This window comes from Bdellovibrionales bacterium, from assembly GCA_018266295.1.
GTDB lineage: Bacteria > Bdellovibrionota > Bdellovibrionia > Bdellovibrionales > Bdellovibrionaceae > JACMRP01.
In genome coordinates, this window is sequence record JAFEAQ010000011.1 from 1,146,536 (window position 1) to 1,204,206 (window position 57,671).

Sequence of the window (57,671 nt, forward strand, 5' to 3'; positions counted from 1 at the left end):
GGGCATGATGATCGGGATGAAGGCCTTCGTTGCAGCCGTTCTCGGTGGCATCGGCAATATTCAAGGCGCGGTTCTTGGTGCGCTGATCATGGGCCTGTCTGAAGAATTGGTGGTTGCTTACTTGTCCAGCACCTATCGTGATGCTTTGGCTTTCGGTATCTTGATCGTAATTTTGATTCTGAAGCCTGCGGGCCTTCTCGGTAAGTACACGGTGGAGAAAGTATGATTCGTGCTTTCAAGGCCCCCCTGGCTTCGTTGATCGTATTGCTCGTACTAGGTGTGATTCTCGATTTTGGGTTTAATGCTTACATTCAATTGATGACTCTGTTTGTGATCATCAATGCGATCATGGCGATGAGCTTGAATCTTGTGAATGGTTATACCGGTCAATTTTCATTGGGCCATGCGGGCTTTATGGCGATTGGAGCTTATGTCGCTGCCTTCTTAAGTACCACCTACCCCTTCTTTGCGACTCCGTTTGGAATTATCTTTACTTCTATCGGTGGCGGTTTGCTCGCAGCCTTTGCCGGCTGGCTCGTAGGTCTGCCTTCTTTGCGTTTGAAAGGCGACTACCTAGCAATCGTGACTTTGGGCTTTGGTGAAATCATTCGCGTGGCTCTGCTAAACATGGAATCTCTGGGCGGTGCGCGCGGGATTTCGGGCATTCCTTCTTTTCCGAATTTTTTAACAAGTTACAGCTATGCCGTTGTCTGGGCTTTGATTTGCTTCTTTGTCATCTGGCGATTGGTTCATAGCAGTCATGGCCGCGGGTTCCTGAGTGTGCGTGAAGACGAAATCGCCGCTCAAGCCATGGGCATTAATACGACGCAAATGAAAGTTCGTGCTTTCGTTCTTTCAAGCTTCTTTGCCGGTGTGGCAGGTTCTTTATTCTCTTATGTGACAAACTTTATCAGTCCTTCCACGTTTACATTCCTGCTGAGCGTGAATGCCGTCATCATGGTGGTTCTCGGTGGCATGGGTAGTATGACAGGTTCGATAGCGGCGGCTGTGTTTATCACCGCGATGCCGGAGCTTCTGCGCTCTTTGCAGGATATTACCGGTATCGACCTACGCATGGTGATTTATTCTTTATTGCTGATTCTTGTAATGATTCTTCGACCTAAAGGCCTCTTCGGCGAAAATGAAATCACCGACATTTGGAGAAAATATGTCCGCAAATCTGCTTGAAGTGAAAAACATCACCATGCAGTTCGGCGGTCTCAAGGCCGTGGACTCGCTTTCGTTTTCAATTCCAAAGGGACAGCTGGCGGGATTGATCGGCCCGAATGGCGCCGGCAAAACGACGGTCTTTAATATGCTGACCGGTGTTTACCAGCCAACAAAAGGCGAAATCCTTTTGAATGGCGAAAATCTGGTAGGCAAGAAGCCTTATCAGATCTCGCATCTCGGAATGACTCGCACGTTTCAGAATATCCGTTTGTTTAAGAGTCTCACGGTGCTTGAAAACGTTTTGATCGCGACTCATCAGCACATCAGTTACGGTTTGCGTGACTCTGTCTTGTTGACGAAGAAATTTCAAACGCAAGAAGCTGACATGCACGACAAAGCGATGTCGCTCTTAAAAATATTCCATCTTGAAAGCAAAGCTCAGGAAAAGGCCGGATCACTGCCCTACGGTGAGCAGCGCAAGCTTGAAATCGTTCGCGCCATGGCAACGGATCCAAGCCTGATTTTACTGGATGAGCCGGCCGCCGGGATGAATCACTCTGAAACTCATCATTTGATGGAGACTATTGCTAAGATCCGCCAAGATTTCAAACTGACGATTCTTTTGATTGAACACGATATGAAACTTGTGATGGGTATCTGTGAAAACATCACGGTGATCGATCACGGTGTAAAAATCGAAGAAGGTGCGGCGAAGAAGATCCAAACTTCTGAAAAAGTTATTCAAGCCTACTTGGGAGTCGAAGCATGAGCCGCGTCCTAATGAGCGTACAAAATCTGGAAGTCTATTACGGCGCCATTCATGCGGTTAAAGGCATTAACTTCGAGGTTTATGAAGGTGAAATCGTTTCTCTGATCGGCAGCAATGGTGCGGGTAAAACCACCACTTTGCGTGCTATTTGTGGTTTGGCGCAGGCTCAAGGCAAAGTGATGCTCGACGGAAAGCCTTTGCTAGATATCCCAGTGCATGAGCGTGTTCACCATGGAATTGCGCAATCGCCTGAAGGCCGCGGGATTTTTCAGAACCTCACGGTGCTTGAGAACCTGCAAATGGGTGCTTACTCGCGCAAAGACACTGCAAATATTCAAAAAGACATTGAGCGCTGCTTTACACTCTTTCCGCGTTTAAAAGAACGCATTAGCCAAGTGGCGGGAACGCTTTCCGGTGGTGAACAGCAAATGCTCGCCATTTCACGCGCGATTATGTGTAAGCCGAAGTTGTTGCTGCTCGATGAGCCTTCTTTGGGTTTAGCTCCGAAGATTGTTTCTCAGATCTTCGAGATTATTAAAAAGCTCAACTCCGAAGGCATGACGATTCTTTTGGTGGAGCAAAACGCGAATCAAGCATTGAAAATCGCGCATCGTGCTTATGTGCTTGAAACCGGCCGCATTACTCTGAGTGGCTCGGGCCAGGATCTTTTGACCAACGATGAAGTTCGTAAAAGCTACCTCGGCGTCTAGCAGAAAAGAAAAAGGGAAGGTTTTCACCTTCCCTTTTTATTCTTAGCTCTTCTCAGAAACTATCTTGCTAGCAAGTTCCCACAACGAGTCATTCCTGCGACACGGCCGGCGGCGTAGCGAACAGCATCTTGTGAAGTCATGTTGAGTCCGCTTGTTGAGTAAGCAAAGTTATACTCTTTAATAAATTGCTGTTGGATCTGTCTAACAACGGAGGCGTTTTCACAACGGTTTTCAACCCATCTGCGGGCAAGCATGCCGGCGTCTTGGCTTGTCATGTTCATACCTTGAGTCGAATAAGCGAAGTTTCTCACCGCTTGAATTGTCTGAGACATCTCTTGAGCTTCAGCGCGAGAAACATACTCAGCCATGTTCAATGCAAACTGAGCCGCCTCTTGCGAAGTTAAATCCAAACCTTGTGAAGAGTAAGCAATCGTGCGCAAAGGATTAAAGCGCGCGATGAACTCTTGAATCGTTCCGCAATTGTGAGTGTTGTTATAGTTCAAAGCCCACTGCACAGAGTCTTGCTCTGTCAAATCCACGCCCTGAGAAGAGTAAGCAAACTGCTTAGCTGCATAGAACTGCTGATGATCGTAATCAGCGCAGTAACCACGAAGATCACCGCCATAAACCGGTGGTTGCGGTGATGGTCTCACTGGCGGCTGAGGTCTTACGACTGGGGGCGGTTGCGGAGCGACGTCACCAACAACTAGCTGCGGAGTTCCTTCCGGCGAAAGAGCGTGAACCAAAATGTCTGAATACGCACCGAAAGACTCAGCACGGATATCAATCAAAATCACTCGAGAATTCAAATAAAGATCTTCAGAGGCAATCGCCTGACCTGCGGTCACGATCGGTGTATTTGAAAGGGCTAGCACATTTACGCGAGCCCGATTTTCAGTAACGACACTGACTTCATGAAGCTTTACGCTCGCGTTAAGAACGCTGATTTCAAGACGGCTCAAAGAAACCGGCTGAAGAAGACTCACACGGTACCACTGACCTCCACCTTTGCGGGTGATTTGGTTTAATTGCGCAACCCCTTCGTAAAGACCTTGCCCAGGAGAGCTCGGAATCGGTGGCGGCGCACCCGGAGTAATATAGGCATGGGCGGCCGGCAAACTGACCGTGAAGCTCGATGCCAATAATGCTGTTGCGAAAATTTTTGCAAAGGAAAGCTTGCTCATCTCTTTTAGTCCTTGTCGTTGGAGCCGCAAAGGGCGGTGGTTTTCACAAACAAGGACATAGCAAAGAGCGTGCACAGGGTTTTGGAGCTAAAGTGACACTGATTTCCTACTTTTTCTTATTGGGAACACTCAAGCTGATGCTTTCAAAGTAGGCTGCTAGAGCCTGAATGTCTTTATCTGAAAGTTTTTTTGCGATCTCGGCCATCTGCTCAGGACTGTTCTTACGAGTTCCAGTTTTCCACGCGGCAATCTGCTGCGCCAAATACCCGGGATGTTGGGCCGCCAGACCCGGCATTGTCGGAGCAACTCCCCGGCTGCCGGGGCCATGGCAGTTATTGCAGGCCTGAAGGAAAAGCTTCATATCTCCGGTGGTCGCTAAAGTTTCTCCGCGCTTGAGCTCTGCTTTAGTGGCTTTTTTAGCCGGCTTCAATGGAGGAACCGGCAACGAAGCGAAGTAAGCAGAGACCGTTTCTTTTTCCGCATCAGTCAGGGCCTTGGCAATCGGTCCCATGACGGCGTTTTCACGCACTCCGCTCGCATAGTCTTTCAGCTGACTCGTCATGTAGTATGCGGGCTCTCCAGCTAAGCGAGGAAAACTGCTGGCGGCCATGCCCTCACCTTTTGGGCCGTGACAGCCGTTGCAGGCAGCCGCCCCCGCTTTTGTTCCCTGCGAGGCGATCGCTGCACCTTCTTGTAATGATGGTGCTGGCGCAAGTTTGTCTGCCGGTTGAGCCATCACCCAACAGAAGCTCAACAAAGAAAGCACACTCAAAATGAAAACCTTTTCTTTTTTCATTACGTCACCAATTTTCCTGGATTCTTAAGGTACTTATTAACAATCGCATCGGCCGCCCAGTAAGTGAGAGCCCCCACCGTGCCCGTTGGGTTGTAGCAGCTATTTTGTGGAAACGCGGAGGCTCCGACAACAAACAAGTTCGGCACATCCCAGCTTTGCAAGTAGCGGTTCACGACACTGGTCTTTGGATCCGAACCCATGACGGCGCCGCCGGTATTGTGAGTCGTTTGGTAAACTGTTGTCGTCCAAGATTTTGCTCTTGGTGTGGCAACGAATGTTTTTCCCTTCATTTGTTGAGCGATGCCTTTAGCCTTTTCAGTCACGAAGTTCGCCATACGAATATCGTTGTCGGGAAAGTCGAAGGTAATCCTGAGGAGGGGCAAACCCCAGGCGTCTTTGTAAGTTGGATCAAGATCAAGATAGTTTCCCCGACTTGCTGTTGAGCTGCCGTGGACGTTCAAAGCCACTGTGTGATTATAGTGACGTGCCACTGCTTTCTTCCATTCGAGTCCCCAGGCAGGAGTTCCCGGCGGAGTCGGATGGAATTCGATCGGTCGTCCGTTGGTCATGATCGCACCGATGTAAGAGCCACCAATAAATTTATGTTTTCCATGATCAAAGTTATCGCCACCAAAATCATCAATCATGGTGCCGTTCGCACCCGAGGCCATGAACGGATTGATGTTGGTATTCTCATCATAGAAGACCTGTGCGCTACTCATCGTCTGATAGGCGTAGTTGCGGCCGACAACGCCTTCACCTGTTTTCGGATCGTAAGGCGTACCGATCCTTGAAAGCAGCATCATGCGCACGTTGTTGATCGAGAAGGCCGTTAGCAAAATCAAATCCGCCGGTTGTTCGAACTCGCGTCCCGCACTATCTACGTAGGAGACGCTGACGGCTTTCTTTTTATCGCTGTCCAAATTGATTTTCAGAACTTGGCAGCCAAAGCGCGGCTCATAGTTTGAATGACTCGCCAAAACTGGATAAATAATTGTCTGGGGACTTGATTTTGCAAAGTGCTCGCAGCCGAATCGTTCACAGAAACCGCAGAAAGAACAGGTAAAGAGCTTCATCCCTTCCGGATTCGTGTAATTTTGGCTGAGATTCGACGAAGGCTGCGGGTAAGGACTGTATCCCAACTCATTCGCAGCTTTTCTAAAGAGCGCGGCAAAGTAAGGCTCTTTCATTGCGGGCGTTGGATAGCCGCGCGAGCGCCAGGCCTCGAAGGGATTCCCGCCGGCTTGCTTTTTGCCTTTGATATTTCCCGCGGTTCCACTCGTTCCGCAGAGATATTCAAAGCGATCGAAGTGGGGTTCTAGTTCGTCGTAGGTGACGCCCCAATCTTGGATTTGCAAATCCGGATCGAGAAAGTTTTTGCCATAGCGTTTTTCAATGTGGGTCTTGTATATGAAATCCGCGACTTGAAAGCGGAACGTCTGTCCGTTCCAATGATTCATGGCTCCGCCAAGCCCGGTGCCTGGCAAGAAACTATCCCAGCGGCGAATTGGCAACGCGGTCTCATCAAGATTATTCCGTGCCGTCACTGTTTCTTTTGTATTATCCTGCATCATCCCCTTGCGAACAGCGTAGCGAAGTTCGTCGTGCATGTTCGGAGATTGAAAGTCAGGCACCGTATCGACGTAGCGGCCTCGCTCAAGGCCGACAACTTTCAGGCCCTTCTTCACGAGCTCGCGGGCGAGGATGGATCCTGTCATGCCAATACCAATAGTGACGACGTCGACGGGTTTAAGCTTGGTTGCCATGGAAATTCTCCTCTATTGTTTTGCCGGGATGTTTGGATGTTGGTGAATCATGCCTGCAGCATCTTCTGCGAGACTGAGCGGCGCGCGGTCGATCTTGATTCCGTGCTTATCAACAATGTCATAGTAGCTGCCGTAGGCTCCGGGGAAGCCAATCATGCGCCATGAAAGCATGTCTCTGTTGCCGCCATAGACAGGATCTGAGAAAAATCCCTCCATCGTCATTTGCAAGAGGGAGCTAAAGAAAACTTTCGACGGCACTCCACCGAGATCAATATCTTCTTTTTCAAGCTTGTGTAAGTAAGCGTCTTGGTCTGCGGTTGACATCTTGGCAAAAGGTGTTTTCTTTAAGTCCGTGTCGATAGCTTTAAGGGCCGTACGGAAAAGTTCTGCGGGTGTGTAAGGCAATTGATAGCCTTGGGTCTTAGTACCGGCCTTCCAAGGGCCGCTACGATAGAGGCGTTCACCGGCTCCCCAGCTTCCACCGAGTTGCTTATCGAAGTAATTCGGCACATCGGCTTCGATGGCTCCGCCCCACTGATCATCAGCGGGTATGAGGCGCGCCACGGCGGCTTCGATAAAGGCCGCTTCGTTCTTATTCAGGAAGATGTAGACATTTTTCTTTTTACCTGGGCTGGCACCGGCTTTGGGTGCCTTGGCCGCGTGTTTGACGGCTTGAGCTTCGGCCTGAGTGACCGGCAGAGCAGCGACGAGTAAACCAGATGTCGCAGCGATGATAGCTTCACGACGGGTTAGTCCCGAGTCTTTGGACTCTTTATCACCCATAAAAAAACCTCCGTAAGATGTCTCTCAAGGAGGTCGCATTTTCGTTTGATTTTCAACGAATGTGAAATTTCCCTGCGAACATACAGAGCTCTTTCACGAAACCACGATATTTAATTTCGAAAATCTACTTACTCAGTACAATCGTTGTCACACTCATCGCCGGCATTGAATAACGGAAACTACTACCAGACATCGTGAATGTGCCCGCTGCCTTCGGTGTTGAAACTCCATCTATGATTTGATAAGTGGCACCTTTGGTGTAATCGCCCGCGTTTGTCATATAAATGTTTGTCGATAATGCTGCCGAAGTTTTATTCAAAGCGACAATATAGATCTTATTCGGATCACTCGAAGACTGCATAGCATAGACAGAAGATTTTTCGTTGTTAGATGCCACCGCGCGAATCGAGATATCACCGACGCGTGCACCGGCACCATCGTAGTTCACATACAATCTCATCGCACCGTAAATATAGGGAGAAGCTTCACGGTCCCAGTGAGTCGCGGCAAAGACATCCTCGCGCCCGAAAATACCGAGTACGTCAGCTTCTGCAATACCACCAGAGATGATCTGGCCGCCGCCGTGATTGTATTCTGAGAATGAAATCTTGGTGCCCGGATAGTACATGTTGATACGTTCTTTCAGTCGAGGAATCCAGCGCAAAGCATCCTTGAGATAATCATCGACAATCCAGCTGGTTTCTTTATACGTCGGATCCCATAATGAGCGCGGTGCTTGTAAGCGGGCGGCAATCAACGCCGGCGTTTGCGGAGCCGTTTCGTCAAGCACGCGATAGTTATCTCCGCGAGCTTCCGATCCCCAGTGCATATCAAGCACATCGACAAGGCGTTTACCGTAGGTTTTCTCGGCCGCTGCGAGTTGCTGCAGGTACCACGACATGTATTCGCCGTTGCTTCTATCGGGAGCGTCTTGCAAACTCATCATTTCATTGAAACCATAAGCCACGGGACCAAACACCATCGAGTTCGGCGCATTGTCTTTGATCATCGAGGCAAAACGAATTGTCTTCTCTTTCATCTCAGCATAAGTGGTCTTATCCGGATGGATGAGAGGATGTGTGGTCTTCCAAATAGCCGGCTCGTTATCCAGCATGTAGAAAATCTTTTGACCCGCATCGAGATTGGCTTTGAAGGTGCTTTGGAAAAAGCGCACGGCTTCGTCCTGGTAAACGTAATTGTCACTGAGATCGCCCACAGGATTCGTTACACTGGCAGGTTTTCTGGCGACGTTTTGGCGGAAGCGGGTATTTGTTGGGCTTGCTGCGGTTGTGATCGTACCGTTCTTATCTGCTGCGATGTAATCGACCATCGGAATCGTGACAATCGGCGCTGCTTTATACTGGTACGCAAGCAGCACACCCAAACGGACGGCTTCACCGGCGACTTCGCTGCGGCTTCCGCAGTTGACAAGTTCGCAGACGCGATTGCCGCTGCTATTGTTGTAATCGGTACCACCGTTCGTCGCATTGTTTTCCCAGTTATAGGTCGTCCAGCGATTTCCTCCCATGCGGAAGGCCCCGATACCGGTCATCATGCTGGTTTCGTAGTTCGTGCCATAGATGTAAGGCGAAATCGCATGACGATCCGCTGAGGCATCGATATTAAACGTGATATCCGCCGCCGGGAGTGGAGTTGGTGTAGGAGTTGGCGTTGCCGATGGAGTGGCCGTTGGCTTTGGTGTAGCCGTCGGAGAAACCCCAGGGCTTGGAGTCGGCGTTGCCGTCGGTGTGACTGAAGGCATCGGTGTCATCGTTGGCGACACCGCCGGAGAGGGCGATACCGTAGGCGTTGGGCTTGGCTCGGAACTGCCTAAGCTCGTGTTGCCTTCGGTGTTATTAGGCACGTTGAAATTTTGAGGCGCGCAGTTCTGGAAAAGCAGAATGCAGAAGATAGCTAGAATAACAGTAGATGCACGACGCTTGTAACGTTGAAATAAACCCACGATGGTCCCCCTGGGTTTATTTTGCCCGAACGTTGCGGACGGAAGAATGGGACCTTGGACCTAGTCTTTTTCCGAGACAGTAATACTGTAACCTGTTGTTTCACGAATGAGTCGTGAAACGCTTATGGGGCTTCCGTTTTCTCGACGATACTCCAAGCGCCATCGGTCTTTTTTAACTTCAAATTGTAGTGCTTGGTTTCCATTTTCTCAGCGATCTTCGCTTTCCAGTCTTTGCCGGAAATAGCCACGAGCTCTGGATAAACAGACTTCGAGAACGTCACGATCGTCAATCTTGCAGTGGCGTCGTTATCACCTTGCAACTCAACATTATCGACATCGATTTGTGTATTGATTTTAATGAAGTCAGCAAAAGTCTTCTGCTGTTCTTGATCAACGAATGTCGCTTTCGCGGCCAATTGAGCCTCGTTATCGAAAGATTCAGCCGACATCACCAAAGCGCGGTTTTTCACGCCCATCTTTGTGCAGCCAGTGAAAGCCAAAAGAAAACCAATCGAAATAAGTGTAATAAGCTTTTTCATGGCCCCAAATTAGGCCCATCCGGGGGGATTTACAACATGTTCTACGATGCGCCTCAAGGCTTATTTTTGATTATGGTCTCTAGAGGAGGGAGACTATTCAATTTGCCGCTTAGTTTAACGACGGTAAGCCTTCTTTTTATATTTAGTCCCAAGAACTCGGTTGTATTCATTTGAATTCTTATCGAGATAAATCTCAGCTAAATATTGGTAAGCACCTGTATGTCCGAGTTGTACTGCCATCTCAAAGTGTTTAATTGCTTTGAGATCACTATCAGTAACTCCATCTCCTGACATATACATTAGGCCAAGATTGAAATGTGCCCTTGGAACTTTCTTTTTCGCGGCCAGTTTGTAATTTTCGAAAGCCTTTTTGTAATTCGCTTTTGTTCCAATACCAAGCATATAGTAATATCCTAAATCAGCTAACGCCTCTGAATAACCTTGTCGAGCTGATTTACGCATAACTAAAAATGATGCCTTTTTGTCTTTTTTGACCCCTTCACCATGCAACAATCCAAAGGCATAATTATACTGTCCTATACGATCGCCCCCATGAGCCGCCATAGTATACCATTTCATTGCTTCTCTCACGTTCTTCCTAACGCCTGTTCCAAAATCGTAGCAGTTTCCGACTCTACAGCATGCGGCCGGATTTCCTTTCTCTGCTAATTTTATATTTTTTTGAAAAAAAATTTTGGATTTCATAAATGATGGTCAATGTTTAATATCGATTTCTTAAATAGCAAGATTTCAATTTTCATTTATACAAGGCTGAAGAATTTCTTTAAGACTTGCAATTTCATTTGAATTATTTTTTTCTTCTTTCATGTAATCAAAAACAGTAAAAAAACGAATTCTCAACTTTTTAACATCACGAACCTTTAAGGTCTTGCAGGCCTTTGCAACTTTGTCAGAGTGTCTCCGCACAATATCCATGAGACCATAAGTCAATGACTCGGATGCACTTCCCTCTAGTAATGAAAGAGATCTCAAGTATGGTGAAATGCATTTCTCGCATGTCTTTTTATCTAAATCTTCTTTCATTGCTTTAACCGCAGGTTCAAACTCTCCCTCAACGAAAGACTCAAATTGCCGTCGATTACTTAAGGTATCTCTGAGAAAATTTTTGTATTGTTTCTCCATCTCAGAATAGGTATCGACTATTTTATCTTCACTCATTGTGTGAGCATTCACGTTTAAGCTAAATACAACTACTAGAAAAAAAATGAAGCTTTTCAATACATCTCCTCTAAATTATATCTGGCGCAACTAGCTGACAAAAAAGTTTTGCCATTATCTTACCAAAACCATTTGCACTAGACCAACAAAAGAACCGCCAATGCATTCCTCCGTCCTTTTAAAGATTGATCACGATGAATTCCAAAAAAGCTTCTATATTTCTACTTTAAGCCTTTACTAGCACAGTACTTATCTACCCATGCTTTCTTAAATTTAGATTGCTTGATTCCAGGCTGAATACATAGGTCACTTAGAGGATAAACTTTAGAAGTACACCAACCTTCATACCCTGGTCCTGAAATTTCAGTCATACCATTCGGGCAATTTATCCTTGGATCTTTCTCAACCATGCAAGCAAATCCGCTTATATAATCGATTGCAATTGACTCATCACCGCCACTTTTTTGAGAACCCATTTTTTCAGTCATTTTAGCATTCGGGGAAAATTTTTCTTGGCAAAAATCTTGTCGATTACTGTCCTCTGGTTTTACTGGACTAAAACCACATGAGCAAAAAAGCCCAACGCACCAAATGCTAAAATTTATTCTATACCTCATAAAGGCTATCCTTATATATTTAGCTAACGGAACCATTTAAAACCCGTATTTTTGTCAGGAACTCCTTTTCCTTGATCTAATGAAGCTCCAGTCATGACCCAATCGAGCGAAGGCAAACGAAGATTTCACCCTTAATTTTTATTTTTCGTCCTATCTGAATAAAACTTTTCTAGTATATCTTTAGCCACTTTACGTACTGCTGAATTTTTATCATTAGACAACTTCGTAAAAACCGCTTTTAGTTTTAACCGCATCTGAATTCGCATTCTTTTATCAGCAACATATGTATTAGCAATTGTGAACTGAGCCCACTCACGAATCATCGGGCTTCTATCTTTAGTCATGGCTAGAAGGATTTTAAGGAACTCCGCAGATCTAAAGCTATCAGTCGCACGGATAACACTAAAACGGACCTGAGAATTTTTACTATTTGCAAACTGTGCCATCTCTTTTGCCAGCTTCAGACTTCTTAAATCAATGTTTGCAAACCCGATACTTGCGACGACCGAAGGACTCGTTTCCGATTTTAACATCTTCAACAAAAGCGCTTCTGATTTTTTATAAAGCTGACTAGAGTGTGGGGTGGCTCTAAGTATGTCCGGCAAAATCTTTCGGGTATTGCTCAACTTGGAGGTTGCCAGCTCTTGCAATTCGATGAAAAATTTTGAATTAATCTTTTTCTGCAAAAGGTGAATCTTATCCCAGTACAGATTCCAATTAGAGTCTTTCACCTTTAAGGTATCGATTTTAATTGCCATACTTTTTGGTGAATAGTTAGTTTTCGATAGTCATCTTATCAATAATTCTTCGCTGTCCTTTTATGAATAAAGAACACGTATACTTGACGTCTGGAGACTGAAGTACTCGAAACTCAGAAAGACTTTCATCAGATAAAACTTCCTTTACAATAACTACCGATGGAATCTTATGAAGCTTTGGAGATGTGCCATATCTAATAAAACAAAATACTTTTCCAGCTTCAGAAGGAAGCTCGGTAGAGATCTTAATAAAAGACTCCCCTTTTACGCTATTCAAATCAAATCCGTACTTTGGAATTGAGACTTCTTCTCTATCTGTTTGCGAAAGACTACATTTTATAGAGTCTTTCACAAGGGCTTCATATAGAGACTCTGAAACCAAGTCCCATCCATCATAACCTTCTAAATTTTCATCTACAATTTCAGCTCTCTTAAGAATGGGAAATAATACAGTAATAGAATCAGCAAAATTTCCCATTAAATCCTGAACCGAAGTCTGAAGACTATTTTTCATTACTTTCCTTTAACTGAATTCAACCACTGTAGTTCTTGCGCCGTAGGTGGCCTTTTCTCACCAAATCCCTTACCAGGATTTACAGTTTTGACACGAGCAGGAGTAATATCGAGTACTACTTTGCCACTTTGCGACAAATAAATTAAATTTAAAATTTAGTAGGATCTAACAGATCTCTTCGTTCTTTTAGATCACAGTTTAGCTCGTCTGCTACAAAGGCATTCACATTCTCTCTCACTGAAAATCTCACCATCTTCATTTTTAAAATAACCTTTGAGAGGCAATCTTTTAGAGCGCTATCTGCTGCTGGCAAGTATTCAATTTGACCTATGGAACCTTTTTTACTAATTCTAATATTTGTTATGTAGTTTAGATCAAAATTAGATTTAGATTCAAAGTAACATTTTTTTAGTTCGCCAGCCTTATCTTTTAAATTTTCAGAACATGATTTAATTATTAACTCATAGGCTTCAGATTCCTTTTTTCGAGTATCCCTATTCTTCTCGAATTTCTTTCTTTCAGAAGGACTTAGCTCTTTCTGAAGGTCTCTCCACAAGCTCTCAAGTATTTTTCCACTCATATCATCAACTTGGCTTATACCTTGTTGCGAAAAATACTTTTTAAGATTTTCATCTTGATTCGGCCCCCGCAACCATTGATTTCTAATAGATAGGCCTTTTTCATGATGAAGTAGGTCCAACTCATCTTGAGACATTTTTTTCATCTGTAGCTTATCTTCTTCACTCATCTCTTTTTTAATTTGCTCTATGTATGGCTTTAAAAATTTATCTTCTTGGACTAGTTTCTCACTGGGGTTGGCCAATGCTAAATTGGTAAGCAGAATCATCCCAGACCATAAAATGATCGATTTAAAATTAAACTTCACCTGAAATTCCTCTTTTATCGGCTATTTGGTTTATAAACCTTTATTTTCCCTGATGGTGTTCCTAGATAACTAGGTAGCTTAAAACGCCTCGCCTCGGCCTTATCTTTTGCTGAAAAATTTTCGTCATCCCATCCAGGAGAATCGGCACCATGAGTATGATAAATAGCTTTGCATTTCTCTTTATCAACCATAAAATCCGATTTATGCTTGCCACCACCTTGAGGATCAGTAGCGCTGTAAGTACCATCGGAATTAATATTTACAGTTCCTGCATATTCTATATCTTCTCTTATGGATTGATCGTTCACATACTTAATTGCATCTTGTGCGGCTTCTCTAGCAGTTTTAAATTTGTCTCCCGGTTTAAGTCCATCGATATCCATAAAATTTACTGGATCTGCAAAGGTATAGCTATACAAATTTGCACTGTCTCCTGAGAACCTAATTGGATCTTTCGCCGTCCATCTTCCCGCTGCCCTAGCGTCGTAATCACGTGCTCCGAACTTCACTAATTTTGTTTGGGCATCGTAAAGTCCACCGGCGAATCCAAACGGCTGAAATCCTCCATTTGTATCGGCTACTGCCTCACCAAGATCATTGTAGTCCATACGTTGAATCACAGTTCCGTCGCTCACATTGACGACGAGTCTTGGAGACCCAAGATGATCTTTTATAAGTCGGTATGTAACTCCGCTTACCGTCATGTAGTCAGCAACATTAATATCAGTTGCGTAAACATACGCCTTCAAGATTTGTCCAGAATTGTTAACTTGAGCAGAGACTCGATATTTATCTTCATACAAATACCGGAACTTCAAAGTGGTTCCATCCAACTTCAAAGCTCTCCGATTTAAACCATCATAGCTATAAGTGATGTTATTACCCGAAGTAAGAACCGCTTGCTTCAAATTTCCGATGGCATCGTATGTATAAGTACTTTGCGTAGTCGGAGTCCATTGGATCTGCGTCAAATCCCCGTTCGCATTGTATGAATAAGAACGCGTGTTATACGTCAGAAGTCTATCTTGGTCATCATAGGTCGCAGTAAATGCTGTCCCCGCCGTAGTTCCGCTTGTTCTATTCCCATTCGAGTCATAAGTATAAGAACTATACAAAGCCGTATTCTTCAAAACCTGAGTTAAGCGTCCTGCGCTATCATAAGAATAAGCATAAACATCCGTAACTCCTTGAATCGTTTCTGTCTTAGTAGCAATTCTACTTAGAGCATCTCTAGTGAATGTATAAGAATAAAGCGTTTGCGGACTGCCACTTGTCGGAGTGTAAGTAGCTGTGTAGGTCTGTAAGTTTCCATATGCATCATATGTTCTCGAGTCCGTGATTTTACCAATGGAAGTCGTGCTGAGACGTCCTGACGGATATTCGTAGGTCAAGGCCATATCACCGACCGTAGTCAGCTGATCGTCATTGTTGTATGTATAGTTAATTGTTGATGTATCGGTCGACAGATTTCCGCGCACGGTTCTTGAGCTCAACCGATGGTCGGCATCGTAAGTAAAGCTCGTTAAACCATATAGAAAATTTGTGGAGGTCTTTCTGAGAGCGTCACTCGCGATCTTATATCCGTAGTAACCGAATTTACTATTAAAATCATCTGGTGAACTAATATTGTCTATACGATCTTCATTTGTCTTAAAAGTGTATGTGTAGCTTCCGGTCGGAAGCTGAATGCTGGAGATCTGTCCCGTAGTGCTATTGTAGTTATAATTTACTTCCTGCAAATCTGGGCGAGTAATTTTCGTCAACTGCTTATCAAGATTGTAAGCATATGTTGTATTCTTATTGGTCAACCCGCTAAGAGCAGGTGGAGAATAAGTATCAAGTGTCTCAAAGAGATTAAATGTAAAGTTATGTGCAGGCTTACTCGGAGGAGTTACACTCGTTAAATTTCCATTAGCATCATAGCTATAAGATACTACGCGAGTATCCGGCAAAGTAACTTGTGTCACTCGGCCCGCAAGATCGTAGATATAACTTGTAACTTCACTTAGCGCATTGGTTACGCTTTGTACATACCCAGCGGTATTATAAGTATATGTCAGAGTGTTCTTAGATCCTTGAGTTAGCTGGCTTGGACGGCCATCGGCATCATAAGAGAAAGTCCACGGGGTATCACTGCCTGTCTGCTGACTTACTGGCTGCTCGTAAGAGTTGTATACAGTAGTAGCTGTTGCACCTTCATGTGAAACTTCATTCAATGTCTTTGTTGCGGCAGTATACGTTGAAGTTGTTATTCTACCTCTAGTATTTGCGGTTCTAACAATTGATGTAAACCCAAATGGATCAGTGACACCAGTTGGAAAATTTACCGTTTGCCCATAATATGTAATACTCTCAACACTACCCATCTTTTTCCCAGAATAGGATGGGCGCCAGTAAAGAGAATGAAATCTTTCATCAGACATAAGATCTGTTCTTGTCCCTCCAATAGAGTTGGAGACTTTAGATTCGGTAATGCTTTCAGAATAAGTATTCGTCAATCCAAATGGCGTGACCTCTTCTCTTGTGAAGCCCAAAGCATCCGCTACGATTGTATATGACGACTGCCTGCCTAAGCCTGAACTTTTCGCAACAGAAATATTAGGCGTGCTTATGTCTCTTGCTAGTAACCAAAAATTTCCACCTGCACCCAAATCTTTAGTAAGCCTGCCATCTGCGGTATAGGTAAAAGTGGAGGTCTGCCCGCCAGGTTTTTGGAAAGTCTCAAGTAAATCTGTCCCAGTTTTATAAGTCAGATAATATATTTCACTATTGGGATTAGTAATACTCGTAGTTAAACCACTTGAATTCACTACTAAAGAAGTCGTTTGTCCGTAAGGGCCCTGTATGCCAGTTAAATAGCCACTAGTATTTCGAAAAAAAGTGGTTTGTTTTCCAAAGGCATCGATAATTGAAGCTAAATGGCTATTGCTATCATACCAAAAAGTATATTTTGTAGCTCCAGTTAGAAATGTCTTCGTTTCAAGATGTTTTCCTAGAGAGTCGAAAATATAGACTTCATCTCCACTGGGACTCACGACCATCCTATTTCCGGTTGGTAAAAGCTGTGAATAGGCATTCACAGCAGAACCAGTACCGAGAAAAAGCTTACTTTGAGCATAGTCGTAGAAGTGCTGTACAGAAATAGTAAATACGTCACTTCTGAAATAGGGGTTAGTTGGCAGTCGATTACTACTAAAATAACTCGACATTGAGGTTGAGTAGTACAAATCAAAGTTCGTTCCCGCCACAGGAACTACTTCACCCAGAGTTTGGCTATCAACTTTAACAATAGATCCCTTTTCGCATGTTTCAGTCTCTGGTGCGGATGCCTTAGTATTAATATGAACATCAAACTCAATGTCCTGAATTGTGCCTGGGGTGTAATCTCCAGCAGGGGTAACAGTCCATGGCTGCACGGTCATAATGATCGGATAAACATAATCACCTACCTCCGTAGCAGTTGGGGTAAAAGAGGCATAATGAGTGCAATAAGGTCCATTAAAGAAGTTTCCTACGCAACTGTCACCGCCGGTGTAAATTGTCCGAAAATTGCTTGCGTGATGCGAAGGCGTCACATCAAAAACTCTCAAATAATTTCCTTCCGGCAAACGATTTAGTTGTAGCTGAATGTAAACAGACTTACCGAGATCTACAGTATAGTATACGTCATTTACCATCCCGCTTAGATTAGAAGAATTAATCTGAATGGCATTCAGGCCTATGCTTTTGCGTGGCGACTTATCTAACGCGTGAGAAAAATGACTAAAACCAACCACTAAAATTATAAAAAATATTTTTAACAAATCTCATCTCCATTTCATAAACACATTAACTTTATAAACAGGATTGAGATTTATCGAAGATGTTCGAAAGGTAAATGAGTTTCGAAATTAATAGACTCAGGTCCAGACAAAACCATCAAGAGAGATTCAGCGAAAACGTTTCGTTCGCGACAAAAACAAAAAAACCCCTCGAGTCATCACTCTCGAGGGGTTGAGGTCATTACTAACTTATTACTTACTAACTAGGCGCTACTTATTATCTCTTCAACTGGATTACTTCGTTGAGCAATTCGTCAGTTGTCGTGATTGTTTTCGCGTTGGCTTGGAAGCCACGTTGGTTTTGGATCATGTTTACGAACTCTGTTGCCAAGTCGACCGTTGAACGCTCGAGAGACTTCGCGAAGAGTTTACCGCGACCAGAAGCGCCCGGAGCACCCATTGAAGGACCGCCAGAGTCTCTAGATTCTTTCAAACGGTTGTTACCGACTTTGAAGAGAGCTTCTGGGTTCTCGAACTTAGCAAGTGCAATCTGTGCCAAGTCAGCTGCCTGACCGTTGGAGTATACTGCAGTTAAGTTCCCTTCGTCATTGAAAGACAACGAAGTGATTGTACCAGCAGCCGCACCGTCTTGATGCCAGCTGATCAAGTCAGAGTTTTTACCGTACTGCTTAGTACCGTCAAGACCCTTACCACCTTCAGCAATCGCATCACCGAAGTTCAATTTAATTTTTTGATTTTGAAGAGCGCCACCTTTGAAGTTGAACTGAGAGTCCGTCACTTCTTGGCTCTCAAGCTTACCGTCGACTGTAAATTTCAATTTACCTTCGCACACTTGAGACATGATACCCTCTTCGCCACCAGAAACTTCTTTACCGTCAACCATACCGTGGAAAGACCACTCACGATCCGCAGTTTTATTGAAGAACATGCTGAGCAAGTGTTTGTTACCTTGAGAATCGTACATCTCAACACCTGTAGAGTAATGAGAAGTCGAATATGGATCTTTAGAATCGAATTTCTTAGTCGCTTCCATGCGTGAATCCAAGTTCAGATCCAACTTCACTTCCGTTGTGCCTTTTGCTGGAATGAGAGCGCGAGGGAATTTGATATCAGCCATTTTATTCAAGATGTTGCCTTTTTCGTCGGCTTGGAAACCTTGAACACGTTGGTTGTCATTTGTTACGAGGTAACCTTCTTTATCGAAGTGGAAAGAGCCATCACGAGTGAATGAATCACCGTCAGAACCGCGAACTTTGAAGTAACCGTCACCAGAAACAGCCAAGTCAGTCACTTTTTCTGTCGCATCCACGTTACCTTGAGAGAGAATTGGATTTACAGCACCGATCTTAACACCGCGACCGATTTGGTTACCACCGAGGATACCTTTTAAGTTTTTAGAGATAATATCTTGAAATTCTGCGCGGCTTGCCTTGAAACCAATGGTATTTGCATTGGCGATATTGTCAGAGATGACCCCCAAGGCTTCACCTTGAGCGGACATACCAGAGACACCTGTGTACAGTGATGAAAGAATACCCATATGACCTCCATGTCATTCGACGTCTTCATTCGGAATCCGTCGTATTTTGGAGGGCCCCCTCAATGAGGTCCGGCCCTTTTATTAAATTTTTCTCAAGCTCGCGATATTCGACCGCTCGCCTGTTTTCTACATAACAATTGTACTATCGATATTCGTGAAGACATTCTCCTTCAGAGCATTTTTGTCCATCACGGTTACAACAGTATTGTTCTTCACACTCACGATCAAAGCTGAATCATTCATCAAGATCAGCGAGTCTTTAGAACCTTTCGCAGCTGCCTTACCAACCGCTTCACTCAGTCTTGAGATATCCTCAGGGCTGAAAGTGATTCCACGCGTTCTCATTCTATCCACCGCGTGATTTGAAAACTTAATCCCGTCCTTGACTGCTGCTTGCGCAGCTCCTTGCTTAGCGGGGCCTTGTAAGTTGCCCAAACCGTTCAAGGTGTCTTGGAAGGAAGGCCCGACATCTTTACCTACAGGGGATTTAACTCCTCCCGTGGTTGTCGGTTGTATTAAGCCTTCAAAGCCTTGTAGCTTCTTCAAGTCCACTTACTTCATCTCCTTCGTTAGCTTCGCCATCATCTCTCTGGAGAGCCCAACATTATCCATGATGTTGCTCTTCATCGGTGCGGCTGTGTTAGCTGCAACAGAAGGAGCTGCTTTGTTCGCAGACTCTTTACTTGCCTCTTTTTTAGTTTCTTCTGTTGGAGCGTCTTTCTTCAAGTCCTGTGCAGTAACATCTGTCACTTTCTGGTCGTTACTCATAAGGCTTGGGTCTGTAATCTTACGAACGTCGCGCATTTTAATCGACTGATTCCCGACCATTAGTACCGGGCCTTCAGGCGTATAATTGATGCCAGTGATGATTCCATCGAAGTCCGTTTTCACTGCAATCTTCTTTTCGCCTTGCTTCGCTTCAATCGCAAAACGATAGTCACCAGGATTTTGATTCTGCCCTTTATCATTCTGACCATTCCAAGAAATTTTGTTCTCACCTTTCTTGAGGCCCTTCATGTCGTAAGAGCGAACCACTTCACCTTCAGCGTTGTACACTTTGATATTTACATCCGTCGCGTCCATCGGAAGATTGAATTTGAAATCGTGGTCTTTATCATTCATATTGCGAGTGACTTTCGAAGAATCCCCTGCCACCGCTTTACCAATAAGATTCAACGCTTGATAGTTCTCTTGCGGCTTCATGCCGTTTTTCATCTCGCTCAATGTTGCATTCATATTCTGCATTTGCTCGAGACCAGAGAAATTCGCCAATTGCGCCGCCATCTCATGGCTCTTCAATGGATTCGTCGGATCCTGATTCTTCATCTGGGCAATCATCAATTTAAAAAATGCATCTTTATCCAATTTGTCATTACCGACAGTTCTCATTTTTTTAGCGGGATCCACATAATTTGGATCCGCCAATTTGTTGAGCATGTCGCCGACATTCGCATTTCCATCACCAAAGGCTTTTTGTTGGTCACCGACAGATAAATTACGAGTCTGATTATTCATCTCAGCAGTCGGTGTCGTCCCTTGGATGTCACCAAATGCTTTCGTTCCTAATTTCACTCCCATTGTACCCATTCAATCACCCTTCCTTGGATGTTATTATGCTACCAGATTCAAGCCCTTACCTTTGCCTGCGGCCGCGTATTTATTGACGCTCGCAGTTTCAACAGGTTCGATGCCCTTATCAGAACGTGGACGCGGATAACCTCTCAAGCTTGGAATATCTGCGAATGAACTGCGGTCTTGGTTGCCCGAGCCGAAGTTATCTCCGAAATTATTCCAGAACTGACGAGTTTGCTCTCGCGAACCAGGATTGTTCTGATTCATCTGGTTTTGCGCACTGTTGTCGGTATTTGTATTACCCACAACATCTATCTTAACATGATCCATCGAAAGTTTGTGAGCCGCCAAGCTGTTTTTCAGATCAGAGAGGCCGCTTTCAAGAGTTTTCTTAGCCTCTTGAGTATCCGCTGCCATCTGAACGTTCACCTTGCCGTCTTGGACCAAGACTTTCATATTGATCTTGCCCAAACCTTCTGGAGTCATCTCGACGTTCATCTCGCCGCCACCTCTTTTAATGAGGTATTGGGCTTGATTCATCAACTGCTTGATGTTGGCTTCATTCTCCGTTTTCGTCGGCATCGGAGCTGCTTGCGCCCCTGCCACTGCAGCACCACCCACTAAAGCCTCTTGCTTCAATGGAGCTTGCTGAGATTGAAGTCCTTCCAGTCCGAGAGTTTGCTTAAAGTCTGCTTTCTCTGCGGATTTGGTTTTTGCTTGGAGTTCACCCTTTGCAGTATGTGCCGCTGACGGATGACCATCGCCTTGCATATTCTGCTGAGGGTTCTTGCCAAACTCAAAACCCTTGGCTTGGTTTTGCGAAGCCCCGTCGACACTCATTGCATCCGCCTTCATCGGCATCTTGCCATGAGCATTTTCAATGCTTGGAGCAGTGCTTGCCTCGGCGCTAGATGTGTCTTCAAATTCTGAAGCCATATCCTTCATCTCAGCACTTCCCTTGGCTGCACGAGCCGCCGCAACCAGAGCCGCCAAAGCCGCTTCTGGAGAGCTTTCGCCCTCACTGGCTTCAGTCATGTTCTGCGCCGCTGGATTTTGCAATCCCGCGATCGGCTGTTGAAGACGCTGATTCATCAGGCTCTCATCGATCTGCAAACCTTGCGGCTGCATGATCTTGTCCTGAAGACTCATCTGCGCAAGCTTGTCTGCGAGTGGCGTATCCATACCAGTAGCGGCATGGTCTGCGGCTCCACCCTTCATCCAAAACTTCTGATTCATGCTATCAAGGGACTGATTCAAAGCACTTCGCTTATCCTGAGCCGACGCAAAACGGTCGTGCGAAAGCCCCATGGTGGACGTCGCTCCGCCGAACATGCGCTCTGCTTGGCCATCTGGCTTCGGCAAAGGCATCGCCTGCTGAGGTTGTTTATCGATAAGAGCCAGCTGAGCAAGCAAACCCATATACATAGACTTGGCCTGATCTTCTTGTTGATCATCCAAATCCAACTGACCAATCACTTGGTCTGCTGTAGTCTCTGGGGATTCCGCTTGGTCATTCGCTTTGAGATTTGCCATCGCCTCCACGATCTTTGTGGGAGGGACACCGAATTCACTCTCGAAAGAGTCCATGAAGTTCAGTATCGCATTTTCTCGGTCGCTCTTGCCTTTGCTTTTCTTTTGTACCCCGTTATCTTTTGTCGCCGTTACTTTTTCGACCTTCTCATCTGATTCTCGTCGCTCAGCTCTCTGTGGTCTCTCCGCCGTATCTGCTTTGTCGGCTTTGAGTGGAGTTCTTTCGCGCATCGGAACTTTCTCGCCCCGGTCTTTGGCTTTCGGTTGAACCGGTGCTGCTTTTGCGCTCAGCACTTGGCCAAAGGAATCAGACCCGGCTTTCTTCTCGTCTCGTAAGGTTGTCGCTTTCGCGTTCTCCTCAGGAGCCTTGAAGTCGGCGACACCCTTTAAGGGGGGTCCGACAATTGATGGTAACAAAACACTTCCTCCTTCCCTGGAAAAAGATTCGTTTTATTTTCTTTTATACCCTGCAAACTTCTCAGATAGGCTTTGAGCCTTATCTGGCTTTAACAGATTCATTATATCAGCGGCATTTTTCTTTTTCATACGCCCAAGTATATCTACTGCCAAATCCTCGTCCATTGTCTCAAAGACTTTAGCCGCTTGCGGGGCCTTCATATCCGAGTACATTTGGACCAAAGTGTCGATTTTCTTGTCGTCACCTTTTACTTTTTCTTCAAGCACACTCGAGATCCCACGACGTACGTCTTCAAGATCTTTCAAGCGCTTATCGAGTTCTTCCTTTTGCGCTGTCAGCTCTTGCTCCATACGATTGAGCTCTTCTTCGCGCTCATCGAGTTCTTTTTTCCTGTCATTCAATTTTGAGAGATGATCGATCTCTTCATCGCCCATGGCCTTCTTGCCGCCTTCAGCAGCAGCCACGTCGTTCTTCGCAACTTCAGTGCCGCCTTCAGGCTTCGCAGCCGCTTTATCTTTTGCTTCGGCAGTAGGTTTTGCTTTCGGAGCTTCTTCCGCATTTGCAGATCCCAAGAATGAAATCTCGATGCGTTTTACATAGCGCTCAACTTGTTCGTAGTTTTGAAAACCGTAAGCCGTCACCATCAAACCCAAGAAAGAAACGCCGACCATTTTCCAAGGAATGGATTTACGTTTTTTCTTTTTCTTCGCAGTCGTCGGTTTCATTCCCATACGCAGCTTCAATTGTTTTTCGATATCTTCTTCTGAAAGTTCGAAGTGAACATTGGAAGTAGAGAATTGACGAGTCGGTCGTGTGACTTCACCGTCGGTCGCGGCTTTGCGGGCATTCTTGAAGAATTGATCGTATCCAGTTTTCATTACTTTCAGTTTATCGTTTGCTCACAACCTCCGCAAAAAATCTGCGCAGGACTCGACCAAATTGTTACGGAGAATTGATCTGAAATCCTCATCCTGTAAGCTTTTCCTGGACTTTAAAAGTGGTGTAACGAGGACACCGTACCTAGACTTAAGAAGGCCAAGTGCTAACAAACGCGGTCTTTGTAAAAAAAAATTTACCGTTACTCTAAAGTGTTTTTTATAAAATTACGAACAGTAGGCTTATGAAAAACAAAATCGGCTTGAAGAAACAACTTGTCTTTGGTTTTACTCTTATTGCATTACTGGTCACAAGTCTTAGTGGCCTTATCAGTTTCTACGTGAGTTCAAATATTGTCACGACCGCCACAATGTCTGATCTTTCACACCTGCTTTCAGGTACAGAATCTGCAATACAAATTTCAAATCAAGAAAATATAGAAAGGCAGAAAGTCCTTATGGACTACTGGCTTCCACACGTTAAAAAGAATTTGGATTTAACCTCTGAAGAAAAGCACTCCGTCACCATCACCAATCAAGTGACATCAACTAGTAAGACGGCTGTGGTTTCACGTTGGTTCTACATGGGAAAAGACCTCGAAAGCCATCAAGAGCTTGCGTCTCAGATTTCCCAAGAAACCGGAAGCGCGATCAGCTTTATGATGCTCCTTCCTGAAGGACTACTCAGAGTTGCTACGAGCGTAACCAGACCCGATGGTTCACGCACAAGTGGCACCTATATTCCCGCTGATTCAGAGGTCTATAAGTCGATTGCCGCGAATAAGATGTATACAGGGCGAGCTAAAGTTGTCGGATCCTGGTATGTCACAACATATGAACCTCTTGTAAAAGACGGAAAAGTGGTCGGAGCTTTCTTTATTGGCACGCCAGACACTGCTTCTAGCAAAGTAAAAGATTATCTCCATGCCCAAAAGCTTCTGGAAACTGGCTACTTCTATATTTTGGACTCCAAAGGCAACTTCGTTTTGCATCCTACTAAAACTGGCGAGAATATGCTGGACAAGACAGATCTCGAAGGACGCTATATTTTCAGAGAGATTCTCGAAAAGAAAAATGGAAGTATCGAGTATGAATGGCTCAATGCCGAGACAGGCAGAGCTCAAAAAAAACTGGCGGTGTTCAGATACTATCCTGAGCTCGACTGGGTTGTCGCGGCAAGCGTCAACAAGGCTGAGGTAGAGGCGCCGGTAACTCGCTTAGCGTGGTTCCTTTTGCTCCTGACAATCGTCTCCGTCCTCACGATGCTGTTGTGTTCATGGATTTTCGGTCACAAAATTGTCAGCAAACTTCATTCTATCAGCCTGGGTCTTTCAGAAAGCGCAAAAGAGGTTCAAGGCTCGCTTTTACAGCTTTCCTCTGCAGGAAACTCACTTTCACAATCGGCAAGCAGTGCAGCCGCTTCGCTCGAAGAAACTGTAGCTTCACTCGAAGAAGTAAGTTCTATGGTCGAAACGAACGCACAGAATGCTAAGAATGCCGCGAATCTATCGGCTGAAGCCTCCAGCCTTGCGCATAAGGGAGAAGGTGAAATTAAAGAACTTTATGCTTCTATTCAGGAAATGGCTAAATCTTCAAAGCGAATTCAGAATATTAATGACGTCATCGATGATATCGCCTTCCAAACGAATTTGTTGGCATTGAATGCAGCTGTAGAAGCGGCCCGCGCAGGCGAACAGGGAAAAGGCTTTGCTGTTGTTGCTGATGCTGTGAGATCTCTCGCACAACGAAGCGCCAACTCTGCGAAAGAGATTTCAGAGTTAATACACCAGATAACAACTCAGATGACTCAAGGGACTCAAATAGCAGATCGCTCAAGCGACTCTCTGAAGCAAATTGTAGAAGCCGTCCAAAAGGTGTCTCAAATAAACAATGAAATCGCCAGTGCAAGTGATGAACAAGCCACAGGTATTCAGGAAATCAATAAAGCCATGAATCAGCTAGACGGTTCATCTCAGGAAAATGCGGCGGCAGCTGAAGAAATTGCTGCCACCAGTGAAGATATCAAAATTCAGAATCATAAAGTTGAGAGCAATGTCAGAGATCTGGAGTCTTACATGCTTGGCTCAAAAAACAACGCTGCCTAAAAAGGCGCGTTTGTTTTCGTCAGAGTGTTCGTCACCCAATTGCGCTGGTCAATAACACACTCTGACGAGATCACCCGATAGCGGTCAATCGGGAAACCATAATTCGTCTCAACCCAGCCCCAGCCAGTCCAATCAACAGTGCGCTCGTGGTAGTAACCACCATTGCCGTCACGGACTGAACGAGTTTCGCGGTGATAGGTCAACAATGGGAAGTGAACTTTCAAAATTCCTGGGGATTCCAACTTCGCTTCGGCTTTTTCATCAAAGACGCAGCTGTAGTAACCGTCCACACTGCGAACGCGGCCCTGGATGGTTTCGCCAGGCTGAATATCACGGCCTTGGGGCAATTTATAATCAAAGAACCAAGTCACCAAAGCACCGTTGTTGTAATACGCCGACGTGCTCAATGTGACGGAACCGTTAAACTCGTTGATACGGATTTGTTTAGAACCATCTTCCGTGTTCCAAGTGCCGTCCAGAACACTCGCGGCTTGGGAGGCAAATGGAATCAAGACGAATAGAAATGCAATTAGGAGCTTTTTCATTGGGACCTCGTGGTTGAGGCCTATCGAGTTAGCACTGGGATTTTACCTTGGCAAGGCAGATATTAGCCTTCGCGGCGTTCCGGAGACCTGTAGCGCAGGATGCTCTGTTCATCCATCTGCTTCTGCTCTTCCTTTTCCTCGGCTTCGCGGAACTCGGTGAGCTTCTTTTCTTTGAATTTACTAATGATTTTCGTCTCGACCGCCGCCTGCTTTAAGAGCTCGCGCTTTTCTTCGACGACCTTTTTCTGTTCCTCGATTTTCCCGTGCTGGCGCTGGATAAGGACCTTTTGTCCCCTTTGGAACTCATTGATTTGTGACAAGGCCGGCCCCTGAGCCCCGCCCTGTCCATGGAGCAATCCTGCTCGTTGATGCGAGCCGTGCAAAGCCTCTTCGAGGCGTTGAAGTTGGCTTTCCAGCTCCACAAGATCGTTCATCGCAATCTGAAAATCTTTCTGAGCCAAGTTTTCCTTGGTCTTGCGATGATCTAAAACTTTCTGCAGCGGGAATTTGAATTTCATGTGTTCCTATTTTACAGCGATCCTAGTAGTTGGCTAAGAGGCCCTGCATTTGGCGAAGGCACTGATTAAAGCTCGCACCGTCTTCAACCGCTTGCTTCAAAAACTGATTCACGCCTTCGATAAGTTTTACAGCCTTATCAATACGCGGGTTCGAGCCCTGTTTGTAAGCACCAATGTTAATGAGGTCTTCGGCCTCACGATAGGTCGCAAGGATCTCGCGCATTTTCTGCGCCATCTTCACGTGCTCCGGAGAACTGACATTTCTCATAACACGACTTGCGCTTTGAAGAACGTCAATCGCCGGGAAGTGACCTTTTTGTGCGATACTACGACTCAAAACAATATGCCCGTCGACGATGGAGCGAACCGCATCCCCGATAGGATCATTCATGTCATCGCCATCCACCAACGTCGTATAAAAACCCGTGATGCTGCCCTCGCCCTCAAAAGAACCGGCACGCTCTAAGAGCTTCGGCAATGTCGAGAACACACTTGGCGTATAACCCTTTGAAGACGGCGGTTCACCGGTGCTGAGACCGATTTCCCGCTGGGCCATCGCAAAGCGCGTGACCGAGTCCATCATCAAAAGAACATTTTTACCTTTTGCAGAAAAGTACTCGGCAATCGCGGTCGCCACAAATGCTCCACGCATCCGGAGCAGCGGGCTCTGGTCGCTTGTCACGCAAACAACGATGGACTTCTTCATCCCTTCAGGACCGAGATCATGCTCGATAAATTCGCGAACCTCACGGCCACGCTCGCCGATCAAAGCAATCACGTTGACGTCCGCCGTGGTATAGCGAGCCATCATACCCAAAAGAACGGACTTACCGACACCCGAACCCGCCATGATGGCGATACGTTGCCCCTGTCCTGTCGTCAAAAGCCCATTGATCGCGCGCACCCCCACATCGAGGGGCTTGCGGATCGGACTTCTTTCGAGAGGATTTCTAACTTCATTGTAAAGTGGAACTTCTTTGAAATTTTCCAGCTCGCCCAGTTGATCGAGCGGACGACCAAGGCCATCGACAACACGGCCCAGGAGCTCATCACCGGCTTTCACCGTGGCAATTTGACGAGCCAAAACGATTTTTGAACCCAAAGCCACGCCTCGCATATCACTGAGAGGCATCATCAAAACGTGTTTGTCTTTAAAACCGACGACTTCAGCCAGGAAGGAACGCTCAAGCCCTGAAGGCGTGATCTCACAAATACTGCCGACGCTGGCTCCAGGCAAATAGCCTTTAATGATCATGCCGTTCACTTCGGTCACCTTGCCGCTGTCTTTTGTCAGATGCACGGTGCTTAGAAGATCGGAGTATTTTTCCAGATTCAACTCGTAGGCGCTCATTCTACTCCCGGATTAAACGGCAATTTTTGGTTTTACTTTCGGAATATTCTCGGCCAACGTGTCCCACAGGGATTGCACGCGCTGCTCGACACGGGCATCGACTTCACCGTAGTTTGTTTCTACGATACAGCCACCCTTAGTGATTTCGTCACTTGGCTCGAATTTGATTTTCTTTAAGAACTCAAATTGACGGCCCGTTTGTTTTTTAATTTCTTCAACGAACTCAAACTGAGAAGTTGCCACACGCACAGTCACGTTCTCTTCGTCCTGCGCGAGAGTCACAGCGCCACGAAGCACTTCGATCAAGCTTTGATCGTTCTTTTCGACTTCGACACGAGCCAGTTTATTGGCAATATGGAAAATCAGCTGAACCATGTGAGCTTCATTGAAATTAATGATCTCAGTTTTAGCTTCCTCAAGAGATTTCAATAGGTTCTCGATGTCGCCGAGCTTTTCTTCAATCTCTTTAGAGAACTTTGTGAACGCTTCTTCACGGCCTTCGCTCAGACCGAGCTCGTAAGCTTCTTTATAAGCACCCTCTTGAACGTCTTTCAGAAGTTCTAAAGCGCGAGCTTCGACTTTTTCTTCTTCGCTCGCTTTTTCAATCTCATCAACGCCGGTTTGAATACGGATTGTTTCATTCAAACGGAAATCGCTGCCACGAGCCTTCTGCTCGAGGTACTGTTGGGCCTGCTTCGGAGTGCCGAGTTCGAACTTCTTAGGTACGTACTCAAGCACCACTTCTTTGGCAGCAATCTTAGGGAGAACCGCTCTAGACCATGGCATCTTCTGAACCGCCTCGTGCAATCAAGATCTTTCCTTCGGCTTCGAGTCTGCGAGCCGCATTGACGATCTCTTGTTGTGCTCCCTCTACGTCGGACAGACGAGAAGGTCCCATGTTCCCCAAATCTTCGCGCAACATCTCGGCCGCACGAGCTGAGATATTTTTGAAGATCTTTGTACGAATATCTTCGCTGGCCGTTTTGAGGGCGAGCAAAAGCTTGTCGTTCGGAACCTCTTTGAGAAGAGCCTGAATACCACGGTCGTCGATTTTGACGATGTCGTCGAAGACGAACATGAGCTTGCGAATCTCTTCTGCCAAGAGAGGATCTTTCTCCTCGAGGCGAGACATGATCGAAGTCTCCGTGTTTTTGTCCATAACGTTGAGCATTTCGGCCACTGGCTGAACCCCACCGAGTGCGGATTGTTCGACAGTCGCTGTATTTGCCAACTGGTGTTTCAATACTTTATCGATTTCACGGATCAGCTCTGGATCGACGTGTTCCAAGTTCGCCATACGCAAAACCACTTCGGCTTGCAGCGCTTCTGGAAGACGTTTCAGAACCTCGCCTTTTTTCTCAGGCTCTAAGTGAGCGAGGATCACCGCAACCGTCTGCGGATGCTCATTCACCAAAAATGTAGCCAATGATTTCGCGTCAACCATCTCAAGGGATTCCAGCGAGCGCTGACCACCGGAAGTAATATTCAAACCCCCGAGGATACCGCGGGCACGCTCTTCACCCAAAGCATCAACGATCACGTCTTTGCTCGAAGTTTGTTCGGTGAAGATGTAATCTTCGGTCTCAGAAATCATTTCGTAATATTCTTCAAGAACACGTTTTGTGACGTGAACAGGCACTACACGGAACTTCGTCATCTGATTGATGAGCTTACGAATGTCCCCGTCGTCCAAACGTTTAAGAAGAACGCGCAAAGCGTCCTTCCCGAGATAGTTGATCAGGATTGCGGCTTTATCGAAGCCGCGAAGACTCTCGAACTCAACATTATCCGCTTTTACGAGTTTCATTATCGATCATCCTTTCTTACCAACCACATACCAAACGCATTACCGGCTTTTTCTTCATCTTGATTCAAGATGCCCATGATACGGTCCTTAAGAAGCTCACTTTCGGCTTTCTCAGGATCAATAGACTCCTGTAACACTGGCAACGCCGAAGACATACCCGGCAGAGTATTATCCACCGACTGCAATTCTTCGAGTTCCTCAATGGTTCGCGGCAACATTTCCTCCACTGAATCCTGGAAGCTGTCTGTAATCCATTGCATGAATGGACGAACCACGATGAAGAAGAAAAGAACCAATGTGAAGCCTAACAACGCCCATTTGAAGAGAGCATGGATGAACTTCTTACGCTCTAAGTTCGTGAGGAGCTTTTCAGATTCTGAGAAGTCTTCAGACTGGAACTGGATGTTTTCAATTTTAACACTGTCACCGCGAGCGGCATTAAATCCGATTGCATTCTTTACGAGAGACTCATATTTCTGAAGTTCTTCGGCAGAACGAGGAACGTACTTGGTTTCTGTCGTCCCGTCGTCTTTCGTCACTGTTTGAGTGATCCCGTCGACGACAACCGCCACGCTCAAGCGCTCAAGATTACCAGCGCCCTCTTTCACGTTACGAACTGTCTTAGGAACTTCGAAGTTTGTTGTCTTGATTTCTTTTTTAACGTCTTGTTTAAAGCCCACTTGGCCGGCGTCTTCAGCACCTGGCAAGTTGGCACGAGAACCTGGAACCCCGGCTGGATTTGTGCGGGCGCCATCCAAAGATTCTTCTTCACTTTGCTGAGAACGGATTGCCGTCTTATCTGGATCCACAAGTTCTTCCACAGAGCTCACAGTTCTATGATTCAAAGTTGCGTCGACTTTCGCGATGACTTTCGCGTGCCCGACAACTTTTGACAAAATAGACTCGATGCGGTCTTGGAATTCGTTTTCAACTTTAGCTTTCAAATCCATCAACTCGTCAGAACCGCCGGCAGCGCCGTCTGACTTACGAGTTAGAACTTTACCACGCTCATCCAAAACAGTGACTCTATCCGCGTCGAGGCCTTCTACGGCGTTAGCGACCAAGTAACGGATACCACGGATTTGATCAGCACTGAGTTCTTTCCCCTGATGAAGTTCCAATACAACAGAGGCTGTCGGTTGGCCGCCCTCTTCAAGGAAGGTTTTCTTATTTGGCAAAGCCAAGATCACTTTGGATTGTTTCACGGCGGTCAAAGTGTTGATGGCTCTCATCAACTCACCTTGAAGGGCGCGTTGATAATTGATTTTTTGTGCATAAGAGTTGATACCGAAGTCTTGCTTCTCGAAAAGCTCAAGACCCACGCTACCCATTTTTGCAGAACCGACTTCTGACATCAAAGTCATTTGAGTCGAGTGCAAAAGTTCTTTTGGCACGTTGATGGATTTACCGTCTTCGCTCAAGCGATACGGGATATTCTTCTCGTTCAACTTTGCAGCCATTGTCGTGATTTGATCAGGAGCAATGTTTGTGAACAATGGCACATAGTCACGGCCCGAAGCCATGAACACCATCGTCAACAAAGTGATCAAGGCAATCACTGTGACAGCTACAATAGAGAGTTTCTTGGTTGGACCAAGGTTCTTAAAGAACTCTCTGAATTGAATTATGATTCCGCCGAAAATCTTATTCAAGGTACGTCCTCCGCTGTCCTAAAATTAAACCTGCATCTTCATGATTTCTTGATAAGCATCAATAATCTTGTTTCGTACTTGCACCATCACACGCAATGCGATGTCTGCTTTTTCAGTAGCAATCATCACATCAGCGACGTTGTCAGTTCTGCCAGTTGCTAAATCTTGTGCCGCTTTATCAGATGATTTTTGCAATTGATTGACGTTATCGATCGCGGACTTCAGAGTGTCGGCAAAACTTCCTTGAGCTTCGCCAACCGATCCACCTGGTGACATGGGTTGATCAATTGTCAGTGATTTCGAATCACGAATCGCACCCGTGTCTAAGAATTTATTTGCGTTTGTTACAGTGAAACCAGCCATGGTCTTTCTCTTTCCTTACTCTATAATTCTACTCTAGAAGTCTAATTATCTACCACTCATTTCAAGGACTTAGCCCCAATTACCGACCAATCTCGAGACTGCTTAGAGCGAGGTCTTTCGTCGCCTGCATCGCCGAGACGTTAGCCTCGTAGGATCGAGTTGCCTGTATCATATTGGTCATTTCTTCCATCAGATTGATGTTTGGATATGCAACATATCCCTCTGAATTTGCATCAGGATGATCCGGCTCATATTTGAGCAATGGAGCTTTGCGATCAGAGACGATGTCGCTGACCTGGACTCTCTGGAAATTGGAGTTTGCCGCTGTCGGAGAAACGATTTCACCGAAGCTTTTTGCATCTGGCATCGACTCGAAAACCACATCCTTACGGCGATACGGACCGCCTTCCGGAGTCTGGGTCGTGTTGATGTTAGCGATGTTACTGGAAATAGTATTCATGCGCATTCTTTGCGCCGCCATACCACTTCCGCTAATTCTCATCCCTGTGAAAAAGTCAGCCATCCTTGGCCTCCGCCCGTTAGGGCCGTCAATTATCTATTTTCTATTATCTCTCACCGATCGCATACTTCAGAGCAGCCATTTTTTTATTAATCAACTGCAACGCCGTTTTGTACAAGATCGCATTCTCAGACAATGCTGACATCTCTTTCTCGAGATCGACTGTATTGCCGTCATTGTTAATCGCTCCTTCCGGATTTTCATAAACATCCGGGCGAACCGCCGCCGATGGACCTCCGACCGCGATATGATCACCACTTGTCGTGCTCATGCCGCGAAGGCCATCGATGTCCAAGGCACGTCCGAGAGCTGCTTCGAAATCCACTTTCTTCGCATGGTATCCCGGGGTCTCCGCATTGGCGATGTTAGAAGCTGTCACTGAGTGACGGAGCTGGCGCATCGCGAGCGACGTTTGAAGGGCATTGGTCGTTTTGTCGAATAAATTACTCATACTAAACCTGCCTGTCTGTACTCGTTAATTTTATTTCTCAAGGTACGAATGCTGATACCGAGGATCTCTGCCGCACGAGTGCGGTTTTGCTCTGTCATCTGCAACGTTTGCAAAATCAGTTTTTGCTCTACTTGCGACAAAGTCATTCCGGCAAAGCCAACGGCTTCTTCCGTACTGTCTTTAGATTCTTCATTATTTTCAATGGCAACGTGAGCCGCTTGAACGATTGAGTTCTCTGCCAAGATCACCGCGCGCTCTAACACGTTTTCAAGTTCACGGATATTTCCCGGCCAAGTCCACATCTTCATCTTTTCAAGCGCCTCAGGGCTGATTGCGAGATCTGATTTTTTATGAATGATAGCAAAGACACTGACGAGGTGTTTCGCAAGAGTTTCTATATCATTCACTCTTTGACACAAAGCCGGGAGTTCCAGGTTAAGAACTGTAAGTCTGTAATACAGATCTTCACGGAATTGGCCCTTTTGCGCCATATTCTTCAATACGCCACGGCTCGTGGAAATAATACGCAACTTTTCAAGACCCGAGGACTCATCCAAAGCCTCAAAGAGACTCTTTTGCTGAGCCGTGCTCAAGCGGTCAATGTTTTCAATCATGAAAACTTTGACAGGGCTTTTCGCAAAGAACGCCGAGAAGTCGAAATCCTCAACAAGGTCATAGGCACTCAAACCGATATAATCCGTCGGGCCTAAAATATATTTCGCCAAAGTGCTTTTGCCTGTGCCTGCCGGACCGCTCACGAGCACATTCGCTTGCGAAGAGCGCACGGCAGGCAACAACGCCTGCAAGCGCTTCATTTTTTCATCCGCAAATTCTAAATTCACAAAATCCATGACAGACATAGTTCCTCTACTGTTGTTTCGACATTGCGGGAATGCGTTGGATATATTTTTTATAATCATCGCGCCACTCGGAGTTTTTTAATTGTTCCTGAGCGAGGTTGTACCAGAACTGATTTTTATGCCCTTTCAAAGGGCTCCAAACATCAGCGGCTTTTTGTACTTCCCCTTTTTTGAAGTAAATCTGTCCGAGCTTGTAACGAATCGAAGAAAGCGGACGAGTTTCCTCATAAGTACTTAATAATTTATCAAAGGCCGCGATCGCATTAGGACCGTCGCCTTTATCAAGATACAACTGACCTAAAAGTTCTAAAGACTTTGCATGCACGTTCACTGGAACTGCTTTTGAGTCATTCATCAAAATATCGATTTTCTTCAAAGACTCAATCGCTGAATCTGGTTTGCCTTGTTTCACTTCTAGCTGAGCCAAACGAAGATACGGTTCGGCTACTAAAGAAGCTTGGCCTTTCCAAGTTTTCAAAAGTTCCGTCAAATAGCGAACCGCTGAATCGAGGTCGCCACGTTTCTCAAGAAGATCCACCGCTACACGAACACGCTCAATCTGCTGAGCTTCGCTCAAGTTTTCCGGGTTCTTGATATTTCTCAAATAATCATAAGCTTGATTGAACTTCTTTTGCTGGAACGTCGTATTCGCCAAGCGCAAGTTCAATTCATCTTCACTCGGCTTACGCTTTGTTGCCGTCAGTTCTTTATCCGCAGTTGAGCCCTTAATTGCGTACACTTGATTCAAAACATCGCGATAATATTTCTCAGCCTGCTCTTGAGCACCCGCCATTTCAAAAGCGTTTGCCAAATAAAACTTTGTATCAATACGATCGCTATTTTTCAGCCAGTTCTCAGCATATTTGCTATGAGTTTTCAAAGCTTTGATGAAATCTCCTGCATTGATCTGATCGTGAATTTCATCTGTGATGTTACCGACGATACGGCGCTTAACAAGGTCGCGATCTACGGTTGTTGGGTTCTGCTGATAGTACTTCGTCAAAAGGTCGATGGCTTTTTCATGTTCACCGCGAGCTGTATAACCTTCAGCAATCATGAGAGTTCCGAACTGTTCAATATTCGGAATATCAAGCTTCTTCACCAAAGAAAGAATCTCTTTGGTTGCCGCGTCGGCTTCTTTAGGCTTCATGCCTTTCATGCGCGCGCTTGTTAAACGCAAACGGGCAATGATCGCATTATTACTTTCGCCATAGCGGAAATATGTTTCCAGATAAGCCCCGATCACACGAGACTTGTCGGCGCCCAAAATATCGAGCAACTCTCCCATGCGAGTCATAGCAAAAGCAGCATGCTCATGCGAAGGGAACTTCTTCATGAAATCTAGGTAAGCATCCAAAGCCTGACGGTAGTTGCCCATCCCGAACAAAGCTTCTGCTTGGTTGTAGAAGGCATTTGGATATTCATTTTGGTACTCAGGGTATTTCTTAATCGCGTCCTTATATGTATCAACGGCTTTCTGATAATTTTTCGCCTGAACGTACACATCGCCTTCGCGATAAGCCGCTTCCGACTTGATCTCTTTATAAGGACTTTCCTTTTGCAGCTTCGTAAAAATATCAGCAGCTTCTTGATAACGATTGAGTTTCAAGTAAGCAATGCCGGTTCCGATTTTTGCCAAGTCATTTGAAAGGGCATCGGCTTTACCTGCATAGCCTTTTTCAATGTGCTCGTTAAACAGACGAATCGCATCCATCGAATCGCCTTTTTCAAGAGCCATGTTACCCAACATCAGAGATGTCCGCTCCACCAACGGAGATTTTGGATGCTTCTGAATCGCCTGCTTGTACTTTACTTGCGCGATTTCGTAATACTTTGGATCTTCTTTATCTTGCCAGAGGTTTTTGTAAACATCCGCCGTCATAAAGTCGACCAAGTCATTGTACTCAGACTCTGGATATTTTTTCTGGAACCATTCTTCAGTCTTGAGGTAAACAGCGTAGCGCTTGTTCTCAAACAACGTCAGCAACAAACGCGCTTGTTTATTTTCATCTGTTTGTTTCGGTGCAATCTCATATATAGGAGAAGCGATCTTCATTCTTTCCCAATAATGATTTTCCGCACGAATCATCGGATATGGAATAAAGTAGCCCTCTTTACTGCGAAGCATGGCATCTTCTTTGATCTCGTAGTCTTTAATAGTAAAGCGCTCAAAGTTCGGATCGCCGCCATCAAAAAGACCCGAGCGGCTTTCTGTCGAGTCATGCGAATTGGGACCGTCATTTTTTACAACCAGAACGTCCGCAGTGGCAGGCTTGCGAGTTTTGCCATCTTTGCCAGCTTTTGCCGCTACAGTTTTTGACTTGGCCGGAGTTTCCGTAGACTTAGCGTTCTTCTTTGGCAGCTCAGTCGGGGCATCGCCTTCTTCATTTTCTGCAGCTTTTGCGGCAGCTGCCGGCTTCGCCGCTTTTGCGGTGGTTGCAGGCTTTTTGTTTTGAGCATTCACATAAAAATCGACAATCAAACGGGATGGTTGATCTGTGAGATAATCAAAACTTTCAATTTCATCACCTGGAACCTGGAAGCTCACGATGTACTTGCCGTCCGGACCTGACTTATCCACTGACACGCTGGTCACCATATCGCTCTTAAACGAAAGAAGTTTCTTCAATGAAGCATCGTCCATCGCATCGACGGTCAGTTGCAGATAGCTTTTGCCGGATTTTTCAACTCGACGAAGGTCATAGTCCCAGTTTTGCTGACCAGAGAGCTCCAAATGCACGGTGTCCCCTTGATCGGCGATCAAGCTGGAGATCTTCGCAGCGTTTGCAAACGAAGCTGAAACTAGACTAACGAGCAGGCTGACAACGATGAAACCGAATTTCAATTTGCTCACTCCTTGAACAAACTTTAAAGACACTTCTACGAAACAATTCCAATGCACAAGCAATGCCAGGTCCTTTTCTTCCTCCAGGGCAAATATTTTCCAGCTGGGCAAAAATGACCCATTGATTTTTGTCGGTGTCCGACAAACTCATGACACTCTTCCAAAGTCGGTATCACCGAAAGTCGAGAATTGATTTTAACTACTGAGGATTTCTAATTTTTTAGCCGATGAAATGATTATGAAAAACCATCACCTTCGATATCTCATTTTCATTTGGCTCATGCTGACTTTGGGGGCCTGTGTCTCGGTTAAAATTCCGAGCGGGACAGGCACGCCGGCAAAAGATCTCAAGTACGCGGATCCTGCGGCTCCATTTAAAGAAATCAAAGTCACTTCAGGTGATAAGGCTTGGCTCAGTGGCAAAACCGGGAACACGATCTCTTTCCTTTCCGACTGCAACGGCAATGCGGATCCGAGCCTCCAGCAAATCGAAGGTGATTCGCTGGTCGTGTTGGATAAGCTCAAAGTTCTTTCTACACAAAATTTTGAATTCAACGGCCGCGATGCTCTTCGAACCGAGGCCCAAGGTGAAGTCGACGGTGTTCCGGTTAAAACTTTGCTCGTCGTATTTAAGAAAAACGGCTGCAATTTCACGCTGAGCTATGGTGGCGTAGCAAAGTCTTTTGAATCTGAGAAAAACTATTTCGAGAAATTCTTAGAAAGTTTCAAGGCGCCCTAATGGATTCACTACCCGTCACGGCATTTTTACTTGAAGTTCTGCATTTCTGGGGTGGGCTCGGCATCCTCACGGGTCAGGTCTTCCGTGACACGTTTAAGGGTAAAATCTATTGGAAGCTTGTCGTAGAACAGATCTTCCAAGTGGGTTATAAGTCTGTTCCGCTGGTCTTTGTAACTTCATTCAGCATCGGCATGGTGATGGCATTGCAATTTGGTCTGGGTCTCGAAAAATTCGGCGGTAAACTGTATGTTCCGAAACTCGTTGCTGCCACCATCCTCCGCGAAATCGGTCCGATGTTTACAAGCTTGATGTTCGCGGCTCGCATTGGCGCGGGTATGGCCAGTGAAATCGGCTCTATGACCGTGACTCAGCAAATTGATGCGATTCGCGCGCTCGGCACTTCGCCGATCAAAAAAATCGTGATCCCACGTGTGATTGCTTGCTTGATTGCTCTTCCCGTCCTGGTGGCCTTTGCCAACATCGTCGGGAATGCCGGAAGTTTGATTGTCGGAGCAACGGAACTCAGACTGGACCCAAATTTCTACTACTTGAAAATCATGTCCACGGCGACTCTTGATGACTATCTCTCGGGTTTTGCCAAATCGTTCTTCTTTGCTTGCTTTATCTCTCTGTCTTCTTGTTACTTTGGTCTCAACGTAAAAAATGGCGCCAAGGAAGTCGGTATCGCCACAACGAATGCCGTGGTGGTCTCATCGATCATGATTCTAGTCGGCGACTTCTTCCTTTCAAAATTAATTTGGATGCTGACTAAATGGGTGTAATTGAAGTTAGAAACTTTAAAAAGTCTTTCGGTAAAAAGGTGGTCCACCGGGACATCTCTTTTTATGTGCGTAAAGGCGAATGCATGGGCCTGATCGGCGGATCCGGCACCGGCAAAAGCGTGATCTTGCGCAGTCTGATCGGGCTTGAAAAACCTGACAGCGGGCAAGTGATCATCAATGGCGTTGACATCACCCATATGAACGAGCGCGAACTCCTCGAAGTTCGCAAAAAAGTGGCGTATGCCTTTCAGAACGGCGCCCTTTTTGACTCGATGACCGTTTTTGAAAACCTTGCTTATCCCCTCCGCGAGCATTTTCAGCTCACGGAGAAAGAAATCAGCGACCGCGTGCTGGGCAGTCTCGATGAATTTGGTCTTGCTGGCAATGAGAACGTCTATCCGACGAGTCTTTCAGGCGGTATGCAAAAACGTGTGGGCCTTGTACGTGCGATGATGATGAGTCCCGAGATCATCTTGTATGATGAACCGACAGCGGGTCTTGATCCGTTTAACACACGCAAGATTCAAGATTTGATTTTAAGATTGAAAGCCAAAGGAGTGACCTCGATTCTGGTGACTCATGATATGCCGACGGCGAATGCTGTTTGCGACAAAATGGCGATGGTCCTGAACGGCCGTATTGAAGCGCAAGGGACGATGTCTCAGCTCGATCAAGACAGCCTCGGAGCTATTGCTAAATTCATCGCCGGAGAGGAACTCTAGGAGAAACTATGGAAAACAACGCAAAAGTACAACTTCGAGTAGGTATTTTCCTTGTGGTGGGCCTGATCATCCTGCTGGGCTCGATCTTCTTGCTGGGTGCCGACAAGGCGTTCTTCCGCAGCTACACGACTCTGCACGCGCACTTTGAGCAAGTCCAAGGCTTGGCCGAAGGCTCTGTGGTTTCATTTTCTGGTATCACTGTTGGTAACATCAAAAAAATCAATATTCTTCCTGAGCGCAATCTCATCGACATCGTTATGCAAATTGATAACCAGTTCATGCCACGCGTGACAGAGGGTTCGATGGTAGAAATCCGCACTCAAGGTGCCTTGGGTGATAAGTACATCTTCATCATCCCAGGCGATCCTAAGGCAAAGCCGCTCACAGAAAACGCCGTGATCGAAGTCGCGAAAGCCACAGACATCCTCGGCATTCTTTCAGAGCGTGGCAACGAAGCTGAAAAGATCTTCGATATCATCAATGAAATGCACCGCTTTTCAAAATCGCTCAATGCGGAAAACCGTGTGGATAAGATCCTCGCGAATATGGCTAGTGCCACTGCAAAACTTGATAAGACGGCGGGCGCTGCTGAAAAAATCACAGAGGGCCTCAGCGACGGTAAACTTAAAAACACCGTGGATCGCTTAGACAGCGTTATGACGAAGCTTGATAAAGGTCAGGGCACACTCGGTGCTTTGATCAACGATTCAAGCCTGCACGATCAATTGAAATCAATGCTTGGTGGATCACCACGCAAGAGTTACATGAAAAACCTTATGCGTACTTCAATCGAAAAGAACGAAGAAAAGTAGCCACTCACGAATTCATTTCCGGTTGCGGGGACACTTCTGTTCCCGCAAGCCAAGCAATGGCCTCGTCCAACTGATTGTTTGCATAGTCATGGACCGGACAGGGAATCAACGGTTTGAACATCCGGGCCGCATCGCGAATCCAACCTATATCAGTGACCACGGCAACCTTTTCGAAAGCCATCATATATTTGAGGCCCACTTTTAAATCGTCCCATGCGGCTCCAAGAGTCAGCCGTGCAAACTTCGGGCTTAACTGGTAAAGAAGGCGCACCTTGCGTCCCTGTCTCAATGCTTCGTCGAGCAAAGGGATTAATATCATCTCGTAGTCTTCAGCTGTCACGACATCTTCAGCGCGAATTCCAAGAATATGCGCTGGAAGATTCTGCATGATTGTGAACATAAAGCCCTCCAGGTTCTTCTATTTTTGCTTTTCAAAAAGAATATGAAAAGAAGAAGGCATTTGTAAGTTTACAAAAATGATGCTGTCGGTATGTTAATCGTCGTCGCTTTCAGGCGCGATTTTAGAAATCACGTTCTTGAAATCTTGTTGCGCTTGAACATCGCTCGGAACTTCACGGCGATCTAAAGTAAAACGGATGTTCTTGATCAAATGCTGGCCAAGTTTCTTGTTCAAAGTATCCTGAATCGGATCCTTCATAAACGTCAGCTGTTGCATCCAAGAACTGCTGCGCACCCACAAGTACAAAACGCCGCGGTTGAGCCCCACGGGTTCGGTGTTTTGGGCGATCGTCGGTCCGACAAATTCACTCCAGCGGGCCCACAGCTTCCAACGCATAAACTGTTCAGACAACGGCGAATTGCCGCTCTCAAACAGGCGCTGAAGGACCTCGGAGCCGAGGCTAAACTTGGATTTAGGATCTTGATCACGCATAGGTTAGATCTAGCACAGCTAACCCCTAAAATCCTTTGAAAAAACTCCCCTTTCCGCCTTATCACCCCTTGTCAAGGGCCCCCAGAGCGGCTACACAAGGCCCATGAACTTGAAATCAGACAAGAAAATCACGGTGGTAGGAGCTGGCTTAGCCGGCAGTGAATGTGCTTTGCAACTCGCCGACATGGGCTACAAAGTCGTGCTTTTTGAAATGCGCGACAAGACCATGACTCCAGCCCACAAAACCAACAAGTTTGCGGAGCTTGTCTGCTCAAATTCTTTCGGCAGCACGGGCGAAGTCTCTGCCCCGGGTCAGTTGAAATGGGAAGCGCAGAAATTAAATTCAAAAATCCTCGAAGCCGCTTACCACGCGCAAGTTCCTGCGGGCCAAGCCCTCGGCATGGATCGCGAAGTCTTCTCTTCAAAAGTCACGGAGATGATCAAGAATCATCCGAACATCGAAGTCCGTAACGACGTGATCAACAACCTTGATGAAGTTCCTCGCCCAGCAGTGATCGCAACGGGCCCACTCACGCACGATAACTTGGCCGAAAGCCTGCGCCGTCACTTTGGTGATGAGTTTATGTACTTCTTCGATGCCATCGCGCCGATCATCGATACAGACAGCATCAACACAGACATCGCTTGGAAAGCCGATCGTTACGATAAAGGCACCGGCGATTACTACAACTGCCCGCTCAATAAAGAAGAATACGAGCGCTTTATTGCCGAAGTAAAAGCCGCACGTAAAATCGAACCAAAAGAATTCGAAAAAACGGATTTCTTCGAAGGCTGCATGCCGATTGAAGCCATGATCGACCGCGGAGATCAAACTCTGCGCTTCGGGCCGATGAAACCCGTGGGTCTCGACAACCCAAAAACCGGCCGCTACGCTTACGCCGTGGTTCAGCTTCGCCAAGACAACAAAGAAGGCACTGCTTATAACATGGTGGGCTTCCAAACCCGCATGGCTTATAGCGAGCAAGTCCGTGTCTTCCGCATGATCCCTGGTCTTGAAAACGCGGAGTTCCTCAAGCTCGGCAGTATTCACCGTAACTTGTACATCAATTCACCAAAGCGCCTGAACTGCGATCTTTCCAGCAAGATCGATCCATGGTTGTTCTTCGCAGGACAAATCACCGGTGTTGAAGGTTACTTCGAATCGACATGTGTTGGTTTGATGGTGGCAAAGTTCATCGATCAAAAGCTGCAAGACAAAGTCTTCACTCCGCCGCCACGTTTGTCGGCGATGGGATCCTTGCTTGAAGCGATCACCGATCCAACTCGTGCAGAACACTTCCAGCCGACGAACATCAACTTCGCTTTGATTCCGCCGCTCACCGAAGAAGACCTTGAGCCACTCAAAGCTCAGAAACTTCACCGCGATAAAAAAGCGAAGAAAGAAGTGCAAATCAAGAAGGCCCGCGCGGCTCTTGAAAGCTGGGCTCAACAGTAACCAGAAAGCTGGGTCTAAGCGTCTCAAACTGAGACGTCAAAACTCTGCGGGCCCGCTTCCCAATTTCGGCGCTGGCTCAAGCAGGTACACGCCAGAGTCCCTATAAAGCCCCCGGCTTGGCCTAGAGCTTGAAGTTCTAAGCCAGTATGAAAAAATACCTAGGTCTCTGCTTATTCGTGCTATTTCCCCTTTGGGCCACAGCTCAGACAAAGCTTTTTCCTGAAGCCTGCGTAGCCTATGCCCTCGACAACTCGTTTGCTTCGATCAACCCTGGTGAGACCTCGTCACTGTTCGTAAAATGCCCGAATGAAAAAGCAGAGCCGGAGCGTGGTGCGGCCCGCCCAAAATACACTCGCAGTGATATTCAGTTCCTGCAAAGAGCTTTTAGCAATATCGAAGATTGTCTCGATATTCCAATGACTGAAACGTTCCCTCGTCTGATGATGGAAAGCGGTTTTCACCCTTCGATTCAAAATCCAAACGGCGACACTGGTATTGGTCAGCTCACAAAGACCGCAATCCAAGATGTCGACCGCGTTCTTCCCACTTACAAAGATAAGATTTTTAAAAGCACCAAGAATAGTTGCCGCTGGCTCAAAAGTTACTCGCAAAGTAAAACAGGATTCTGGAGTCCTGTTGGTAATGGCAGCCGCTGTCAACTCATGACAAAAAACTACGGTGTTCTTAAAAACATTCTCTACGCTTCGATCTTGCACAAGCTCAACAAAGATTATGTTGCGAAAGAATATGAAAAACGCCAGATCGGCACTCTGCTGCTTCAAGCTGGAGTTTCCGACGATCACGGCCCTTACCTCCGTGAGCTTCTCGTCGATCTCGGTTACAACACCGGTGGCGCAACGGCGGTTAAAAACTTTCAAGATTATCTCTTAAGTCGCATCGATTTTTCTCAGCGTAAATCGCAAGAACTTGCGAATCCGGTTCTTTATCACGCTAATAAGTATCGCTTGAGCGAATTCCTTGGCCATGTGAAGGCCGATGATTTGGATTTCATGAAAGGCATCGCGCGCCTCAGTCAACGTCGCGAGCAAATCAAAGCAAATCTTCTCGCACAGAATCCAAAACTTTCAGAGGGTGAGCTCAATCGTCTCATTGCTGTTTCTCTCCGAAACATCTCAGCCTCTGAGCTGAGCTTTCCAGAGTGGCTCAAGATCTGGCAAAGTCATGGCGGTCCTGGCTATGTCACGAGCTTAGCATCTATTCATCGTCGTCTTGATGAGAAATTCGGCGCCGGTGTTTGCGCCGACAGTCAGTCATTCCGGCCCTAGTTCAGTTGGTCTACTGCTTGCAATAGCTCTCCCCGAGTGGCGACTTGTCACCATCTATCGAATCTATTCTGGGGGGAATAATGATACTACCAATTCTTATGTTACTAGCTTCGTCTTTCAGCGCTCAGGCACAGGTGCCACCAGGAGTCCAAGTACGGAGCGTTCAAGCCGTGGGATCAGGTTGCCCCCAGGGAAGTTACAGCGCAATGATTTCACCAGACGGCAGTGCCTTTTCTCTGCTCCTCGATCAATATGTTGCTGAGTCCACTCGCCAAATGACTTTGTCACGAAAAAACTGTCAGCTCAAAGTGGACTTCGCAGTCCCAGCAGGTTGGCAATTTTCAGTTCTCTCAGCCGACTATCGTGGTTTTGCCAATGTTGAAGGCGGCTCGGTCGCGACTCATCAAGCGATTTACTCTTTTGATGGAGCTCGTCCTCCGAATGAAAGACCCGGTTTTCAAGATGGCAGTAATTATTCTTTCAAAGCCCAAGACTTCAACGGTCCTTATCAAAACAACTACTACATTCACAACGAAATCGATCCGCGCTTAGCTCCATGGTCGCCGTGCATGGGTACTGCGAATCAGTCGCTCTATGTTGCCACGTTCTTAACGGCACGCTCACTCAATCCGCGCAGTCCATCTTCAGCAATGATCACGCTCGATACAATCGACGGCCAAGTTCAGTCTCAGAATTTCCGTCTTTCTTGGAGAACTTGCAGCTTCAACGGACGCCCAACTCAGCCTCCGGGCGGCGGCATCCAGCCACCTCCTTCGCGTGGCAATCCAAACCCAGGCAGACCACCGCGTTTTCCATAGACTAAGAATGGACCCTCGACTCGTCGAGGGTCCAATTTTCGAACAATCGAACATTTACACTCGATTCTGTTTATAAAGAAAATTACTGTGAGTAATGCGTTTTATTTTACTCGCTCTCCTCGCAGCAATATCAGCGGCCTGCACACATGGGAGTGTCGGCTATCGATCAACGACTTACACCGAAGTTCCTGTAAAGCCTATGAGCCAAATGCTTGCAGAGGCACTCGGCACGGGCTACACCGTCCAAATTACTGAAGGCCCGGACTCGGAGTTAAAACTTCCTGGCAGCGGCGTACAGTTCGGCTCATATGCACCTCTTGGCAATAGCAATTGGGATTTTGAAGTGGCCGTTGCTTTTCAAAAATATTCCAACATCCCCTACAACATTCGATATCAGAAAGGTGGCACCTCGGGTTCCTTCAGTTTTACTTATGATGTCACTGGCTCTACTTTAGACCTTGATTTCGGCTATCGCTGGCGATGGCTGCGCCCCTATGCGGGACTCCGCCGCGATACCTACGTGATGTCGTCCATCGATCCGTTTTTCTACAATACAACCACGATCAGCAACCTCTTTGGCATCGGTGGTTTGGACATCACTATTCCGGTTTCTTCGGGCGTCGGAATCGCACTCCGAGGCGACTATGCCACTTGTCTGACCAAGGACTCCACCGTCAAAAGCGCAGATACGATTACAGCGCAGCTGAACCTGATTTGGGGCCTCGACAAGAGGCCCTGACATCAGGCGCTGTTTGTTGTCTTGGAGGCCCGCGTAAGCTATCCTAAGTCGTTATTTTCACGGGGATAATTATGGCGGAACAAAATACGAACCAGCTCTCAGATCGTTACAACCCTCAAGAAGTTGAAGGCAAAGTTTATCAGTGGTGGGAAGAATCCGGTTTCTTTAAAGCAGAGAACCGCTCGACGAAACCTCCATTCAGCATCATCTTGCCTCCACCGAACGTCACAGGCTTCTTGCACATGGGGCATGCTCTCGATCATACAATTCAGGATTTACTCATCCGTTGGAAACGCATGAACGGTTTCAACACCATGTGGTTGCCAGGCACGGATCACGCCGGCATTGCGACTCAATCGGTTGTTGAAAGAGAACTCAAAAAGAATGAACACGTCACTCGCCACCAACTCGGCCGCGAGAAATTCGTAGAAAAAATCTGGGACTGGAAACGCCAGTACGGCGATCGCATTTATTCCCAAATGCGCCGCTTAGGTGATTCTTGTGACTGGGAACGCGCGACCTTCACTCTCGATGACGGTGTTTCTAAAGCCGTTCGCAAGGTTTTCGTTTCTCTTTACAAAAAGAACTGGATCTACAAAGGCCAAAGACTCATCAACTGGTCGGGCCCTCTCGAGACAGCCATCTCGGACCTCGAAGTAGAATACAAAACCGTTAAAGGTTCTCTCTGGCACATCAACTACCCGCTCGAAGATGGTTCAGGCTTCCTGACGATTGCAACGACTCGTCCAGAAACTCTCTTGGGCGACACGGCGGTTTGTGTCAACCCTGAAGATGAGCGCTACAAAGCTCTCATCGGTAAAAACGTGATCGTGCCTTTGATCAATCGTAAGGTAAAAATCATCGCGGACTCGTATGTTGATAAGTCTTTCGGTTCCGGCGTTGTGAAAATCACTCCGGCGCACGATTTCAATGACTACAAAATCGGTAAAGCGCACAACCTCGATTTCATCAATATTCTGACGAAGAAAACAACGATGAACGAAAACGCGGGTCCTTACCAAGGCCTCAGCGTGATCGAAGCTCGCAAGAAAGTGATCGAGGATCTTAAAAACTTGAACCTTCTCGTCAAAGAAGAGCCTCACGTGAACAACGTAGGTCACTGCTCGCGCTCAGGCGCTGTGGTTGAGCCCTTCTTGTCGGAACAGTGGTTCGTTAAAACAGAAGGCCTTTCTGTTCCTTCTCGCCGTGTGGTTGAGAGTGGTACAATTCGCTTTGAACCTGAGTCTTGGACAAAGGTTTACCTTCACTGGATGAATATCATCGAAGACTGGTGTATTTCGCGTCAGCTTTGGTGGGGTCACCGTATTCCTGCATGGAACTGCCCTGACTGCGGTCACGTGACTGTCTCTGAGACAGATCCTACGGAGTGCGAAAAGTGCCATAAGAAAAACCTCACGCAAGAGGAAGACGTTCTCGATACTTGGTTCAGCTCGGCATTGTGGCCGTTCTCAACAATGGGCTGGCCGGAAGAGACTGAAACTCTGAAGACGTTCTACCCAACCAGTTACCTAGTCACTGGTCACGATATCATTTTCTTCTGGGTTGCTCGTATGATCATGATGGGTCTTGAGTTCAAACGTGATGTGCCGTTCAGAACGGTTTACATTCATGGCCTTGTTCGCGACTCTCAAGGTAAGAAAATGTCTAAGAGCTCCGGCAACTCTGTTGATCCGGTTGAAATGATCGACAAGCACGGTGCGGATGCGCTGAGATTCTCGTTCCTCGCTCACTTGTATTCCGGTAAAGACTTCAAGTTTGCTGAGCAACGCCTCGAAGGTTACCGCAATTTCATGAATAAGATCTGGAATGCGGCCCGCTTTGCTCTGACGAATCTTCAGGACTTCCAAGCTCCGGCAGATGGCGTGAAGGCTTTGCCAAACAAGGCGCAGATTTCGATCTTCGACCAATGGATCATCACGAAACTTGGCGAAGTAGAAAAAACGGTCGAGGAAGCTCTCGAGCAAGAGCGCTTCTCAGACGCGGCAACGGCTTTGTATCAGTTCACATGGAATCAATTCTGTGACTGGTACATCGAGTTCACAAAACCGATCTTCAGCGGCTCTAACAAAGAAGAGCGCGCAGCGACTCAGCTCGTGATGGCGCAAGTTCTCAATCGTATGATGAGACTCTTGCACCCATTCATCCCGTTCATTTCGGAAGAGATTTACCAAAAGCTTCCGATCCGCGGGAAGGCTTGTATCATCGACCAATACCCGAACACGCGTAACGATAAAGACTTCTTGGCTTTGGGTTCACCACAAGCCGCTTACGAAATCGATATCGTTAAAGACGTTGTGACTGCGATCCGCAATATCCGCGGCGAGAACCGCATTAGCCCGGCAGAAAAGCTCAATGTGCGCTTGGGTATTACAGAGGCCGATATCCAAAAGGTCCTGGGTAATAACAAGACAGCCATCATGACAATGGCTCGTTTGGCGAATCTGGATATCGGTGCTGACGGCAATCTGCAAAAGTGCGCGGTTGCCCCAATCACCACGAAGATGGGTCAAATCAAGGTCATTATTCCGTTAGAAGGCCTTGTGGATTTTGATGAGGAAATTAAGCGTCTTAATAAGGGTATCGAGAAGCTAAACAAGGATATCTCGATGCTGACGAGTAAGCTTTCCAATGAAAAATTTATAGCCAATGCCGATGAGGACGTCGTCGCTGCTGATAGAGAGCTATTAGCTCAAAGTAAAGTGCAGATCGAGTCCATGAAAGAGGCCCTTGTAAGATTCCAATAAAAGGGCCTTGCGCTCCGCGAAACGGAGCGCTATACCCTCGTTCGTCCCCTAAGTATAAGCCGGAAATAAGGTCCGGAGTTTCTACCCGCCACCGTAAAAGGCGGACTATTTGGAGATCAACGATGAAGGCTCTAGCTCTCGCGGTTTTAGTTCTGAGTACTCTTAGCTTCCAACAATCGTTCGCCGACAGTTTTCCTACTGGCCCGGCTTTACAAGTAACCCCAGGCAAATTATGCGATAAACCGAATGCTTACCGCTATCCGGAAAAAATCGCTTATTGCGATCGCGATGTCAGCCCGGGCCTCAAGCACCAAATCATCGAAGATTATGACCGCAAATTCGGTTACAACATCGAATCTATGCCTCGTAACGAATTCAAGATCGACCACTTCATCCCACTTTGCGTAGGCGGAAGTAACGACGTTACAAACTTGTGGCCACAACACGAAAGCGTGTACACAATCACAGACCCTCTCGAAGAGGCTCTTTGCGATAAGATGTTCCATGGGAAGCTTTTGCAGAAAGATGCAGTAAGACTCGTGATTGAAGCGAAGACTCACTTAGACGAGGCTCCTGCGATCCTCGCCCAAGTGAATGCTCTCTAATTATTCCTGAGTATATGAAACCTTGACGGAGCTAGTCTCTGTCATGGTGACGTCATCCGCCAGTAAGAGCACGCCATTTGCGAAACTGTACTTGCTGGCATCGATTGCAACTCCGTCTACTTCTACTTTCACAATCTTCATTGCCATTGTGTCTTTCAAAGTGAACGAGCGACCGAGTTTCGTTAATACATCCGTTTTCAAATCAGCAAAGTGTTTCGACCAATCCAAATCACAGATGTTGTAAACCTGCGAACCCGTTTGAGTTGCGAGAGTTTGGTAAACCGCCCCCGTCGCCGCCTGACACTTACTCACGGAGCTGCCAAGACCAATGAAGCTGAAGATCGCAGCCTGACCGGAAGCCACACCGGCTTTTGCTAAATTCGTCGTAAAGTTCGCAGCCGTCATCGACGAGTTGTCATCTGTTACAAACACGATGATCTTCTTAGAATCCGCACGGAAGAACGGAATACCGCTGCTAATGTTGAAGTTCAACTGACTGATCAGCTGCGCAGGACCGTCGTTAGAACCGATTGTCTTATTATACTGAACGAAGCGAGTTGCATCCAAGCCACTTGGCAAAGCCACAGACGTCCCTGTTGTTCCTTGCTTACTGAGAAGCATGAACTTCATGTCTGAAGACTTATCCAAAGCATTGATGAAAGCTGTCAGATTCGCACGAACGTTTGCCGCCTCTTCATTCATAGAACCCGAGTTATCAATCACCCAAACCATATCAAGTGGCTTCATTGTCTTAGTTGCACTGATCGAGAAGCTTTCAGTCAATACAGGTGGTGGGTTACAAGCACCATCCTGACGGAGGAACGCACCTTTTTGGTAGTCACCCGTTGAGCTGAACGAACCGTTTGTGCAGAGGTTCTTCTCTTGTTTTTCATAGACGTTGGCAAGATTGCCGCCATACTTACAAGCCGCAGCCTCAGAGACCGTTTGACCCGCCAAAGTTACGAACTTAAAGCCGCCGCTAACAACACCGTCAGAACAGTTACAAGCACCCGTCGTCTGCAAGAGCTTACCTTTAGAGAACATGTTTTGAGCTACAGACTGAGAATTCGTGCAGATATAAGTCTGCTGCTTCTCATAGACGTATTGCAAGTTACCGCCGTTCGGGCAGAGACCTTGCTCAACGATTGTTGCATTAGGAACGAGCTTGATTGAAGAAGCCCCTTCCGCAGAGCCATCGGCACATTTACAAGCGCCGGCTTGGCTGAGGAGTTTGCCTTTTTGGTAATCTTCAGAAGAAACAAGCTTGCCGTTGTCGCAAGTGTACTTCTGTTGTTTTTCATAAGTCAGAGTCAAAGTGCCGTTGGCGGGGCATGCTTGGTTTTCGCTGATGGTTTGACCATCAACGTTTTTCCAAACGCTCATGCCATTGTTCACGCCATCAGCGCAGTTACAAGCGCCTTTCTGGCCAAGGAGTTTACCTTTTTGGAATTCATTGCTGCCGACGTACTTACCGCCATCGCAAAGAAGCTTTTGTTGTTTCTCATAAACCATCGTGAGGTTGCCGCCGAAGTCACACTTGCCCGGCTCTTCGATGTTTTGTCCGTTCACGACTTCCCATTTAATAGAGCCGCTGACTTGGCCGTCATCACAAACCGCTGGTGCCTGTGATTCCTCATCGCCTTTTGCAGCGAGAGCATTGGCAGCTTCTTCTGGCTTAAATGATACAGGAGCGCAGTTCTGGAAAAGAACGCTTGTGAAGAGAGCCATACCGAAAATCAGCGTGGCTATACGCAGGCTACGTGCTTTCATTTTCATCCCCCTGAACGTGAATTAACGTCTTATTATTATCGGCATATTTGTTTATTTTTTAATATCAAAGACTAGTGAATGTTCCACATCGGATAGGAACTCTTTCGACACTGTCTCAGACTGAAACATTTTTTTTGGTGCAAGCTTGAAGTTCAACCGTTCGAAGAAAGTTTTCGGACTTGTTCGGAGATGTCGAGTTTTCCTCACGCTCCCGAGCATCCGCTGGAATGATCGCGGACCCACACAGAGCCAAGGGAGCAAATAGATTTCCTCAGTACGTACATATGCGTCCGCAATCAGGACTCTGAATCTAAACGTACATAACTCAGATTCTATTTTATAAAATAATAAGCATGCATCGCTCTCGAAGTTTACCCATCATGTTTCTGCTGACTGGAATCTTATGGAGCGAGCATTGCTTTTCTCAAATTACTCCTTTTGCATTCTGGAAAAAGAAAACTCCTTCAGCTCCTGTGGTTATAACCATCGTTACATCGAATGCCAGTTGGGCGGTTCCGAGCGACTGGAACAACTCTGACAATCTCGTTGAGTGTATTGGCGGCGGCGCAGGCGGAGCTCCTGGGCAAAGCTCAGGGGGCTTCAACGGCGGGGGTGGAGGCGGTGGCGGGGCTTACACTTATGTTCAAAACATGACTCTGACTCCTGGTGGAACTGCTGCCGTAGTCATTGGTGCCGGAGGAAGTTCTGGCGGTAACGGTGGCGATACCACCTTCAATGGCGCTGCAAACTTAACTGCAAAAGGCGGCACGACCGGAGCCTCTTCAGGCACCGCCGGTGTTGGCGGCTTGGTTGCCTCCTCAATTCCCTCTGCGAATGCTATTGCAGGTGGTGATGGTGGCGCTGGCGGCGGCGGCATTGCGGGAGCTGGAGGCGGTGGTGGCGCGGCAGGTCCTGATGGCCCCGGAGGCAAAGGGGGTAATGGAAATGCCGGCTCCAATAGCGGCGGCGGCGGCGGTGGCGCTGGAAATGGCGGATCTGCTGGCGCTAACGGGACTTCTACAACAGGAGGAGCGGGCGGAACCTCAGCCAATGGTGGCGGTGCCGGCGGTAAGGGTTCAAATCAATTCACCAGTAATGCCGTTGCAGGTTCTGCCGGAACAAACTTCGCAGCCTCTGTCGGTAGCGGCGGTGGCGGTGGTGGTGGCCCCGGAGGCGTCAGCACCGGCACAGGTAAAGCTGGCGGCAATTACGGCGCAGGTGGTGGCGGCGGGAGCGGATTTAGTGGTGCATCTGCAGCGGGCGGTGCCGGCGTGAAGGGCGCTTGTCGCGTTACCTATACGCCGCCTTAAAATAATTTTTCGATATTCTCAACAGGACGACCGATGACAGCGACATGATCTTTCACGACGATCGGTCTTTCTAAAAGCTTCGGATGTTTCACAAGATTTTCAACAACAACATCAACTGAGTTCACATCAAAACCGAGTTCTTGATATAGGTCTTCTTTCGTACGCACGAGGGCCGGAGTTAGCCCACCCAAATTCTTGATCAACTCGCGGATCTCTCTCGCCGTTGGCGGCTCTTTCAGATACTCGACAACGACCGGCTCCACACCACGCGCTTGCAACAAAGCCAGAGCCTCACGACTCTTACTGCATTTTGGATTGTGATAGATTTTCCACTGAGACATTAGTAGCACTTGCAGCTTGGTGCTGTTGTCAGAATGCCAGCGCAACGGAAAGTCTTTGAACCGTTTGAGAATTCAAGATCGTCGATCTTGCCATTCTTTTCAGTCAGAACCATTTCCTGGCCGTTTTCAAAATAAGCGCGCTCGCCTTTTTCTTCCTCGTAAACTTCACCGTCTTTTTGCAATGAAGCGATGAAGGAATCACTTGGATCTTTAGTTTGTTCACTTGGCAAAGGAATCAGTGTTGGCTGACCTTCTTTATCGACTTTGAAATACAACAAGTGTCTCGAAGCTTGATCACTGTCAGAATAATCGGTCTCGATACGAATACGGCGTTCTTCGCCGCCGGCACGCATGTTCCAAGTCACCCAATCTTCAGAGCGAAGAATAGGATCGCCAAGATCGCTCTTTACAGTAGAGAGTAAGCTATCAAAACTTGGATCAAGACGTTCGCCGCTGGCGTTCGAAGGATTCAAACCCACGCAAGCTGCCATCTGTTTCATGCTTTGACCGAAGAACTCAGAGGCCTTGGCCAAATCAACAGGCTCTGCTTTTTTCTTATCTTGAGTTGGAGCTGCTTCCAGTCCCACCTTCGCTTGAAGGTCATCATCAAAGCGCGCATCAGGGCCTGTGTCTTCAGGCATGTCGCCGACTTCAGTGGCTGTGGTCTCTGGCGGAGGTGTTGACTTGTTGCTGCGGAACCAAACGAAGCCGCTCACGAGGGCTACGAAAATTCCCACGCCGATGCCGACTTGGAAATAATGTTTAAGCCTCAAGCTCTCTTGATCGGGTACTTGCTGATTCATCCATAAGCCTTTTTAGTTCGACCAGGAATTTCATAATGTCCTGTTCGGTATTGTAAATATGAGGACTTATGCGAAGACTGTTACAACGGACACTGACGAAAATATTCTTTTCGCGAAGTCTTCCACACAAATCCTTCACACACACTCCACCCGGGGCTCGCGCGCCGATCATGTGGCCTGTGCGACGGTTCTGAGGCACTACTTCAAATCCTAAAGTTGCCAAACCGTTTACCAAAGTTTCATTCAAAGACGTGATATGAGCAAAGATTTTTTCAGGTGTGACGGCATTGAGAACCTTCATAGCCTCAATCGCCATGGGATTTAGAGCAAAATTACTATGCTGACCGCTATCAAAACGGCGCGCGCCTATATGGTACTCGTCTGTATACTCTGTAAGCTTCGTAAAGTCTTCGCTGCAACGGCGATTCACCCAGTTGTTTTCTAAAGGCTGGCCGTTTAAGTGTCTGTCAGCGACGTACATGTAAGACACACCGTAAGGACCGAGTTGCCACTTATAACCAACGCTAAAGAGGAAATCAGGATCAAAAGCTTTTACATCAATCGGTGAAACGCCAAAGGACTGACTGATATCGACAACAAGTGCAGCGCCGACAGATTTGGCTTTCTTACTGATCGCAACCAAATCAAAGTGGCTGCCGTCAGACCAGTCCGTTTGCGGAACAGAAACCACCGCGGTGTTTTCATCAATCGCCGCCAAGAACGCCGAAGTCCAATCGTGATTCGGAGGACGAGTTACAAAAGTGCGCGTCTTCCATGGATACACGTTGGAAGGAAACTCCCCTTCCGGCATCAAAACCGTTTTACCGGCAGGCACCGGTAAATTCAGAACTGCGGTTTCCACGCCATAGCTCACAGCGGGAATCAAAGCGATATTGTCGGCAGAAGTTTTTAAGAGACTCGCGACAAGGCCACGAAGCTCATCACAACCCGTGAAAAAATCAGAAGTTTGTAAGCGCCACGGCTGTTCCTTAAAAGAAACGGCTTCCATCCCGGCCTCAGTGATCTTTTTCATCTGAGGAGAAATGAAAGCCGAATTCAAGAAACAAACCGAGTCCGGAATGTTGAATAGGGCCCTGTACGTCGACATGGGCCCAACACTACTTGATAAGACCGATCTCGCGCAATCTTTGCATGAGGAAATCGCCCCCAGTGATATCTGGGTACTTAGCGCCTGCGCCGCGGCAAGATGGCAAACAGCTCAGCATCGCATTTGGATTTGGATGCATAAAGAAAGGCATAGAATAACGAGGCTTGTTTTTAGCCTCTGGGCTATTCACAACCTGGTGAGTCGTTGACGGAATCACGTCATTCGTCAAACGAGCCAGCATATCGCCCGCATCCACGATCAAAGTATCCGGCTCAGAAACGATGTCGAGCCAAGAACCGTCGCGATCTTTCAATTGCAAGCCAGACGCGGTTGCCGCAGGCAAGATCGTGATGAAGTTAATGTCTTCGTGCGGAGCTGCACGCAAGCAACGTGGATCTGCATCCGCAGGAATCGGTGGATAGTGCAACAAACGAAGGATCGAGTTCCCTTCGTGAGTCATGCCACGGAAGAAGTCTTTTGGAACTTCCAAAGGACCCGTCAAAGCTTCAAGCATTGCTTGGCCCGCTTCTTCGAGATCTGCATAGAGTTTTGAAAACACAGGTTTGAATTCTGGAACTTCTGTCGGCCAGATATTGTCTGGATAGTATTTTTCTTTGAGTGGATGACCGTCAGCCACTTCACGGCCGACGTGCCAGAACTCTTTCAAGTCCATGACTTTTGCGTCTTTTGCATGCTCTTGACCGAATGGAGTGTAACCACGTTGACCACCACCCGCTTTAGAAATGTAAGAGCGTTTTGTTTCAACTGGAAGTTGATAGAATTTTTCGAGAATGCTGTAAGCTTTGTGAAGAAGAGCGGGCTCAACGCCGTGATCTTTCAGGATGATAAAGCCGTAATCAACAAGGCCTTTGTAAAGCTGCTCAACAAAGTGGGCTTTTTGTTCTGGAGTGCCCTTTGTGTAATGAGAAAGGCTCAGTGTTGGAACCTTACGCAGAGTCGATGAACCGGTTGCTACGGTGTTTTCCTGAAAGCTCATAAATCCCTCCCAAATGAGTCTCTAAAATAAGGGATTGGGACTTATGCGGGCAAGTCTAGAAACCGCAACTAATTATTCATTGAAAGAATGTTAAAAACGACCACTGTTTCCGCAGAGATAAAGCGGAAATGGACATCCCCATCAAGCAGTCTAAAAGCATGATCGCTTCGATATGGCGACTCTTCGTTTTCGTAACCCCGATAAAGCACAGGGCGCGGGTCTAATTTGAGGGTATCAACGATGATTTCCCGCAGTTTTTTATCCGGGTGAGCCTTCTGCCACTGCTCAATAAAGGCCTCGGCTTCGGGTAAAAATTCCACGGTGATTTGCTTTTTCTCAGCCTTATCGAGCCATCCGGTGCGGGCTTCGGGCTTGGCTTCGACCTCAGGGATATAAGGTTTGATATCGAGGATCGGGGTTCCATCAACCAGGTCCGCCCCCGCAAGGATCAAAGAATCGCCTTCAATTTTCACCAATTCCACAAGCGACAAACCGATCGGGTTTGGTCTGTGTGGACTGCGAGTCGCGAAGACTCCTAAACTTTCACCGCCGAGACGTGGCGGATGAACTTTGGCGTGATAACGAGCGGTTTTGTTTTGGTGGAACATGAAAATGAGCCAAACGTGACTGAAGTTTTCGAGCCCCTCAAGAGCTTGAACCGGCTGCAGATCTGCGCGGATTTTCAGGCGTGACCAAGCGTGCGGCGACAATCCTGGCTGTCGCGGCGTTCCAAATTTATCTCGATAGGAGGACTCGAGATAACCGATTGGTTTTAGATCACTTATTGGCTCGTAGTTCATAGGTGCTCCCTGTTTGCATTGGAAAGTAGACAATGACAAGCACATTTCTGATGACTTGAGTTGGAGCGGTGGTTATTTACCAGGCACATTTTAACAACACTGAAGGAGGCACATATGTTGCGCTTTATTCTCTCTGCAGCTTTGGTTTTGGGCATGGGCTCTGCAGCTTTGGCTGGCGAACTTGATAACGAGTCTGGAGTTACTAACAAAGAACTTCAAGGCACTTTGGTTTTGCGTGTAAACACACAAACTAACGAAGCTACTTTCGTCAAAACGGATGCAGCAATGGTTTCGAAAGAAGACGCTCAAGCTTTTGCAGCTCAAGCGACTTTCTCTCCGGTTCCAGCAGCGAACATCAAGTCTGAATTGGACAAAGATGGCGGCGCTTCTAGCTGGTACTTCTACTATCCGTCATACGGATACTACAACCCAGGTTGCAACTGGTACGGCAACTACTACAACCCGTACTACAGCTACAACTACGGATACTATAATTATTACTACTACGGCTCATACTGGTCGTATTGGAGATAGTTTCCCCATATAAAGCTGGTTCTAAGAACCAGCTTTTTTTTTGCCTTTTTTAGACGGAGGAATCTTTATGCAGAAGTTTCTTTTCACCGCGATCCTAGCTTTCTCTTTTGGTGCTCAAGCTCAGGTTTTCAAAAACATCTCTATTCTGCAAAACTCTTTGGGTTTTCAAAAATACTACAACGCGACTACTGCAAAACCTGTGAAGGTTGCGATCTTTGATAAAGGCTTCGAAGGTTACCAAGCTGAGATTGGTAAATCGCTTCCGGCAAATACAAAATACATCGCGGGTCCTGTCGCAGCTCCGGATGATCAAAAAACTGAACATGGTTTCCGCATGGCTCAGATCTTTACGGCGCTTGCGACAAACAACATGCAAAAGCCGGGCGTGATTTCTGAATTCTATCTTTACAACGTTTTCGGTTACTCTAATTTCAAAGCCGCTGTCGACGATGCGATTAAACGCGGCATCGATGTGATCTCTTACTCTGAAGTTTGGGAGTACGGTGGCAACAACGACGGTCAGGGTTTCATCAACGCTGAAGTGACTCGTGCAACTGATGCCGGCATCATCTGGGTGAATGCGGCTGGGAACTTTGCTTTAACGACTTACAACTCTGCGATTGAAACTGGCGCTGAAGACTGGGTGAAACTTCCAGACACGAATAATGCTTTGGCACTTCGTTGTGAACAAAACTCTTCTGGCAAATGTTTGATTAAAGCCGTTCTTTCTTGGAATGACTTTAAGAACGATACAAATCCAGGAACTGACAAAGACTTGGATCTTGCGATCACAGATGACATGCTCAACATCATTCAAACGAGCGGGCTTAAGCAAAGTGCAGATCCAAACGAAAACCGTCCTGGTTATTCTAAGTACGCACGTGAAATTCTGACGGCAGAATTAAAACCAGGCACTTACTATTTCCGCGTAAAAGACCGTAGCAAAAACTTCGGCAAGAACGATCGCCTTCGTCTGACTGTGGATGGCGAAAACATCACGATGCCTCACCACGTGGTGGATGAGTCGATTTTAAATCCTGGCGACAATCCTTCTGCAATCACAGTCGGTGCGTTTGATGCCAATCGCAGTGCTATTTCTTTAAAATTGAACAAGCCAGACATCGTGGCTCCGTCTTCGATGATCTTGCAAGATGGCAGCGAATTCCGCGGTAGCTCGAACTCAACAGCGGTTGTGGCAGCAGGCGTTGCTTTGATTCGCTCAATGAATCCAGGTGCAGACCGTACGAAGGTTTTGGCAAAAATGTCGAAGGCTTTTAACTGGGATCAAGGCGGCTTGAGTTTAAACTATCTGCGTTTCACTTCAACGACGAACGGTTGTTTCAACTCACGTGAGTGGATGGAGGCTCCGGATTATATCAAGCAAGCACTCACAACGGGCGGCTTGTTGGTTCAAACCAACATCCAATATCGCATCATGGTTCCGTTCGATCCATTCTTACTCGCACCAAATCTGCAACGTCAAATGCAAGACGATATGTTGGTAGCCCTTCCACAAGGCGGCTTCCAAGTCATCCGTCGCGTGGGCCCGGTTCCGCAAGGTGCGATTGAATTATTCCAGCGTCCCGCAGAAATGGGACTTTGCGAAGTTCCATTGAAGCGCGCTGGCCGAGTTTTCTTGTTGTAAAAGAATTTGAAAATTATGAATAAAAAAAGCCCGCATCGAAAAAGCGGGCTTTTTTGTTTGTCAATTCCGAAAAGCGACCTGGTACCTTTTAGGCGAGGTTTTCGTCGCCGACGGCGATGAAGGCTTCTTTGGTTTTTGCGCGGACTTCGTCGCGTTTTCTGAATTTATCCATGATCAAGTAGAAGCATGGAACTACGAACAATGTCAGAACTGTCGATACCAAGACACCGCCGATCAAGCAGATCGCCATTGGTTTCATGGTTTCAGAACCTTCGCCTGTGGCGAGAGCCGATGGGATTGCGGCAGCAATCGTCGCGGCCGATGTCATAATGATCGGACGGAGACGAACCGGGCAGGCTTCCGCCAAAGCATCGAAGGC

General features: G+C 46.8%; 56 protein-coding genes and 1 riboswitch (2 of these 57 running past the window's edge). Of the genes, 18 read left to right on the top strand and 38 right to left on the bottom strand.

Features of this window, described 5'->3' with window-relative positions; all coding sequences use genetic code 11:
- The 4 genes in view from JSU04_14330 to JSU04_14345 are tightly spaced (each overlapping or abutting the next) and all read left to right on the top strand, a layout consistent with a single transcriptional unit that may run on beyond the window.
- On the top strand, positions 1–226 hold the 3' end of the coding sequence (locus JSU04_14330) for a branched-chain amino acid ABC transporter permease (GenBank protein MBS1971483.1). 677 nt of this gene lie to the left of the window's left edge; only the last 226 of its 903 coding nucleotides appear in the window; the start codon falls outside the window, past its left edge; the stop codon is at positions 224–226.
- Positions 226–1,188 (top strand): branched-chain amino acid ABC transporter permease, encoded by a 963-nt coding sequence (locus tag JSU04_14335; protein ID MBS1971484.1) that lies wholly within the window; start codon positions 226–228, stop codon positions 1,186–1,188. Before JSU04_14330 ends, JSU04_14335 begins: the two co-directional genes overlap by 1 nt.
- Positions 1,169–1,939 carry an ABC transporter ATP-binding protein gene (locus tag JSU04_14340; GenBank protein MBS1971485.1) on the top strand — a complete coding sequence of 257 codons (771 nt, stop codon included), beginning with the start codon at positions 1,169–1,171 and terminating at the stop codon, positions 1,937–1,939. Before JSU04_14335 ends, JSU04_14340 begins: the two co-directional genes overlap by 20 nt.
- Positions 1,936–2,649 carry an ABC transporter ATP-binding protein gene (locus tag JSU04_14345; GenBank protein MBS1971486.1) on the top strand — a complete coding sequence of 238 codons (714 nt, stop codon included), beginning with the start codon at positions 1,936–1,938 and terminating at the stop codon, positions 2,647–2,649. Before JSU04_14340 ends, JSU04_14345 begins: the two co-directional genes overlap by 4 nt.
- A 59-nt stretch (positions 2,650–2,708) precedes the next feature.
- Here JSU04_14345 and JSU04_14350 read toward each other — a convergent pair whose 3' ends face one another.
- The 18 genes from JSU04_14350 to JSU04_14435 form a co-directional block, all read right to left on the bottom strand.
- Positions 2,709–3,833 carry a beta-sandwich domain-containing protein gene (locus JSU04_14350; protein ID MBS1971487.1) on the bottom strand — a complete coding sequence of 375 codons (1,125 nt, stop codon included), beginning with the start codon at positions 3,831–3,833 and terminating at the stop codon, positions 2,709–2,711.
- Positions 3,834–3,939: 106 nt separating this feature from the next.
- A complete protein-coding gene (locus JSU04_14355) occupies positions 3,940–4,629 on the bottom strand; it encodes a c-type cytochrome (protein ID MBS1971488.1) in 690 nt (229 codons plus the stop codon).
- Positions 4,629–6,395, bottom strand: coding sequence for a GMC family oxidoreductase (locus JSU04_14360; GenBank protein MBS1971489.1), 1,767 nt, complete (start codon positions 6,393–6,395; stop codon positions 4,629–4,631). The genes JSU04_14355 and JSU04_14360 overlap by 1 nt, the downstream gene beginning before the upstream one ends.
- A gap of 12 nt (positions 6,396–6,407) precedes the next feature.
- Positions 6,408–7,178 carry a gluconate 2-dehydrogenase subunit 3 family protein gene (locus JSU04_14365; protein MBS1971490.1) on the bottom strand — a complete coding sequence of 257 codons (771 nt, stop codon included), beginning with the start codon at positions 7,176–7,178 and terminating at the stop codon, positions 6,408–6,410.
- A gap of 124 nt (positions 7,179–7,302) precedes the next feature.
- On the bottom strand, positions 7,303–9,141 hold the full coding sequence (locus tag JSU04_14370; protein ID MBS1971491.1) for a hypothetical protein: 1,839 nt from the start codon (positions 9,139–9,141) through the stop codon (positions 7,303–7,305).
- A gap of 122 nt (positions 9,142–9,263) precedes the next feature.
- Positions 9,264–9,680, bottom strand: coding sequence for a hypothetical protein (locus JSU04_14375; protein MBS1971492.1), 417 nt, complete (start codon positions 9,678–9,680; stop codon positions 9,264–9,266).
- 114 nt (positions 9,681–9,794) lie between these two features.
- Positions 9,795–10,385, bottom strand: coding sequence for a sel1 repeat family protein (locus JSU04_14380; GenBank protein ID MBS1971493.1), 591 nt, complete (start codon positions 10,383–10,385; stop codon positions 9,795–9,797).
- 45 nt (positions 10,386–10,430) lie between these two features.
- Positions 10,431–10,919, bottom strand: coding sequence for a hypothetical protein (locus JSU04_14385; GenBank protein ID MBS1971494.1), 489 nt, complete (start codon positions 10,917–10,919; stop codon positions 10,431–10,433).
- Between the two features lie 161 nt (positions 10,920–11,080).
- Positions 11,081–11,512, bottom strand: coding sequence for a hypothetical protein (locus JSU04_14390; protein ID MBS1971495.1), 432 nt, complete (start codon positions 11,510–11,512; stop codon positions 11,081–11,083).
- 95 nt (positions 11,513–11,607) lie between these two features.
- Entirely contained in the window at positions 11,608–12,234 is a 627-nt protein-coding gene (locus JSU04_14395) for a hypothetical protein (GenBank protein ID MBS1971496.1), read from the bottom strand.
- 16 nt (positions 12,235–12,250) lie between these two features.
- Positions 12,251–12,748 (bottom strand): hypothetical protein, encoded by a 498-nt coding sequence (locus tag JSU04_14400; protein ID MBS1971497.1) that lies wholly within the window; start codon positions 12,746–12,748, stop codon positions 12,251–12,253.
- 148 nt (positions 12,749–12,896) lie between these two features.
- Positions 12,897–13,634, bottom strand: coding sequence for a hypothetical protein (locus JSU04_14405; GenBank protein ID MBS1971498.1), 738 nt, complete (start codon positions 13,632–13,634; stop codon positions 12,897–12,899).
- A 14-nt stretch (positions 13,635–13,648) separates the two neighbouring features.
- On the bottom strand, positions 13,649–17,437 hold the full coding sequence (locus JSU04_14410) for a DUF4329 domain-containing protein (GenBank protein MBS1971499.1): 3,789 nt from the start codon (positions 17,435–17,437) through the stop codon (positions 13,649–13,651).
- A gap of 235 nt (positions 17,438–17,672) precedes the next feature.
- On the bottom strand, positions 17,673–18,956 hold the full coding sequence (locus tag JSU04_14415; protein MBS1971500.1) for a flagellar hook protein FlgE: 1,284 nt from the start codon (positions 18,954–18,956) through the stop codon (positions 17,673–17,675).
- 126 nt (positions 18,957–19,082) lie between these two features.
- Positions 19,083–19,508, bottom strand: coding sequence for a hypothetical protein (locus JSU04_14420; protein ID MBS1971501.1), 426 nt, complete (start codon positions 19,506–19,508; stop codon positions 19,083–19,085).
- Positions 19,509–20,543 carry a flagellar hook assembly protein FlgD gene (locus tag JSU04_14425; GenBank protein MBS1971502.1) on the bottom strand — a complete coding sequence of 345 codons (1,035 nt, stop codon included), beginning with the start codon at positions 20,541–20,543 and terminating at the stop codon, positions 19,509–19,511.
- A gap of 24 nt (positions 20,544–20,567) precedes the next feature.
- The gene (locus JSU04_14430) at positions 20,568–22,475 is read right to left on the bottom strand and encodes a flagellar hook-length control protein FliK (GenBank protein ID MBS1971503.1); all 1,908 of its coding nucleotides are present in this window, start codon (positions 22,473–22,475) and stop codon (positions 20,568–20,570) included.
- Positions 22,476–22,508: 33 nt separating this feature from the next.
- On the bottom strand, positions 22,509–23,354 hold the full coding sequence (locus JSU04_14435) for a hypothetical protein (protein MBS1971504.1): 846 nt from the start codon (positions 23,352–23,354) through the stop codon (positions 22,509–22,511).
- Positions 23,355–23,596: 242 nt separating this feature from the next.
- Here JSU04_14435 and JSU04_14440 point away from each other — a divergent pair, with 242 nt between their 5' ends.
- The gene (locus tag JSU04_14440; protein ID MBS1971505.1) at positions 23,597–25,456 is read left to right on the top strand and encodes a Cache 3/Cache 2 fusion domain-containing protein; all 1,860 of its coding nucleotides are present in this window, start codon (positions 23,597–23,599) and stop codon (positions 25,454–25,456) included.
- On the opposite strand, the gene JSU04_14445 is transcribed toward JSU04_14440, so the two are convergent.
- The 11 genes from JSU04_14445 to JSU04_14495 form a co-directional block, all read right to left on the bottom strand.
- On the bottom strand, positions 25,453–25,968 hold the full coding sequence (locus tag JSU04_14445; GenBank protein MBS1971506.1) for a hypothetical protein: 516 nt from the start codon (positions 25,966–25,968) through the stop codon (positions 25,453–25,455). The two genes, JSU04_14440 and JSU04_14445, sit on opposite strands and share 4 nt — an antisense overlap.
- Positions 25,969–26,063: 95 nt before the next feature.
- Positions 26,064–26,519, bottom strand: coding sequence for a flagellar export protein FliJ (gene fliJ / locus JSU04_14450; GenBank protein MBS1971507.1), 456 nt, complete (start codon positions 26,517–26,519; stop codon positions 26,064–26,066).
- Between the two features lie 22 nt (positions 26,520–26,541).
- Positions 26,542–27,870: a FliI/YscN family ATPase gene (locus JSU04_14455; protein ID MBS1971508.1), complete on the bottom strand. Its 1,329-nt coding sequence runs from the start codon at positions 27,868–27,870 to the stop codon at positions 26,542–26,544.
- A 12-nt stretch (positions 27,871–27,882) separates the two neighbouring features.
- On the bottom strand, positions 27,883–28,656 hold the full coding sequence (locus tag JSU04_14460; protein MBS1971509.1) for a flagellar assembly protein: 774 nt from the start codon (positions 28,654–28,656) through the stop codon (positions 27,883–27,885).
- Positions 28,643–29,677, bottom strand: a complete 1,035-nt coding sequence (gene fliG, locus JSU04_14465) for a flagellar motor switch protein FliG (protein MBS1971510.1) — start codon at positions 29,675–29,677, stop codon at positions 28,643–28,645. The genes JSU04_14460 and fliG overlap by 14 nt, the downstream gene beginning before the upstream one ends.
- A complete protein-coding gene (gene fliF / locus JSU04_14470) occupies positions 29,677–31,329 on the bottom strand; it encodes a flagellar M-ring protein FliF (protein ID MBS1971511.1) in 1,653 nt (550 codons plus the stop codon). Before fliF ends, fliG begins: the two co-directional genes overlap by 1 nt.
- 24 nt (positions 31,330–31,353) lie before the next feature.
- On the bottom strand, positions 31,354–31,692 hold the full coding sequence (gene fliE, locus JSU04_14475; protein ID MBS1971512.1) for a flagellar hook-basal body complex protein FliE: 339 nt from the start codon (positions 31,690–31,692) through the stop codon (positions 31,354–31,356).
- 79 nt (positions 31,693–31,771) lie between these two features.
- On the bottom strand, positions 31,772–32,215 hold the full coding sequence (flgC, locus tag JSU04_14480; GenBank protein MBS1971513.1) for a flagellar basal body rod protein FlgC: 444 nt from the start codon (positions 32,213–32,215) through the stop codon (positions 31,772–31,774).
- Between the two features lie 43 nt (positions 32,216–32,258).
- On the bottom strand, positions 32,259–32,663 hold the full coding sequence (gene flgB / locus JSU04_14485; GenBank protein ID MBS1971514.1) for a flagellar basal body rod protein FlgB: 405 nt from the start codon (positions 32,661–32,663) through the stop codon (positions 32,259–32,261).
- The gene (locus JSU04_14490) at positions 32,660–33,523 is read right to left on the bottom strand and encodes a sigma-54-dependent Fis family transcriptional regulator (GenBank protein ID MBS1971515.1); all 864 of its coding nucleotides are present in this window, start codon (positions 33,521–33,523) and stop codon (positions 32,660–32,662) included. The genes flgB and JSU04_14490 overlap by 4 nt, the downstream gene beginning before the upstream one ends.
- Before the next feature lie 7 nt (positions 33,524–33,530).
- Positions 33,531–36,368, bottom strand: a complete 2,838-nt coding sequence (locus tag JSU04_14495) for a tetratricopeptide repeat protein (protein MBS1971516.1) — start codon at positions 36,366–36,368, stop codon at positions 33,531–33,533.
- 238 nt (positions 36,369–36,606) lie between these two features.
- Here JSU04_14495 and JSU04_14500 point away from each other — a divergent pair, with 238 nt between their 5' ends.
- Genes JSU04_14500 through JSU04_14515 form a run of 4 tightly spaced genes read left to right on the top strand, consistent with a single transcriptional unit; the run spans position 36,607 to position 39,423 of the window.
- The gene (locus JSU04_14500) at positions 36,607–37,107 is read left to right on the top strand and encodes a hypothetical protein (GenBank protein ID MBS1971517.1); all 501 of its coding nucleotides are present in this window, start codon (positions 36,607–36,609) and stop codon (positions 37,105–37,107) included.
- Positions 37,107–37,889 carry an ABC transporter permease gene (locus JSU04_14505; protein MBS1971518.1) on the top strand — a complete coding sequence of 261 codons (783 nt, stop codon included), beginning with the start codon at positions 37,107–37,109 and terminating at the stop codon, positions 37,887–37,889. Before JSU04_14500 ends, JSU04_14505 begins: the two co-directional genes overlap by 1 nt.
- The gene (locus JSU04_14510) at positions 37,880–38,611 is read left to right on the top strand and encodes an ABC transporter ATP-binding protein (protein MBS1971519.1); all 732 of its coding nucleotides are present in this window, start codon (positions 37,880–37,882) and stop codon (positions 38,609–38,611) included. Before JSU04_14505 ends, JSU04_14510 begins: the two co-directional genes overlap by 10 nt.
- A gap of 8 nt (positions 38,612–38,619) precedes the next feature.
- Entirely contained in the window at positions 38,620–39,423 is an 804-nt protein-coding gene (locus JSU04_14515; protein MBS1971520.1) for an MCE family protein, read from the top strand.
- A 4-nt stretch (positions 39,424–39,427) separates the two neighbouring features.
- Here the strand turns inward: JSU04_14515 and JSU04_14520 are convergent, their stop codons facing one another.
- Both JSU04_14520 and JSU04_14525 read right to left on the bottom strand, forming a co-directional pair.
- A complete protein-coding gene (locus tag JSU04_14520; GenBank protein ID MBS1971521.1) occupies positions 39,428–39,823 on the bottom strand; it encodes an STAS/SEC14 domain-containing protein in 396 nt (131 codons plus the stop codon).
- A gap of 93 nt (positions 39,824–39,916) precedes the next feature.
- Positions 39,917–40,315 carry a DUF721 domain-containing protein gene (locus JSU04_14525; protein MBS1971522.1) on the bottom strand — a complete coding sequence of 133 codons (399 nt, stop codon included), beginning with the start codon at positions 40,313–40,315 and terminating at the stop codon, positions 39,917–39,919.
- Between the two features lie 103 nt (positions 40,316–40,418).
- On the opposite strand from JSU04_14525, the gene trmFO reads away from it, so the two are divergent.
- The 6 genes from trmFO to JSU04_14555 all read left to right on the top strand — a co-directional run bounded on the left by trmFO (position 40,419) and on the right by JSU04_14555 (position 47,984).
- Positions 40,419–41,771 (top strand): methylenetetrahydrofolate--tRNA-(uracil(54)-C(5))-methyltransferase (FADH(2)-oxidizing) TrmFO, encoded by a 1,353-nt coding sequence (trmFO, locus tag JSU04_14530; GenBank protein ID MBS1971523.1) that lies wholly within the window; start codon positions 40,419–40,421, stop codon positions 41,769–41,771.
- 146 nt (positions 41,772–41,917) lie between these two features.
- Entirely contained in the window at positions 41,918–43,057 is a 1,140-nt protein-coding gene (locus JSU04_14535) for a hypothetical protein (GenBank protein MBS1971524.1), read from the top strand.
- Between the two features lie 98 nt (positions 43,058–43,155).
- Positions 43,156–43,875, top strand: coding sequence for a DUF4360 domain-containing protein (locus tag JSU04_14540; GenBank protein ID MBS1971525.1), 720 nt, complete (start codon positions 43,156–43,158; stop codon positions 43,873–43,875).
- 94 nt (positions 43,876–43,969) lie between these two features.
- Positions 43,970–44,614: a hypothetical protein gene (locus tag JSU04_14545; protein ID MBS1971526.1), complete on the top strand. Its 645-nt coding sequence runs from the start codon at positions 43,970–43,972 to the stop codon at positions 44,612–44,614.
- 71 nt (positions 44,615–44,685) lie between these two features.
- The gene (locus JSU04_14550; protein ID MBS1971527.1) at positions 44,686–47,379 is read left to right on the top strand and encodes a valine--tRNA ligase; all 2,694 of its coding nucleotides are present in this window, start codon (positions 44,686–44,688) and stop codon (positions 47,377–47,379) included.
- 30 nt (positions 47,380–47,409) lie between these two features.
- Positions 47,410–47,507, top strand: a riboswitch (purine riboswitch).
- Entirely contained in the window at positions 47,502–47,984 is a 483-nt protein-coding gene (locus JSU04_14555; protein ID MBS1971528.1) for a hypothetical protein, read from the top strand. Its footprint overlaps the riboswitch before it by 6 nt.
- On the opposite strand, the gene JSU04_14560 is transcribed toward JSU04_14555, so the two are convergent.
- Positions 47,985–49,754, bottom strand: coding sequence for a VWA domain-containing protein (locus JSU04_14560; GenBank protein MBS1971529.1), 1,770 nt, complete (start codon positions 49,752–49,754; stop codon positions 47,985–47,987).
- Positions 49,755–50,134: 380 nt separating this feature from the next.
- Between JSU04_14560 and JSU04_14565 the strand changes: the two genes are divergently transcribed.
- Positions 50,135–51,064 (top strand): hypothetical protein, encoded by a 930-nt coding sequence (locus JSU04_14565; protein MBS1971530.1) that lies wholly within the window; start codon positions 50,135–50,137, stop codon positions 51,062–51,064.
- Here JSU04_14565 and arsC read toward each other — a convergent pair.
- The 5 genes from arsC to tsaA form a co-directional block, all read right to left on the bottom strand.
- Positions 51,061–51,405 carry an arsenate reductase (glutaredoxin) gene (arsC, locus tag JSU04_14570; protein ID MBS1971531.1) on the bottom strand — a complete coding sequence of 115 codons (345 nt, stop codon included), beginning with the start codon at positions 51,403–51,405 and terminating at the stop codon, positions 51,061–51,063. The genes JSU04_14565 and arsC overlap by 4 nt on opposite strands.
- Positions 51,405–52,208: a hypothetical protein gene (locus tag JSU04_14575; GenBank protein ID MBS1971532.1), complete on the bottom strand. Its 804-nt coding sequence runs from the start codon at positions 52,206–52,208 to the stop codon at positions 51,405–51,407. Before JSU04_14575 ends, arsC begins: the two co-directional genes overlap by 1 nt.
- The gene (locus JSU04_14580; GenBank protein ID MBS1971533.1) at positions 52,168–53,217 is read right to left on the bottom strand and encodes an aminotransferase class V-fold PLP-dependent enzyme; all 1,050 of its coding nucleotides are present in this window, start codon (positions 53,215–53,217) and stop codon (positions 52,168–52,170) included. The genes JSU04_14575 and JSU04_14580 overlap by 41 nt, the downstream gene beginning before the upstream one ends.
- Positions 53,218–53,326: 109 nt before the next feature.
- Positions 53,327–54,313 (bottom strand): isopenicillin N synthase family oxygenase, encoded by a 987-nt coding sequence (locus tag JSU04_14585; GenBank protein ID MBS1971534.1) that lies wholly within the window; start codon positions 54,311–54,313, stop codon positions 53,327–53,329.
- 68 nt (positions 54,314–54,381) lie between these two features.
- Complete coding sequence (tsaA, locus tag JSU04_14590; protein MBS1971535.1) at positions 54,382–55,113, bottom strand: tRNA (N6-threonylcarbamoyladenosine(37)-N6)-methyltransferase TrmO; 732 nt, start codon at positions 55,111–55,113, stop codon at positions 54,382–54,384.
- Between the two features lie 114 nt (positions 55,114–55,227).
- Between tsaA and JSU04_14595 the strand changes: the two genes are divergently transcribed.
- Both JSU04_14595 and JSU04_14600 read left to right on the top strand, forming a co-directional pair.
- On the top strand, positions 55,228–55,647 hold the full coding sequence (locus JSU04_14595) for a hypothetical protein (protein MBS1971536.1): 420 nt from the start codon (positions 55,228–55,230) through the stop codon (positions 55,645–55,647).
- Positions 55,648–55,714: 67 nt separating this feature from the next.
- Positions 55,715–57,292 (top strand): S8 family serine peptidase, encoded by a 1,578-nt coding sequence (locus JSU04_14600; GenBank protein ID MBS1971537.1) that lies wholly within the window; start codon positions 55,715–55,717, stop codon positions 57,290–57,292.
- 88 nt (positions 57,293–57,380) lie between these two features.
- Here the strand turns inward: JSU04_14600 and JSU04_14605 are convergent, their stop codons facing one another.
- A protein-coding gene (locus JSU04_14605; GenBank protein ID MBS1971538.1) for an efflux RND transporter permease subunit crosses the window boundary here: on the bottom strand, positions 57,381–57,671 show its 3' end. It continues 2,862 nt past the right edge of the window; 291 of the gene's 3,153 nt are visible here — the last part of the coding sequence; its start codon lies beyond the right edge, outside the window; the stop codon is at positions 57,381–57,383.

What these genes read in the sequence shown, in the direction of transcription:
- fliJ (MBS1971507.1), bottom strand. Translation starts at nt 26,519, where the DNA reads ATGAAATTCAAATTCCCGCTGCAGAAAGTTTTAGATCATCGCAAGACC.
- JSU04_14500 (MBS1971517.1), top strand. Translation starts at nt 36,607, where the DNA reads ATGAAAAACCATCACCTTCGATATCTCATTTTCATTTGGCTCATGCTG.
- JSU04_14425 (MBS1971502.1), bottom strand. Translation starts at nt 20,543, where the DNA reads ATGGGTACAATGGGAGTGAAATTAGGAACGAAAGCATTTGGTGACATC.
- JSU04_14415 (MBS1971500.1), bottom strand. Translation starts at nt 18,956, where the DNA reads ATGGGTATTCTTTCATCACTGTACACAGGTGTCTCTGGTATGTCCGCT.
- JSU04_14535 (MBS1971524.1), top strand. Translation starts at nt 41,918, where the DNA reads ATGAAAAAATACCTAGGTCTCTGCTTATTCGTGCTATTTCCCCTTTGG.
- JSU04_14375 (MBS1971492.1), bottom strand. Translation starts at nt 9,680, where the DNA reads ATGAAAAAGCTTATTACACTTATTTCGATTGGTTTTCTTTTGGCTTTC.
- JSU04_14560 (MBS1971529.1), bottom strand. Translation starts at nt 49,754, where the DNA reads ATGAAAGCACGTAGCCTGCGTATAGCCACGCTGATTTTCGGTATGGCT.
- JSU04_14540 (MBS1971525.1), top strand. Translation starts at nt 43,156, where the DNA reads ATGTTACTAGCTTCGTCTTTCAGCGCTCAGGCACAGGTGCCACCAGGA.
- flgC (MBS1971513.1), bottom strand. Translation starts at nt 32,215, where the DNA reads ATGGCTGACTTTTTCACAGGGATGAGAATTAGCGGAAGTGGTATGGCG.
- JSU04_14575 (MBS1971532.1), bottom strand. Translation starts at nt 52,208, where the DNA reads ATGAATCAGCAAGTACCCGATCAAGAGAGCTTGAGGCTTAAACATTAT.
- JSU04_14595 (MBS1971536.1), top strand. Translation starts at nt 55,228, where the DNA reads ATGTTGCGCTTTATTCTCTCTGCAGCTTTGGTTTTGGGCATGGGCTCT.
- JSU04_14490 (MBS1971515.1), bottom strand. Translation starts at nt 33,523, where the DNA reads ATGTCTGTCATGGATTTTGTGAATTTAGAATTTGCGGATGAAAAAATG.
- JSU04_14545 (MBS1971526.1), top strand. Translation starts at nt 43,970, where the DNA reads ATGCGTTTTATTTTACTCGCTCTCCTCGCAGCAATATCAGCGGCCTGC.
- JSU04_14440 (MBS1971505.1), top strand. Translation starts at nt 23,597, where the DNA reads ATGAAAAACAAAATCGGCTTGAAGAAACAACTTGTCTTTGGTTTTACT.
- JSU04_14600 (MBS1971537.1), top strand. Translation starts at nt 55,715, where the DNA reads ATGCAGAAGTTTCTTTTCACCGCGATCCTAGCTTTCTCTTTTGGTGCT.
- JSU04_14360 (MBS1971489.1), bottom strand. Translation starts at nt 6,395, where the DNA reads ATGGCAACCAAGCTTAAACCCGTCGACGTCGTCACTATTGGTATTGGC.
- JSU04_14400 (MBS1971497.1), bottom strand. Translation starts at nt 12,748, where the DNA reads ATGAAAAATAGTCTTCAGACTTCGGTTCAGGATTTAATGGGAAATTTT.
- trmFO (MBS1971523.1), top strand. Translation starts at nt 40,419, where the DNA reads ATGAACTTGAAATCAGACAAGAAAATCACGGTGGTAGGAGCTGGCTTA.
- flgB (MBS1971514.1), bottom strand. Translation starts at nt 32,663, where the DNA reads ATGAGTAATTTATTCGACAAAACGACCAATGCCCTTCAAACGTCGCTC.
- fliE (MBS1971512.1), bottom strand. Translation starts at nt 31,692, where the DNA reads ATGGCTGGTTTCACTGTAACAAACGCAAATAAATTCTTAGACACGGGT.
- JSU04_14505 (MBS1971518.1), top strand. Translation starts at nt 37,107, where the DNA reads ATGGATTCACTACCCGTCACGGCATTTTTACTTGAAGTTCTGCATTTC.
- JSU04_14350 (MBS1971487.1), bottom strand. Translation starts at nt 3,833, where the DNA reads ATGAGCAAGCTTTCCTTTGCAAAAATTTTCGCAACAGCATTATTGGCA.
- JSU04_14380 (MBS1971493.1), bottom strand. Translation starts at nt 10,385, where the DNA reads ATGAAATCCAAAATTTTTTTTCAAAAAAATATAAAATTAGCAGAGAAA.
- JSU04_14460 (MBS1971509.1), bottom strand. Translation starts at nt 28,656, where the DNA reads ATGCCATGGTCTAGAGCGGTTCTCCCTAAGATTGCTGCCAAAGAAGTG.
- arsC (MBS1971531.1), bottom strand. Translation starts at nt 51,405, where the DNA reads ATGTCTCAGTGGAAAATCTATCACAATCCAAAATGCAGTAAGAGTCGT.
- JSU04_14390 (MBS1971495.1), bottom strand. Translation starts at nt 11,512, where the DNA reads ATGGTTCCGTTAGCTAAATATATAAGGATAGCCTTTATGAGGTATAGA.
- JSU04_14565 (MBS1971530.1), top strand. Translation starts at nt 50,135, where the DNA reads ATGTTTCTGCTGACTGGAATCTTATGGAGCGAGCATTGCTTTTCTCAA.
- JSU04_14355 (MBS1971488.1), bottom strand. Translation starts at nt 4,629, where the DNA reads ATGAAAAAAGAAAAGGTTTTCATTTTGAGTGTGCTTTCTTTGTTGAGC.
- JSU04_14435 (MBS1971504.1), bottom strand. Translation starts at nt 23,354, where the DNA reads ATGAAAACTGGATACGATCAATTCTTCAAGAATGCCCGCAAAGCCGCG.
- tsaA (MBS1971535.1), bottom strand. Translation starts at nt 55,113, where the DNA reads ATGAACTACGAGCCAATAAGTGATCTAAAACCAATCGGTTATCTCGAG.
- JSU04_14365 (MBS1971490.1), bottom strand. Translation starts at nt 7,178, where the DNA reads ATGGGTGATAAAGAGTCCAAAGACTCGGGACTAACCCGTCGTGAAGCT.
- JSU04_14525 (MBS1971522.1), bottom strand. Translation starts at nt 40,315, where the DNA reads ATGCGTGATCAAGATCCTAAATCCAAGTTTAGCCTCGGCTCCGAGGTC.
- JSU04_14455 (MBS1971508.1), bottom strand. Translation starts at nt 27,870, where the DNA reads ATGAGCGCCTACGAGTTGAATCTGGAAAAATACTCCGATCTTCTAAGC.
- JSU04_14585 (MBS1971534.1), bottom strand. Translation starts at nt 54,313, where the DNA reads ATGAGCTTTCAGGAAAACACCGTAGCAACCGGTTCATCGACTCTGCGT.
- JSU04_14555 (MBS1971528.1), top strand. Translation starts at nt 47,502, where the DNA reads ATGAAGGCTCTAGCTCTCGCGGTTTTAGTTCTGAGTACTCTTAGCTTC.
- JSU04_14580 (MBS1971533.1), bottom strand. Translation starts at nt 53,217, where the DNA reads ATGGAAGCCGTTTCTTTTAAGGAACAGCCGTGGCGCTTACAAACTTCT.
- fliG (MBS1971510.1), bottom strand. Translation starts at nt 29,677, where the DNA reads ATGAAACTCGTAAAAGCGGATAATGTTGAGTTCGAGAGTCTTCGCGGC.
- JSU04_14510 (MBS1971519.1), top strand. Translation starts at nt 37,880, where the DNA reads ATGGGTGTAATTGAAGTTAGAAACTTTAAAAAGTCTTTCGGTAAAAAG.
- JSU04_14340 (MBS1971485.1), top strand. Translation starts at nt 1,169, where the DNA reads ATGTCCGCAAATCTGCTTGAAGTGAAAAACATCACCATGCAGTTCGGC.
- JSU04_14520 (MBS1971521.1), bottom strand. Translation starts at nt 39,823, where the DNA reads ATGTTCACAATCATGCAGAATCTTCCAGCGCATATTCTTGGAATTCGC.
- JSU04_14395 (MBS1971496.1), bottom strand. Translation starts at nt 12,234, where the DNA reads ATGGCAATTAAAATCGATACCTTAAAGGTGAAAGACTCTAATTGGAAT.
- JSU04_14550 (MBS1971527.1), top strand. Translation starts at nt 44,686, where the DNA reads ATGGCGGAACAAAATACGAACCAGCTCTCAGATCGTTACAACCCTCAA.
- JSU04_14345 (MBS1971486.1), top strand. Translation starts at nt 1,936, where the DNA reads ATGAGCCGCGTCCTAATGAGCGTACAAAATCTGGAAGTCTATTACGGC.
- JSU04_14515 (MBS1971520.1), top strand. Translation starts at nt 38,620, where the DNA reads ATGGAAAACAACGCAAAAGTACAACTTCGAGTAGGTATTTTCCTTGTG.